The 57,671-nt window shown below is 50.4% G+C and carries 44 protein-coding genes and 5 tRNA genes (2 of these 49 running past the window's edge); 40 read left to right on the forward strand and 9 right to left on the reverse strand.

What is annotated here, in order from left to right:
* From scpB to VIS48_11770, 11 genes are all read left to right on the forward strand, one after another.
* Positions 1 to 957: the 3' portion of an SMC-Scp complex subunit ScpB gene (scpB, locus tag VIS48_11720; protein HEY9166820.1), read on the forward strand. It extends 66 nt beyond the left edge of the window; 957 of the gene's 1,023 nt are visible here — the last part of the coding sequence; the start codon falls outside the window, past its left edge; it ends in the stop codon at positions 955 to 957.
* A gap of 4 nt (positions 958 to 961) precedes the next feature.
* On the forward strand, positions 962 to 1,693 hold the full coding sequence (locus VIS48_11725; GenBank protein HEY9166821.1) for a pseudouridine synthase: 732 nt from the start codon (positions 962 to 964) through the stop codon (positions 1,691 to 1,693).
* A complete protein-coding gene (dacB, locus tag VIS48_11730; protein ID HEY9166822.1) occupies positions 1,693 to 3,171 on the forward strand; it encodes a D-alanyl-D-alanine carboxypeptidase/D-alanyl-D-alanine-endopeptidase in 1,479 nt (492 codons plus the stop codon). Before VIS48_11725 ends, dacB begins: the two co-directional genes overlap by 1 nt.
* The gene (gene rsmG, locus VIS48_11735; protein HEY9166823.1) at positions 3,168 to 3,890 is read left to right on the forward strand and encodes a 16S rRNA (guanine(527)-N(7))-methyltransferase RsmG; all 723 of its coding nucleotides are present in this window, start codon (positions 3,168 to 3,170) and stop codon (positions 3,888 to 3,890) included. Before dacB ends, rsmG begins: the two co-directional genes overlap by 4 nt.
* On the forward strand, positions 3,887 to 5,422 hold the full coding sequence (gene lysS, locus VIS48_11740; protein ID HEY9166824.1) for a lysine--tRNA ligase: 1,536 nt from the start codon (positions 3,887 to 3,889) through the stop codon (positions 5,420 to 5,422). The genes rsmG and lysS overlap by 4 nt, the downstream gene beginning before the upstream one ends.
* Before the next feature lie 14 nt (positions 5,423 to 5,436).
* Positions 5,437 to 7,548: an alpha-amylase/4-alpha-glucanotransferase domain-containing protein gene (locus tag VIS48_11745; protein ID HEY9166825.1), complete on the forward strand. Its 2,112-nt coding sequence runs from the start codon at positions 5,437 to 5,439 to the stop codon at positions 7,546 to 7,548.
* A gap of 116 nt (positions 7,549 to 7,664) precedes the next feature.
* On the forward strand, positions 7,665 to 9,332 hold the full coding sequence (locus tag VIS48_11750) for a S41 family peptidase (GenBank protein ID HEY9166826.1): 1,668 nt from the start codon (positions 7,665 to 7,667) through the stop codon (positions 9,330 to 9,332).
* 286 nt (positions 9,333 to 9,618) lie between these two features.
* Positions 9,619 to 10,479, forward strand: coding sequence for a DUF3108 domain-containing protein (locus tag VIS48_11755; GenBank protein ID HEY9166827.1), 861 nt, complete (start codon positions 9,619 to 9,621; stop codon positions 10,477 to 10,479).
* The gene (locus tag VIS48_11760) at positions 10,476 to 10,997 is read left to right on the forward strand and encodes a gamma carbonic anhydrase family protein (GenBank protein HEY9166828.1); all 522 of its coding nucleotides are present in this window, start codon (positions 10,476 to 10,478) and stop codon (positions 10,995 to 10,997) included. The genes VIS48_11755 and VIS48_11760 overlap by 4 nt, the downstream gene beginning before the upstream one ends.
* Before the next feature lie 16 nt (positions 10,998 to 11,013).
* Positions 11,014 to 11,910: an MBL fold metallo-hydrolase gene (locus VIS48_11765; protein HEY9166829.1), complete on the forward strand. Its 897-nt coding sequence runs from the start codon at positions 11,014 to 11,016 to the stop codon at positions 11,908 to 11,910.
* Positions 11,911 to 12,065: 155 nt separating this feature from the next.
* Positions 12,066 to 15,239, forward strand: coding sequence for a biopolymer transporter Tol (locus tag VIS48_11770; GenBank protein HEY9166830.1), 3,174 nt, complete (start codon positions 12,066 to 12,068; stop codon positions 15,237 to 15,239).
* 187 nt (positions 15,240 to 15,426) lie between these two features.
* Here the strand turns inward: VIS48_11770 and VIS48_11775 are convergent, their stop codons facing one another.
* Both VIS48_11775 and VIS48_11780 read right to left on the reverse strand, forming a co-directional pair.
* A complete protein-coding gene (locus tag VIS48_11775; GenBank protein ID HEY9166831.1) occupies positions 15,427 to 16,182 on the reverse strand; it encodes a hypothetical protein in 756 nt (251 codons plus the stop codon).
* Positions 16,183 to 16,241: 59 nt separating this feature from the next.
* On the reverse strand, positions 16,242 to 16,916 hold the full coding sequence (locus VIS48_11780) for an epimerase (protein HEY9166832.1): 675 nt from the start codon (positions 16,914 to 16,916) through the stop codon (positions 16,242 to 16,244).
* A gap of 157 nt (positions 16,917 to 17,073) precedes the next feature.
* Here VIS48_11780 and VIS48_11785 point away from each other — a divergent pair, with 157 nt between their 5' ends.
* Positions 17,074 to 18,255, forward strand: coding sequence for a hypothetical protein (locus VIS48_11785; protein HEY9166833.1), 1,182 nt, complete (start codon positions 17,074 to 17,076; stop codon positions 18,253 to 18,255).
* Positions 18,256 to 18,260: 5 nt separating this feature from the next.
* Here VIS48_11785 and VIS48_11790 read toward each other — a convergent pair whose 3' ends face one another.
* The 4 genes from VIS48_11790 to VIS48_11805 form a co-directional block, all read right to left on the reverse strand.
* Positions 18,261 to 19,106 (reverse strand): ABC transporter ATP-binding protein, encoded by an 846-nt coding sequence (locus VIS48_11790; protein HEY9166834.1) that lies wholly within the window; start codon positions 19,104 to 19,106, stop codon positions 18,261 to 18,263.
* Positions 19,107 to 19,357: 251 nt separating this feature from the next.
* A complete protein-coding gene (locus VIS48_11795; protein ID HEY9166835.1) occupies positions 19,358 to 20,740 on the reverse strand; it encodes an amino acid permease in 1,383 nt (460 codons plus the stop codon).
* Between the two features lie 100 nt (positions 20,741 to 20,840).
* Positions 20,841 to 21,761: an enoyl-CoA hydratase-related protein gene (locus VIS48_11800; protein HEY9166836.1), complete on the reverse strand. Its 921-nt coding sequence runs from the start codon at positions 21,759 to 21,761 to the stop codon at positions 20,841 to 20,843.
* Positions 21,758 to 22,060, reverse strand: a complete 303-nt coding sequence (locus tag VIS48_11805; protein ID HEY9166837.1) for an EthD family reductase — start codon at positions 22,058 to 22,060, stop codon at positions 21,758 to 21,760. Before VIS48_11805 ends, VIS48_11800 begins: the two co-directional genes overlap by 4 nt.
* Positions 22,061 to 22,252: 192 nt before the next feature.
* Between VIS48_11805 and ndhC the strand changes: the two genes are divergently transcribed.
* From ndhC to VIS48_11860, 11 genes are all read left to right on the forward strand, one after another.
* Positions 22,253 to 22,609 carry an NADH-quinone oxidoreductase subunit A gene (gene ndhC, locus VIS48_11810; protein HEY9166838.1) on the forward strand — a complete coding sequence of 119 codons (357 nt, stop codon included), beginning with the start codon at positions 22,253 to 22,255 and terminating at the stop codon, positions 22,607 to 22,609.
* On the forward strand, positions 22,600 to 23,109 hold the full coding sequence (locus VIS48_11815; GenBank protein ID HEY9166839.1) for an NADH-quinone oxidoreductase subunit B family protein: 510 nt from the start codon (positions 22,600 to 22,602) through the stop codon (positions 23,107 to 23,109). The genes ndhC and VIS48_11815 overlap by 10 nt, the downstream gene beginning before the upstream one ends.
* Positions 23,110 to 23,115: 6 nt before the next feature.
* Positions 23,116 to 23,667 (forward strand): NADH-quinone oxidoreductase subunit C, encoded by a 552-nt coding sequence (locus VIS48_11820; GenBank protein HEY9166840.1) that lies wholly within the window; start codon positions 23,116 to 23,118, stop codon positions 23,665 to 23,667.
* A gap of 12 nt (positions 23,668 to 23,679) precedes the next feature.
* Positions 23,680 to 24,963: an NADH dehydrogenase (quinone) subunit D gene (nuoD, locus tag VIS48_11825; GenBank protein HEY9166841.1), complete on the forward strand. Its 1,284-nt coding sequence runs from the start codon at positions 23,680 to 23,682 to the stop codon at positions 24,961 to 24,963.
* 21 nt (positions 24,964 to 24,984) lie between these two features.
* Positions 24,985 to 25,464: an NADH-quinone oxidoreductase subunit NuoE gene (gene nuoE, locus VIS48_11830; GenBank protein HEY9166842.1), complete on the forward strand. Its 480-nt coding sequence runs from the start codon at positions 24,985 to 24,987 to the stop codon at positions 25,462 to 25,464.
* Entirely contained in the window at positions 25,464 to 26,774 is a 1,311-nt protein-coding gene (gene nuoF, locus VIS48_11835) for an NADH-quinone oxidoreductase subunit NuoF (protein ID HEY9166843.1), read from the forward strand. Before nuoE ends, nuoF begins: the two co-directional genes overlap by 1 nt.
* A 122-nt stretch (positions 26,775 to 26,896) precedes the next feature.
* Entirely contained in the window at positions 26,897 to 27,349 is a 453-nt protein-coding gene (gene dut, locus VIS48_11840) for a dUTP diphosphatase (GenBank protein ID HEY9166844.1), read from the forward strand.
* Entirely contained in the window at positions 27,349 to 28,089 is a 741-nt protein-coding gene (locus tag VIS48_11845) for a polysaccharide deacetylase family protein (protein HEY9166845.1), read from the forward strand. The genes dut and VIS48_11845 overlap by 1 nt, the downstream gene beginning before the upstream one ends.
* Before the next feature lie 19 nt (positions 28,090 to 28,108).
* Complete coding sequence (locus VIS48_11850; GenBank protein HEY9166846.1) at positions 28,109 to 29,389, forward strand: AI-2E family transporter; 1,281 nt, start codon at positions 28,109 to 28,111, stop codon at positions 29,387 to 29,389.
* Positions 29,386 to 30,069 (forward strand): 16S rRNA (cytidine(1402)-2'-O)-methyltransferase, encoded by a 684-nt coding sequence (gene rsmI / locus VIS48_11855; GenBank protein HEY9166847.1) that lies wholly within the window; start codon positions 29,386 to 29,388, stop codon positions 30,067 to 30,069. The genes VIS48_11850 and rsmI overlap by 4 nt, the downstream gene beginning before the upstream one ends.
* Positions 30,050 to 30,373, forward strand: coding sequence for a DUF4296 domain-containing protein (locus VIS48_11860; GenBank protein HEY9166848.1), 324 nt, complete (start codon positions 30,050 to 30,052; stop codon positions 30,371 to 30,373). Before rsmI ends, VIS48_11860 begins: the two co-directional genes overlap by 20 nt.
* Here VIS48_11860 and VIS48_11865 read toward each other — a convergent pair.
* The gene (locus tag VIS48_11865; protein ID HEY9166849.1) at positions 30,348 to 32,951 is read right to left on the reverse strand and encodes a RecQ family ATP-dependent DNA helicase; all 2,604 of its coding nucleotides are present in this window, start codon (positions 32,949 to 32,951) and stop codon (positions 30,348 to 30,350) included. The two genes, VIS48_11860 and VIS48_11865, sit on opposite strands and share 26 nt — an antisense overlap.
* A gap of 412 nt (positions 32,952 to 33,363) precedes the next feature.
* Between VIS48_11865 and VIS48_11870 the strand changes: the two genes are divergently transcribed.
* From VIS48_11870 to VIS48_11895, 6 genes are all read left to right on the forward strand, one after another.
* The gene (locus VIS48_11870; protein ID HEY9166850.1) at positions 33,364 to 38,886 is read left to right on the forward strand and encodes a right-handed parallel beta-helix repeat-containing protein; all 5,523 of its coding nucleotides are present in this window, start codon (positions 33,364 to 33,366) and stop codon (positions 38,884 to 38,886) included.
* A 74-nt stretch (positions 38,887 to 38,960) separates the two neighbouring features.
* Complete coding sequence (locus tag VIS48_11875; protein HEY9166851.1) at positions 38,961 to 42,119, forward strand: cohesin domain-containing protein; 3,159 nt, start codon at positions 38,961 to 38,963, stop codon at positions 42,117 to 42,119.
* 358 nt (positions 42,120 to 42,477) lie between these two features.
* On the forward strand, positions 42,478 to 45,222 hold the full coding sequence (locus VIS48_11880) for a tetratricopeptide repeat protein (GenBank protein ID HEY9166852.1): 2,745 nt from the start codon (positions 42,478 to 42,480) through the stop codon (positions 45,220 to 45,222).
* Positions 45,223 to 45,454: 232 nt separating this feature from the next.
* A complete protein-coding gene (locus VIS48_11885; protein ID HEY9166853.1) occupies positions 45,455 to 47,431 on the forward strand; it encodes a DUF4384 domain-containing protein in 1,977 nt (658 codons plus the stop codon).
* Positions 47,432 to 47,461: 30 nt separating this feature from the next.
* Positions 47,462 to 49,630, forward strand: coding sequence for an adenylate/guanylate cyclase domain-containing protein (locus VIS48_11890; GenBank protein HEY9166854.1), 2,169 nt, complete (start codon positions 47,462 to 47,464; stop codon positions 49,628 to 49,630).
* Between the two features lie 19 nt (positions 49,631 to 49,649).
* Positions 49,650 to 50,885 (forward strand): M48 family metalloprotease, encoded by a 1,236-nt coding sequence (locus VIS48_11895; GenBank protein ID HEY9166855.1) that lies wholly within the window; start codon positions 49,650 to 49,652, stop codon positions 50,883 to 50,885.
* Between the two features lie 152 nt (positions 50,886 to 51,037).
* Here VIS48_11895 and VIS48_11900 read toward each other — a convergent pair whose 3' ends face one another.
* Both VIS48_11900 and VIS48_11905 read right to left on the reverse strand, forming a co-directional pair.
* On the reverse strand, positions 51,038 to 52,606 hold the full coding sequence (locus VIS48_11900) for a 4Fe-4S binding protein (GenBank protein HEY9166856.1): 1,569 nt from the start codon (positions 52,604 to 52,606) through the stop codon (positions 51,038 to 51,040).
* The gene (locus tag VIS48_11905) at positions 52,603 to 53,514 is read right to left on the reverse strand and encodes a DUF362 domain-containing protein (GenBank protein ID HEY9166857.1); all 912 of its coding nucleotides are present in this window, start codon (positions 53,512 to 53,514) and stop codon (positions 52,603 to 52,605) included. Before VIS48_11905 ends, VIS48_11900 begins: the two co-directional genes overlap by 4 nt.
* 211 nt (positions 53,515 to 53,725) lie before the next feature.
* On the opposite strand from VIS48_11905, the gene VIS48_11910 reads away from it, so the two are divergent.
* From VIS48_11910 to rplA, 11 genes are all read left to right on the forward strand, one after another.
* Complete coding sequence (locus VIS48_11910; protein ID HEY9166858.1) at positions 53,726 to 54,712, forward strand: proline iminopeptidase-family hydrolase; 987 nt, start codon at positions 53,726 to 53,728, stop codon at positions 54,710 to 54,712.
* Between the two features lie 236 nt (positions 54,713 to 54,948).
* Positions 54,949 to 55,021: transfer RNA gene (locus tag VIS48_11915), tRNA-Thr, on the forward strand.
* Between the two features lie 15 nt (positions 55,022 to 55,036).
* Positions 55,037 to 55,120 (forward strand) — tRNA-Tyr (locus VIS48_11920).
* 157 nt (positions 55,121 to 55,277) lie between these two features.
* Positions 55,278 to 55,350, forward strand: a tRNA-Gly gene (locus VIS48_11925).
* A 123-nt stretch (positions 55,351 to 55,473) separates the two neighbouring features.
* A tRNA-Thr gene (locus tag VIS48_11930) sits at positions 55,474 to 55,546 on the forward strand.
* 20 nt (positions 55,547 to 55,566) lie between these two features.
* Positions 55,567 to 55,716: a 50S ribosomal protein L33 gene (gene rpmG, locus VIS48_11935; protein ID HEY9166859.1), complete on the forward strand. Its 150-nt coding sequence runs from the start codon at positions 55,567 to 55,569 to the stop codon at positions 55,714 to 55,716.
* Positions 55,717 to 55,797: 81 nt separating this feature from the next.
* Positions 55,798 to 55,870: transfer RNA gene (locus VIS48_11940), tRNA-Trp, on the forward strand.
* 90 nt (positions 55,871 to 55,960) lie between these two features.
* Entirely contained in the window at positions 55,961 to 56,143 is a 183-nt protein-coding gene (gene secE, locus VIS48_11945) for a preprotein translocase subunit SecE (GenBank protein HEY9166860.1), read from the forward strand.
* Positions 56,140 to 56,694 (forward strand): transcription termination/antitermination protein NusG, encoded by a 555-nt coding sequence (gene nusG / locus VIS48_11950; protein HEY9166861.1) that lies wholly within the window; start codon positions 56,140 to 56,142, stop codon positions 56,692 to 56,694. The genes secE and nusG overlap by 4 nt, the downstream gene beginning before the upstream one ends.
* A 12-nt stretch (positions 56,695 to 56,706) precedes the next feature.
* A complete protein-coding gene (gene rplK, locus VIS48_11955; GenBank protein HEY9166862.1) occupies positions 56,707 to 57,132 on the forward strand; it encodes a 50S ribosomal protein L11 in 426 nt (141 codons plus the stop codon).
* 17 nt (positions 57,133 to 57,149) lie between these two features.
* Positions 57,150 to 57,671, forward strand: partial view of a 50S ribosomal protein L1 gene (gene rplA, locus VIS48_11960; protein HEY9166863.1) — the 5' portion only. Its footprint extends 180 nt past the window's final position; 522 of the gene's 702 nt are visible here — the first part of the coding sequence; the start codon lies at positions 57,150 to 57,152; its stop codon lies off the right edge, out of view.

The raw sequence follows: 57,671 nt of genomic DNA on the forward strand, positions 1-57,671 counted from the left end.
GACACCGAAAAATCAATACCCGATCCTATCGGAGCCTCTCGCGAAGAAAATGCGATGACCTCTGCGGAACCGAAGAGTGAGAACCGAGCAGACTTGCCCTCAGGTGACGAATTGACCGGCGGTGACGAACATCGGAACATTTTGGAGAATACTGAGAGTGTGAGCACTCCGGAAAAAACTGAGAACGAACAGGCGGCTGCTTCGTTGAGCGGTCTCGACCAGATAGTGAATGCTGAAACCGGTTCCACTTCTGAGGCGGTCCAGTCCCGTGATGAAGTCATCGATGAACTTGCGCACATAATTGAGGCGGTAATTTTTGCCTCCGATGAACCGATTCCAGCGTCGCAAATAAAGACTGTCCTTGACGCATCCCATGCGTTCGGCAGGGTGAACCCCGACGCGATCACCGCGCGCATCGATGCTCTGAACGCAAAGTACGATTCGGAAGGAAGCGGATTCCGTATAATTGAAATCGCGAACGGCTTCCAGTACGCCACACGAAAGGAAATGGCACAGTGGATCTCCATCCTTTTCAAGGAAAGAGCGAAGAGGAAGCTCTCGAACTCCGCGCTGGAGTCGCTTGCGATCATCGCGTACAAACAGCCTGTGACGAAGCCGGAGATCGAATCGATTCGCGGTGTGAATGTCGACTATGTACTCCACAGTTTGCTCGAGAAGGAAATCGTGACGGTTATCGGAAGGGCTGACACAGTCGGAAGGCCTCTGCTATACGGCACAACGCAAAAATTTTTGAAGCTATTTGCACTGAAGAATCTCGAGGATTTGCCAAAACTCCGAGAGATTGATGAAATAATCAGGGAAATCAGAAGCAAGGGCGCGGAGGAGTCGATACAACTGGAAATTACAGCGCTTACGGAACAACCGTTGTCAGAAAACAAAACAGCTGCCGAAGGGAGTTCTGAGCAGACGCCTCCAAACGGAACGGGGCAAGAGTAAGCGAGTGGCGGAGCTGGTTCGACTCAATAAGTATCTCTCTTCATCGGGGATCACCTCACGTCGTAAAGCCGACCAGATGATAGCTGGAGGTAGAGTCAAAATAAATGGCAGGACCGTGACTGAACTCGGGACGAAAGTCGATCCGCAAAAGGATAAGGTCACAGTCGACGGGAGGGGAGCGAGACTCCAGACTAATCTGGTATACATCCTCGTGAATAAGCCGAAGGACGTAGTGACGACCGTCCACGATGAAAAAGGAAGACGCAGCATACTTGACGTCGTAAATGTTCGTGAACGAGTATATCCCGTCGGACGGCTCGACAGGAATACAACGGGAGTCCTGTTGCTCACGAATGACGGCGAGCTCGCGAACAGGTTGATGCATCCTAGACACGAAGTGATAAAAATTTACAAAGCCACGATCGACCGTCCGCTGCGGGAGAGGGAGCTTCTGCGTTTGAAGAAAGGTATTATGCTGGACGGTTCCGTAACCATTCCCAATGACGTATATGTTCTTCCGGAAAGCGGTGCAACGGAGATCGGGATTGCCGTACATGAAGGGAAGCATCATCTGATAAGAAGGCTATTCGAATCACTGGACATAAGGGTCGTGCAGCTCGACAGATATTCATATGCCGGGTTGAACCATCGCGGCCTTCAACGCGGCGGCTGGCGGAATCTCGCCAGGAAGGAAATAGCCGCGCTCCGGAAACTCGTCGACCTTCCAAATCCCTGATGGGGAGAAAACTTCTCTTCTCCGTCCTTCTTCTTGCTCAAGTAGCTGTCTACGCCCAGGAACCGCAAGCCCTCCTCACTTTGAGATCGGACCTCGACGCTTTCATTTCCGATAGCACTTTTTCGAACGCCTTCATCGGGATCGAAGTGAAGGATCTTCGAACAGGCGAAGAGCTGTTCAGTCACAACGCCGGGCGCGACTTTGCACCGGCTTCGAACATGAAACTCCTTACTACATCGACCGCGCTGAATCAGCTCGGCCCCGACTTCACTTATCACACCTCACTCATGGCGTACGGCTATATACTCGACGATACGTTGTTCGGCGACTTGTATGTCGTCGGATCCGGAGACCCGACTATTTCGGGAAGATTCACAAACGGCAACGTGATCAAGACCTTTGATGACTGGGCTGACACGCTCAAGTTATTGAACGTCAAGGTGGTCACGGGAAACATTATCGGCGACAACAGGTGCTTCGATAACGTTCCTGTGGGAGGCGGGTGGAGTCTTGACTGGCACGAATATGTATACTGGTACGCTGCGAGGATATCCGGGCTTACTTTCAATGACAACTGCATCGACCTCACTCTCAAGCCGGGTAAGATCGGAACACCGGTTCAGTTCGCCACTCAGCCTCACACCGGTTATGTCTCATTCGTGAACTCGTCTGCGACAGTTAACGACACAGTCAATACGCTCGACTTCTACAGGGATGCCGCCACCAATGTCATTCACATAGTCGGCAACTATCCGCTCAATCTCGACAGCATGATGATCTCGCTTACGGTTCACGACCCCTCCAGGTATGCCGTCACGGTTTTGAACGAAACGCTCGGCGCAAACGGAATAAGAGTGGTCGGTCGACCGCTCGTGGTCGGTGATCCCGGCTCCGCGCGCGATTTTCCCGTTCCGCAGGTGATGTGGGAGGTCGCAAGCTACACCTCGCCACCGCTAAGTCAAATCATTGATGTCATAAATAAAAGGAGCCAGAATCTTTGGGCCGAACAGGTTTTCAGGACACTTGGCCGGCAAAAATTCGGACTTGGCGCGTCAGGCAACTCCCGCGTTGTTGAGACTCAATTTCTTGGTTCGGTCGGAATTGATACGTCGCGGATTGAGATCGCGGATGGATCCGGATTGTCTTCGTGGGATCTGGTCAGCCCCGACGACATAGTTAAAATTCTTGTCGCGATGAACAAAAGCCCGTTGTGGAAATATTTCTACGATTCGCTGCCGATAGCAGGGATAGACGGCACCTTACAATTCAGGATGAGGGGGACGAAAGCCGAGGGGAACGTCCGCGGAAAAACCGGATTTATCGAGAATGCGCGCTCCCTCTCAGGATATCTCACGACAGCTGACGGCGATCTTCTCGCATACTCTATGTTCCTGAATCACTTCACGACGCCCGTCGATTCGGTGAACCATCTCCAGGATATGATCTGCACACGACTCTGCAATTTCACTTTTAAATGAAAGACATTTCCTGGTTCGTTTCTATCTGCGAACAAAACGGGTTGTCGATCAACAGGCACCAGGCCGACCAGTTTGAAAAATACAGAGATCTCCTTCTTTCATGGAATGCGAACCTGAACCTCATCTCCCGGAAGGACGAACTGAATTTCTATTCAAACCATATTCTGAATTCCATATCCTTCCTCTTTCTGACCAGATTGAAGAGCGATGCGCGTCTGGTTGATCTTGGGACCGGCGGAGGACTTCCAGGAATTCCACTGAAGATTATCTACCCGGATATGGAAATTCTGCTTATCGATTCCATTTCGAAAAAAACTGCCGCCGTCTCGGACATTGTCGGCAAAATGGGATTGTCATCAGTAAAAGTTGTTAACGCCAGAGCTGAAGAAGTGGCCAGAGCGCGTGAATTTCAGGGCCATTTTGATTATGTTGTAAGTAGAGCCGCAGGAAAGCTCGATCAAGTGATCAAATGGTCGCGCGGATTTCTCCGGGAGCTGGAAATGCTCGAAACAGGATTCGTCCCCGGTGGAACCGCGCTTGTTTTGAAGGGCGGCGACTTCAAAGGTGAACTCTTGCATTCAAGGAATCTGAAATACGTTGAGTCCGTCGAAGTTGTCGACATCATCTTTAAAGGTATGGATCAGATTACAAATGTCGACAAGAAGCTGGTGCTGGTCAACCTCAAGAGTAATACAACCGTGAGCAGGAGAAAGTATTGATCGAAGACGAAGGTCAGTCCTTGGGTAGAGATTCGTTCGAACGTGAGCAGAACGAGCTTACAAAGAGGAGAATTGAAGAGCTCGAGGCGCTGAAAAGTGAAAACGTAAATCCATACACATACAGTTTCAAAACAAATAACTATTCCACGGATATCCTGAACACATTCAAGGACGATGTCCCTTTTGAGAACGTCGCGGTCGCGGGGCGCATTATGTCTTTGCGACGAATGGGGAAAGCGTCATTCTGTCATATTCAGGATTCGAAGGGACGAATACAGATTTATCTCAGGCGAGATGATCTCGGGGAAGTGTACGACCGTTTCAGGTTGATGGACATCGGCGACTTCATCGGTGTGAGAGGATTCGCGTTCAGGACGAGGACCGGAGAGATTTCCGTTCACGCCAGGAACCTTGAGATCCTGTCCAAGTCAATCCGTCCTCTGCCGGTGGTGAAGGAGAAAGTCGACGAGCAGGGGAACAAAACAGTTTATGATCCTTTTTCTGACAAGGAACTTCGATACAGGCAGCGGTATGTCGATTTGGCCGTCAATCCTGAAGTGAAGGAAGTATTTGTCAAGCGCGCGAGGGTAGTTAGCACGATCAGGAAATTTCTCGACGAACGCGGCTATCTCGAGGTGGAAACGCCGGTCCTTCAGCCGATCTACGGCGGAGCGGCGGCACGACCATTCACCACTCATCACAACGCGTTAGCTATGCCGCTCTTCCTCAGGATATCAGACGAACTCTATTTGAAGAGGCTGATCGTCGGGGGATTCGAAGGAGTTTATGAGATCGGAAAGGATTTCCGGAACGAAGGGATGGATAAGTCCCACAATCCGGAGTTCACTATGCTTGAGCTGTATGTCTCGTACAAGGATTACGAGTGGATGATGTCACTTGTGGAACAGCTCGTTTACGAGGTCAGCATGCGAGTCACGGGCGGAGCGAAAGTGGCTGTAGGTCAGAACGAGATAGATTTCACCCCGGCGTGGAAGCGGCTTACGATGTTCGATTCGATCAAGGAATATGCAGGCGAGGACGTGTCCGGAAAAAGCGAAGCCGAGCTCGGTGCCATTGCGAAGAGACTCCACGTGCCGGTCGAGGCATCACTGGGATCGGGCAGGATTATCGACGCGATATTCTCTGAGCTCGTCGAACCGAAACTGATTCAACCTACTTTTATTACTGATTACCCGGTTGAGATGTCGCCACTTGCTAAACGCCATCGATCGAAGTCCGGTTTGGTGGAGCGGTTTGAACTCATATGCAATGGGCACGAGCTCGCGAACGCGTTTAGCGAGCTGAACGATCCCCTTGACCAGCGGGCACGGTTCGATGACCAGGCGCGGTTGAAGGCCAAGGGCGACGAAGAAGCGATGGTCGTCGACGACGATTATGTCCGCGCCCTGGAGTACGGCATGCCGCCTACAGCCGGACTCGGAATCGGAATAGACAGACTCACTATGATCCTGACGAATAAAGACTCGATAAGAGATGTGATATTCTTTCCCCAAATGAAACCTGAAAAGTGAAAGCTGATTCCCGGATGAAAACCATCAATCTAGTTTTAGGCATTCATAATCATCAGCCTATCGGAAATTTCGATCATGTGATCGAAGATGCTTATCAGAAATCATATAAACCTTTCCTCGATGTCCTGAAGAAATACCCGAAAATAAAAGTCTCACAACATTACACCGGTTTTCTTTTCGAATGGCTCAAGAAACATCATCCAGAAATCATGGTGGAACTGAAATCGCTTATCAAGTCAGGTCAGGTTCACCTTATGTCTGGCGGCTTCTACGAACCGATTCTCGCGATCATACCCGACAAAGACAAGTCAGGTCAAATAAGAAAGCTCAACGATTATATAAAGAAGAACTTCAACATTTCTCCCACCGGAATGTGGCTCGCTGAAAGGGTGTGGGAACAGCACATTGTGAAGCCGATTGCGGAAGCGGGCATAAAATCAGTCGTCATCGACGATACCCATTTCAAGTATGTCGGACTCAAGGACGAAGACCTTCTCGGGTATTACGTGACGGAAGAGCAGGGAAAAACTGTCAACATTTTTCCGATCAGCAAAATGCTGAGGTACACGATCCCGTTCCAATCTGTCGAAAAGACCGTTGATTACCTTCGTTCAATTGCGAGCGAGGACGGTTCGAGAATTGCCGTTTATGCCGACGACGGCGAAAAGTTCGGAGTGTGGCCGCACACTTACAAGCATGTGTACCAGGATGGCTGGCTGGAACATTTTTTCGCAGCATTGCAGGAGAACTCGGACTGGATAAGGATAATCCACTTTTCAGAAGCGATGGAAAAGGTGAAACCGATAGGAAGAGTGTACCTGCAGAACGCGTCTTATGCGGAAATGCTGCACTGGGCGCTTCCAGCCGAGCTGTTCTTGAAGTACGAGGAGTTTGAGAACCGCCTGAAAGCGGAGAAGATATTCGATGTCTACGAAGAGTTCGTCCGCGGCGGCTACTGGAGGAATTTTCTCGTGAAGTATCCCGAGTCAAACAACATACACAAAAAGATGATAAGACTTTCCGAGCGGGCACACGCGCTCGAGAGGAGAGGAAAAAATGTCGACAGGGTCCTGGATAAAATCTGGGCGGCCCAATGCAATGATCCGTACTGGCACGGTATCTTCGGAGGACTCTACCTGCCGAATCTTCGGTACCCGGTGTACAAAAGTCTTATACAGGCCGAGGTGGAGCTGGACAGGCTCGAAAGGAAACCTAAACTCTCCGTGACTCATGAGGATTTCGACAGGGACGGCTCGGAGGAAATTCTTGTGGAAACGAATGTCCTGGACGCATACTTGAAGCCTGAAGAGGGGGGCGTACTCTTCGAGCTCGACTATAAACCGGTACCGTTTAATTTTATGGATATACTCAGCCGCCGGCCGGAAGGGTATCACAACAAACTGAAGCAGCCCGCTGCCGCAGACACGAACAGGGAAGGAATCCAGAGCATCCATGAAATGGTCGTGTCAAAAGAACCCGGACTTGAGAAGCTCTTGAACTACGACTGGTACAGGCGCGCATCTTTCATCGACCACTTCATCGGGCGGACTACTCTTGAGGAATTTGCTGCCGCCAAATATCCTGAGCTCGGCAGCTTTGTGAAGAGCCCGTACTCGAAAAAGATTGAACGCAGAAACGGGCGGGCCAGCGTTCAGCTGTCCTGCGACGGCTTCGTAGACGGCGTGCCCGTGCGTATTGTGAAGACATTTGAGTTTGCGGGCGGGTCCGGAACAATCTTATGCCGATATGTCGTGCAAAACCTCGGTCCCGCACCGATAGATGTGGACTTCGGAGTCGAATTTAATTTTGGGCTGATGGCGGGCGATGCCCATGACAGGTATTACACCATTAACGGTTCGAAGCCAGCCGAACCGAGATTGAGGAGCTCAGGGACTACCGACGCCGTGAAATCGGTTTCTCTTACAGATGAGTGGCAAGGACTCAAGGTCCAGATAGAGCCTGACCGACCCCTTACCATGTGGCGATTCCCAATCGAGACCGTCTCGTTATCGGAGGCGGGTTTTGAGAGAGTATACCAGAGTTCGACGATGCTTCTCCACTCTCGCGAGAGGATCGAAAGGGAATTGAGAGTCGGATTCAAGCTCATTCTGGCTAAATCGAGGTAATATTCGGGGCTATACCGCGAATTCTGACGGTTTCCTTGTGGAGCAAAAGGGCTTATCTTATATTTTCTTGTGAGGACGATGTGACGAATTTCATAAAGAAACGTTGAACACACCCGATGAATAAGTTGTTGATAAGGTGTGAGAATTTTCTGAAAGGGATATTCATGAAGTTGTTCAAGAGCAAGCTATCGACTGCAGCGGCGATCTTCCTGATGATCGTCGGTATTCTGATTGGCACGCAAATACAAAATGTTTTCAGCGGCGACGACTTATATGACCAGCTCCAGAAATTTCAGGACGTGGTCAGCCTGGTCGACAAATATTACGTCGAGAATATCGACACGCAGAAACTCGTCGACGCGGCGATTAACGGGCTTCTTACCCAGCTTGATCCGCACTCCGTTTATATTCCCTCAAAAGAAGTGCAGCAGATTTCAGAAGACTTCAAAGGCTCGTTCGACGGGATCGGGATCGAGTATGATGTTGTGAACGATTCGCTCCTTGTCGTTTCTCCGATCGCGGGTGGTCCGAGCGAAATGGTCGGTCTTGAGGCCGGGGACAAGATCATTGAGATAGACGGGAAATCCGCGATAGGCATAACGCGCGACGAAGTGCAGAAGAAATTGAGGGGACCGAAGGGGACGAAAGTCACGGTTACAGTTGCTCGCAACGGAATGAACAAGCCGCTGGAGTTCGAGATAACGCGGGACAAGATACCTCTGTACTCGGTGTCGGCATCTTTTATGGTGACCGATGAGGTGGGATATGTATATGTGAACAGGTTTGCTGAAACCACAAGTAAAGAGCTGGAAGCTGCTCTTGAAAAACTGAAATCGGAGGGCATGAAGGAGCTCATACTCGACCTGCGCGACAATCCCGGCGGGCTTCTCGACCAGGCAGTCGATGTCGCGAGCGAGTTCGTCCCCGATGGCAAGACAATCGTCTACACAAAAGGGAGAGTGCAGCAGGCAAATGAGAATTTTGCTTCGACGGGCGGAAGCTATACTAAAATCCCCCTGATAGTTCTTATAAACGGCGGCTCGGCCTCGGCCAGCGAAATTGTTTCAGGCTCTATTCAGGACCTCGACAGAGGTTTGATCGTGGGAGAGACCAGCTTCGGAAAAGGACTGGTCCAAAGGCAGTTCCCGTTAAGAGATGGCTCTGCTGTGCGGATCACCGTCGCTAGGTATTATACTCCCAGCGGCCGCCTGATTCAGCGGCCCTACGGAAAGGACCGCACAAAGTACTTCATGGCGGCTATGCAGATCGACAGCTCTGAGGAGTCGGGGTCCAATATTTCACATACCATTGAAAGCGATTCCGGACGAGAGGTCTATAAGACCGTTTCGGGAAGAGCCGTCTACGGCGGCGGCGGCATAACTCCCGATTACATCGTAAAAATGGCGAAGGTGCCAAACTTCATTTACGATTTTCAGGTGAAGAGGATCTTCCTTGAATATGTCGACAGCCATTACAGCCAATCGCAGGAAAAATTGAAAAGCGATTACGGAACCCTTGAGCAATTCGATGAGAACTTTCAGGTCGGCGGTAAGATTCTCGACGACATATATTCACAAGCAGTAAAGGCCGGTATCAAAGTGACCCGCGATGAGTACGATGCGAATGAGAAGATTGTCGCGATGCTCATCAAGGCTCAGATAGGGCGAAATGTCTGGGGAAATGACGGATGGTACAGAGTGGTCCTTGACTACGATAAACAATTCGAGAAAGCCGTTACCCTTTTCCCTGAGGCGAGTGAGATAGCGGGCCTGAAGCTGAAGTAGACGTTTGAAACCGCCGCTTGAGAAACATTTTCGTCCTGAGAACTTGCTGAAGTGAGGAGCGGAATTCTCCGAATCGCGGGATGATATATTGCGGTCGTTTGCCCAGCAGGACATTGAGCCGGGTCTGTCATACACCCGCGATTATGTTTAAGAATCCGGCTCGTCGCGAATTCTCTACACCATACTGACTGGCGCGACACCCATCCAACCGGAATTCATATAGACTTATAATTGAATCTGAATTAATATGAAATTCATTCGCTCAATTCTCAGTCGCGGAAGGATCGTGAAAGTATCTCTCGTCATTTTGATCTTCTTTGCCGCGATCCTTTTTTCCATAAGAACCATTTATGCGCTATCGATTTTCGGCGGGCTGAATCGTGCACTTGAGTCGGCCGGATGGCAGGTCGCGGATGATGATTTCATGATGCAGCCCAGGGAAGAGATGACTTTCGAAGCCAGCTATCTCCTCTTCAAGATAGGATCTGTTAGATTTCAGGTCCTCGGAAAAGCTGACTTCAATAAAGTGCCGGCGTATCGCCTGAGAGCCTTCATCGATTCGTACAGCGGGATACCATTCGTGAACTTGCATGCCGTCTTCGAGACCTATGCAGATGCTAAGACATTTTATTGTCTTTCGACTTCGAACAGTCAGAAGCAAGGCGATAACTGGGTGTACACGAGATATGATTTTGATTATGAGAGAAAAGCGATCGAACGGGAGCAATCCGAGAACGGGAAAGTCATCAACCGTCTCGATTATCCGCTCGACAAGGGTTACACCGACGGTCTCAGTTTCTTTTATTACTTGCGCGAAGCGAGCAAAAGGGCGGACGGCAAAAAGACGTTTCTTTATATCCCTATAGTGGTGGACACGGTGCTTTCATCGGTCGAAATGACTATCAATGAGGGGCACGAGTCGTGCAACGTAACCGCTTTTGATTTTCCCTTGGATGCTAACCGTATGTCGGGTCACATAAACTTCAAAGGGTTCTTCGGCGTCACAGGTGATTTCACCGGATGGATGAGCACTGATTCCTCCCAAGTTCCCCTTAAGGCGGATGTCAAGGTCATTCTTGGAAGCGTAGTCGTGAAACTCAAGGATATCAAGAGAAGCAACTGGTCTCCCGTTAGGAGTGGCGAATGATATGGCTGGCCCATCTCGACAAAACTCCTCTGCTCCACGAAAGTGTGTTCGTGGCCGAGGGCGCCAGGATAATCGGCGACGTGACCATCGGAAGAGATTCAAGCGTATGGTTCAATGCGGTGATTCGCGGCGACGTGAATTATATTAGGATCGGCGAAAGGACGAATATCCAGGACAACGCTGTGATACACGTTACTTACGAAAGATTTCCGACTTTTGTAGCTTCTAATGTCACCGTAGGACATGCCGCGGTTATCCATGGGTGCACAGTGGAGGATTATTGCCTGGTTGGTATGGGAGCAATTCTGTTGGATGGATGCAAACTCGGCGATCATAGTCTGGTGGCAGCCGGATCACTTGTTCGAGAAGGTTTCGTGGTGCCGCCGAGAAGCCTGGTGGCCGGGGTCCCCGCAAGAGTGGTTCGGGAGTTGACCAGCGATGAGTACGATCGACTCGCGCGGTCGGCCCAGCATTATGTGGATTATGTAGCTAACTACAGAAAGCAGGAGACCAAATGATACGAGGGGGGCGTCGATGAAAGTGAAATTCTGGGGCGTTCGTGGCTCGATCGCGACACCCGGCAAGTCCACGATGCGATACGGCGGCAATACTTCTTGCACCGAAGTCCATCTCGACAACGGGAACCTATTGATATTGGATGCCGGAACCGGAATCAGAAATCTTGGCAACAAACTTGTCGCGGGAAAAAAGAAAGTCCGCGCCTACATCATGATCACACATCCTCACTGGGACCATATCCAGGGATTCCCATTCTTCAGACCCGCGTTTATTGAGGGAAACGAGATCACAATAGTGGGCCCGGAGGCAAACGGAGTGAAACTCGACGAGATCATTTCTGAACAGATGAATAAAATTTATTTCCCCGTGAAACTTTCGGAGCTCGACGCCAAAATCAATTTTATTCCGCTTGGTGAAGGATCTATAAATGCGCTCGGCGCGACAGTGGAAACCATTTACGTCAATCACCCGGGCTTCACGGTAGGATACAAAATAACTTTCAGGAACAAGACGCTCGCATACATCAGTGACAACGAACCGTACAGCAGAGAGACAGCGCACTACTTCACGAACAATGAGCTGAGGGTGCTGAAGCTGTTTGAAAATTATCCCGGCGACCCCAACCGTCGCACCATCGATTTCATCAAAGGCGCTGATGTCCTGATTCACGACTCGACATATACACCCGAACAATACCGAGATCATATTGGCTGGGGTCACTCGGATTACCTCTTCACGTTAAAGGTCGCCGCCCAAGCAGGAGTTAAGAAACTTTTTCTCTTTCATTACGACCCTTCTTTGAATGATAAGTCCGTGGACAAAATTCTTGACCGCTGCAAAGCCGAGATCAGGAAGAAAAAGTATGACCTCGAAATCCATGGTGCCCGAGAAGGTTTGGAGTTCAAAATCTAATCCTCTAAACCCTCGGCACAGTCTCCGCATCTAATCTTCGCGTGAAGGACCAAAGGCTCTGGTGTGTGAGCGTTGTACAACGAAACCGGAACTTTGAAATCTTGAATTTAGTTGGAAACATTGATATGTTCCCTCAGAAAGAGGCATCTGCCGCAATGAAAAAACTCTTCTTCCTCGCATTTCTTCTCCTTTCCGGCGTCGCCCTCGGGCAGACAGACGAATTCGGACAGAACAAGGTTCAGTATCGCAATTTCGACTGGTACTTTATTCAATCGAAGCATTTCGATATTTACTTTTACCCAAGCGAATACTACCTGGCTGAATTTACCGCGAACGCGGCCGAGGCGGCATATTCATCCATCAGCGCGCATTTTCATTATGACATCACGAACAGGGTGCCGATAGTCGTCTACGATTCGCACAATGATTGGCAGCAGACCAACGTTGTGTCTGAGTATCTCGATGAGGGAGTCGGCGGCGTGACCGAGATGTTTAAAAACCGCGTGGTTGTCCCGTTCGAGGGCAATTACCAGTTGTTCAGGCACGTCATTCACCACGAGCTGGTCCATGCGGTCGTCAACGATATGTTTTACGGCGGGTCGGTCCAGTCGATGATTGCGAATAACATCACTCTCCAGCTTCCGATGTGGTTCAACGAGGGACTTGCCGAATACGAATCTCTAGGCTGGGATATAAATTCAGACATGTTCATGCTTGACGCGACGGTAAACGAGTACCTTGTTCCGATCGACGAACTGTACGGATATTTCGCGTATCGAGGCGGACAATCTGTTTGGTACTACATCGCGAGCAAATATGGCGACGAGAAGATCGCCGAAATCCTGAGCCGCATCAGGACTACCCGAAGCGTCGAACAGGGCTTCAAGAGCGCACTCGGAATATCGATAAAAGAACTTTCGAAACGGTGGGACTACGAGGAGAAAGTCCTATACTGGCCCGAAGTCGCTCAGAGGAAGAGACCGGAGGATATTGCCAAAAGGCTCACCGACCACAAAGACATGGGCGATTTCTACAACACGAGTCCAGCTATCTCTCCCCAGGGAGACAAGATCGCGTTCATTTCGGACCGCGACCTGTACATGAGCATTTATCTTATGAACGCGACGGATGGAAAGATCATCAAAACATTGGTCGGGGGACAGGCATCAAAGAGTTTCGAGGAACTTCATCTGCTTACTCCGGGTATCACCTGGTCGCCCGATGGAAAGAAGATCGCGATCGCGGTAAAGAGCGGCGACCACGACGCAATATATCTCATCGATGTTCAATCCGGCCAGGAAGATGAGCTGCATTTTGACCAGCTGGACGGACTTTTCTCCGTTTCCTGGTCGCCTGACGGCAGCAGAATCGCTTTCGTTGGCGACAAAGCCGACCAGTCGGACATCTTTATTTACGACCTCCACAATAAAGTCCTGGAGAACATGACGGACGACATATTCAGCGATTCCGATCCATCATGGTCGCCGGACGGGAACAAGATTTACTTTGTCAGCGACCGGGGCGATTACCTTTCGAAAGGTGATATTCCAAAGAACTTCAAGATATGGAACTACGACTTCCAGCAGGCTCATATCTATTCGCTCGACGTGGCCACCAAGCGCATCGAACGCGTCACAAAAACCGGAATGGGTGAGGAGACTTATCCCGTCGCGGCACCTGACGGAAAGCATCTTTACTATGTCTCCGACAGAACCGGCATTGCTAATCTGTACTGCATGGATCTGGCTACCGGAGAAAGCAGTCCCGTAACGAACTCCATAAGCGGCATCTACCAATTCTCAATTTCGAAGGACGGTTCCAAGCTGGCTTTTTCATCTCTGCAAAACGGCGGGTTCGACATTTTCCTGATGAGATCGCCCGGCGATCATCTTCTGAAAGCCGATCAGGTCACGCCAACCGTGTACATCAAGCAAAAGGAGGACGAGCTTGCCGCTGAAAGGAAAGCAAGTGAGTCAGGCGCGAAGACTGCGGCCGTGCCGTCACAACCAGTGGACACTACACAAGTGAAGGACCTTTACGGGAAAGAAGTCCAGGTCGATCTCAGCAACTACGTGTTCAACAGGAGTACGAGCAGCGACAGTCTGTTCGCAACGCCGAACTTCAACGACAACTTCAACATAAAGAACAATATAGACAGCGCCGGCAATTATCTCGCCCAGAAATACAAAGTCAATTTCACGCCGGACATAATCTACGGCAATGCCGGTTACAACACTTTCTTCGGCGTACAGGGAAGTACCGTGATGGCGTTCAGCGACATGCTTGGAAACCACCAGCTCTATCTCCTGGCGGATCTTCTGGTCGATCTCAAGAACAGCGATTACGCAATCGAGTACGACAACCTGGCCTCAAGAATAAATTACTCGCTCTTGGGTCAGCACGTGGCCCGGTTCCTCTATCTCACATCTTCGATAACTGGAAACTACGACATCTACAGGTTCCAGAGCTACGGTATTTCCATGAGCACCGCTTATCCGCTCGACAAGTTTAACAGGTTCGAAGGATCTCTTTCGTGGGTGAACCTAACGCGCGAGAATCTCGACGAAACAGACGAGCCGACACAGGACAGGTCGTTGTTCGTTCCGTCAGTAAGGTACGTGCATGACAATTCTTTCTTCGGATACATTGCGCCAATCAACGGTTCGAGATACTACATATCGCTGTACGGCACTCCGAAATTGAATGACCAGGGAATAAGTTTCGTGACGGGGATAGTGGACTATCGCGACTACGTGAAACTCTTCAGCACATTTTACACTTTCGTATGGAGAGTGTTCGCGGGAACTTCAACCGGAGCAAATCCACAGACATTCTTCATCGGCGGAACTGAAAACTGGATCAACGCAAGATTTGACGGCGACTTCATACCGATAAAAAATGCGGAAGACCTTCAATTCCTGACTCCGGTCGTGCCGATGCGCGGGTTCGACTATAACGCGAAATTCGGGAACACGTTTGCCCTCATAAATATGGAATTCAGATTTCCGATGTTCGGATTCCTTTCGGCAGGACCGATCCCGCTATTCGAGAATTTATTCGGAAATACATTCCTCGATGTCGGCTCGGCATGGGGTTGGAACCCTTATCCGGGATACGCTCAGAATGTTCCCGCCGTGTATCAGAAATTCCAGGCGTTCGACCACAATTCTAATGGCAGTCTCGAGACTCGCGACCTCCTTGTGGGCACCGGCTTTGGCGCGAGGATGATTATACTCTATTTCCTCGTCAGGCTCGATATCGGTTGGAGTTTCAACCTGCAGGACTTCTCACCGCCGCACTACTATTTCTCTCTCGGCTACGATTTCTAAGAAATCGCGCAGTCGACAAACTAAAAAGAACCCGATGAGGGGCGCAGACTGCTGGATAAAACCCGGCCGGTTGATGAACTCGAGCAATCCCGCGGGACGGGAATTTCAATTGGCCTATCTGCGGTAAGATTATCCGACCCGATGCGAGAAGGCGGACCCGACCGCATCAACTTTGGACTGTCCTGAGTTATTGGCCCGGCAGCGGCACCTGCTTGAAGTTGAATCTTATCGTTGTCGTGTCGATCGGTACGACGAGTGTCATTTTGGTCAAGTCCATATCTACTGGGAATGAAATTCTTCCTCCGACAGCGGTATTCGGAAAAAGAGTAGTCTTTCTAAGCGTGGCATTTGCCCAAAAATCCCTTTGGTCACTCAGCGTATTCAACTTGGAATCGTAGTCTGCTTCATTCTGCATTTGTGATTCTGCGCGTGATCTCCTGAGATCTTCTTCGTTCTGCTGCTGCTCGTCCGTTTTATTCTGCCCGATAGTCGCGACATCCCCGACCAGTTGAAGAAGCGCGCTCGCAGCATTCAGGCCGCTTTGAGTCGCATATGTCGCGTTTGCCTGCGCGACTTGTTTGTTTATGCTCATCAGCTGGCTCTCCGGGTCGAGTGCATAAACAGTGTCGAGTCTTTCCAGCTCTTCGCCAGAAAATGGGTCGTCTACTTGTGCGAGGCCGGTATAATAGAATTTTTCGGGCGCCACCAGGAAATTGCGTGAACTCTCATTGCCCACAACCATGTAGAAAGTCACGGTTCTCTGGATTTCATTTTCAAAAGCAACTGAAACTGTTATACTGTCGCTTGTTGCCGCCTGAAATTGCTTTCCGGAATACCACGTGGTGCTGTCAGCAAGCGGCTCATCGCGAAAGAGTCGTTCCGGCTCAACACAACCAGCAAAGCTCACCAATCCTAGAATTGCCACGACACATGCTCGCTTCATACACCCTCCGCTGTTTCATACTAAGACGCATCAACTCGCCTTGGGTTCAATCAGCGCGCTCAGTTCTCCGCCGCGTCCGACGATCCCGCCAGGTGTGTAATGTCCCTGTTCTCAAGAATCTTTTTCGAATGTCCCGTGTCTGCGGAACGGATCATTGCAAGTGCAAGATCATCTAGAGTGCAAACGTAGGCGGGGAAAAGCGCTCTCAACATTGGATACACATGTCCTAGGATCACCGAGACTTTGTAAGCTTTCTTCGATCCGCGAATGGGTTTGATAAACCCCGGTCTGAACATGTACGCATCCTTGAAAGGCAGTTTCAAGAGATCGTTCTCGGTCTTTCCTTTGACTCTCGCCCACATGAGTCTCCCTTTTTCAGTGGTTCCCGCACCTGACACATAACAAAATGTCATGTCGGGATTCAATCTCGACAACGTCTTAGCCGCCGCCATTGTGAGGTCATACGTAATGTGCCTGTAAAATTCTTCGGTTTTGCCCACCGATGAAATGCCCAGACAAAAGAAACACGCATTGTGACCTTTGAGCTCGCTCTCGATTCCGGAAAAGTCGAAGAAATCACTGTGAATGATTTCCCTGAGCTTCGGGTCAGTGACGCCGCATGGATTTCTCCCGACGACCAGAACCGATTCTACATCCGGGTGATTTAAACTGACGTGAAGCACGCCTTCTCCCACCATTCCTGTAGCGCCGAAGATGATCGGTCGTATGCTCATAGTGCCTCTGATTTTATTTTCCAGATAATATAACAGCGAGGAGGTACTCTTCTAGAATGATTTCAAATCTTCTTGCGAGAATGGAATTTTGCCGAGAGTGCAGCTCAGAAGTCCGGAACGGTGACCTGAATCCCTGTATGAATTCTTAGATTGAAAAATGGAAATTGTAGTTCTAAATTATTCCAGTGTCAGAATTGGAATAAAGGGGACTGTTATGGGCAACTCGAAGCTGTCGTTTGTCGTCATGATCATTTCGATTACTCTTGCCGGATGCGGCGGATCGGAAGTTCTTCTTAGACCGAACTATTCAGTCAAGGAAATTGTCGACCACAAAGTGACCGATGTAAGCGTAAAGATTACAAAAGTGATCGACCGCAGAAAATCTGATCCCAGGACCGTCGGAACTGCACGGGTCGGAATGATGAATACTCTAGTCCCTTATCATCTTTCGGTTCCTCTTCCTGAATTCGTAAAGGGTATTTACGACTCTTTGTTCGTCGACTCGGTAGGACCCACAATACACGCTGCTGTGTACATCGACTCATTCAGAGTCAGGGAAGAACAATCTTTATTTAATGAGACAGGAGTAATGAACGCGAGAATCTATTTTGGAATTCCGGTCTCGCGCGACTCGGTTGTTTACATTGAGACTTCGTCGGAACAAAGAGCACATTCAGGCATAGATGTCACAGACATGCTGGAGCCGCTCATATACAAGTCCACCGTAGATTGCGCGCTTCAATTTGCAGATCACGTTCGGTTAACGGGAAGGGCCTCACTGCTCGCGTCCTGTGACTCGAGCACGTCAGCCATTGTCGAGAATTCAACGCTCCCTCCTTCAAACGCTGTAGAGGTCGGATGGAAGCGACCGCCTTTCCGGTTACACTCAGATGCAGGATTCTCCTACGGAGCAGGGGGAAAAATCACGAGCGATGTCCGGCTCTTCTGGAACATGATGACGCAGAAGGACAGCAGCAGTATCATGATGGGGTATGGGCTCAATCTCGATATCCTCAATGTCACAAATCAGAGCGCGATGATAAAAGGGTCCATCGTCGGCTTCGGCGGGAACTACGTGTTCCGGGCGTTGCTCAGCGGCAGAAAAGTCTCTCCGTTCATCGGGCTTGAAGGTACGCTAATATTCGGGAATGAGAGCATCGACTACGGAACTTCGACCGAAACTTCATTTTTCTTCGGACCGTTACTGAGACAGACAATCGGTATTTCTATCAACAGGCAGTTCTTTATCGAGGCAGGAATTTTTGAAATCGTTTTGGCCGGTTCCGAGATGCTGCCGAATGACGTCGGCTTTAACGCGGGGATGTCGTTCGGGATTTGATCGATCTATCCTGGCAGCCGGTCGGTTGGCGGCGCCGGATTGTCCGACCTCCGTGTGGAGTTGACCGTGTTGACGAAATACCTTCCGTTGGCTCGTTTGACGCTCACAGCCATTCCGTAGAATTCGGAAAGATTCGACCCCGTTATGACGGATTCGGAGACTCCTGCAGAATGGACGCGCCCGTCCCTGAGAAGCAGAGAATGCCTGAACACCGGCAGAATCTCCTCGATATGATGCGACACGTAGATCAGTGTGACGTCGGCCTGGCCAATTGCCATCGATTCAACTGTAGAGAGAAAGTTCTCTCTCGCAATGAAATCCAGCCCGGTGCAGGGCTCATCAAGAATAAGGAGACTGGGCGAGCTCATCATTGCTCTCGCCAAAAGAACTTTCTGCTTCTCACCCTGAGAAAGGGTGAGGTATTTTCTTTTTTGTAGTTCGACACACCGGAACATTTCAAGGAGATCGCCGGCCATTGCGAGATCGCTTTTTGCCGGTTGATCGTACAGGCCGATGCTTGCGAACTTTCCGCTGAGGACAATTTCTTCTACGCTGTCGTTCTCATAGAGATTTTCCTGGAGCGAAGAGCTCACCCAACCGATCGACTTCCGCATCTCGCGCAGGTCTGACGAGCCGAATTTTCTTCCGAGGACTCTCACCTCACCGCTCGACGGGTAAATATATCCGTTGATCATGTTCAGGAGAGTCGTCTTCCCCGAACCGTTTAGCCCGATTACTGCCCAGTGTTCTCCTCGATTGACTTTCCAGTTAATATCATAAAGGATTGAAGCGCCGTTCACTCTCCATGAGACGCGGCTCAATTCTATTGCAAACTCTTTCGGGATTCTCACTTTGTCCAAATTGTCGATTCGTGAAAAGGGATTATGTTTCGATTTCTTACAAAAGGCCTAAAGTTTTTCGTTTAACATCCGACAAAATATTGAATAAGAAAATGATCCGCTATCAGACGAGCGAACTTTTCGGAAAAGAATAATGATTGCAGCAATTAGTACTTCGAATATTTGAAATAGCAGAAGTTCTAATATCCCTCCTCCTCCTCCCTCGTTCACAGGCCGTCCTGGGACGTCTTATTTTGGGGAGTTCAAACGCCGTCGGCCCCCATCCTTCTCGCCCTCTTCCAATAGAAATATGCCGGCAGTCCAAGGAGGACCAAGCCCAGCCCGATCAAAGAATCTCGCGGATCGGTCACGATGGTGTTGTACACGAACCAGGCCGCGACTATTACGAAGATCGCCGGGACCACGGGATAACCGAGAGTTTTGTATGGTCTCGGTGCATCCGGCCTCTTCTTCCTCATCACAAAGATTCCGAACGTCCCAAGCGCGTAGAAAAGCCACGAGGCGAATACCACATACGTAAAAAGCTGGTCGTAGGATCCGGACAGCGTAAGGAGTGAAGCCCAGATGCCCTGCACGATAAGTGAGACGTGCGGCGTTCTGTATCTTGGGTGAACTGAAGATACTCCGCGAAAGAAAAGTCTGTCTTTCGCCATCGCGAAATAGACTCGTGCCGTAGTCAGCGTCGTTGCGTTTACGGTTCCGAACGTAGATATCATCACAGCGACCGCAATCAACGCGGCGCCATTCCGTCCCAGGAAAGAAGAAATGGCGTCTGCCGCGACAAGGTGTGAAGCGGCAACTTGATCGACAGGTAAGACATACATATATGCCAGGTTCGCGAGAAGATAGATAACGATCACCGCGAGAGTTCCTGAAACCAGAGCGATCGGGATATTTCTTGTTGCGTTCTTCACCTCACCCGCGAGATAGGTCACACTATTCCACCCGTCGTACGCCCAGAGGACCGCCACTAGCGCGATTCCGAAAGCGCTGAGAAGCGATGTGCCATGAAACGGACCAAAGAATGGAGTAAACGCCGAAGACGCGCGGGTCCCGAACATGAAACAGGCGATCACTATTCCAAAAATTGCCAGGACTTTGAGGTAAGTGAACAACTGCTGGACAAAGCCGCCGAACTGGACGCCGTAGTAGTTCACGACGGTCACGAAGAGGATCGCACCGATTGCGACAAGTTTAATTCCAAGTTCCGGGATTACGACGGGCCCGATGGCGATGCTCGAAGCGCCCAATGAAGGGAAAAAGAATCCGAGGTATTTGGCGAAGGCAACAGCAATTGCGGCAATCGACCCGGTCTGGTAAACGATGAACGTAGTCCAGCCGTAGAGGAACGCGGTGAACTCGTTATAAATCTCTCTGAAGTAAACGTACTGTCCGCCGGCAGCAGGAATCATTCCGGCTATCTCCGCGTTCGTCAATGCGCCGGCAAGAGTCAGAAGCCCGCCGAAGATCCACACTCCGATGATCAAACCCGCGTCGCCGAGTGTCAACGCAATCTTCTGTGGAACGAGAAAGATTGCCGATCCGATGACTGAACCGATTACCACGGCAATGGCAGTCGGCAGTCCCAATCGTTCGGCCAACTTTGGTGCTTCAGGTCCAGTCACTTCTTGTTCCGCTTTCCAATTGATTCATGAAGAAGAGTGGACACGTCTTCTTTGGAGGAATACCAGACGGGCATCATCGGCTATCCATGAAGAAAGATCGCTACATCTTCCTGCCGCAGTGGCCGCAGTAATTGTTTCCAGGTGGACAGCTCTTGCCGCATTTCGGACATTTCTTCGCGCGGGCTTTCGAAAGCTCTCTCAGCATCTTGTAATCGATCGATCTCCGTTCGTTGAACGCCTTTATGCCTTCCTGGATTTCAGGCGCGGAAGTGTGAACGGTGAGCCAGTCGCGCAAATGGCCGACTGTCATAGACCACGAAAAATTCTTCCAGAAATTCAGCTGCTCGCGAGTATACCTGGTGCAATCGGGGAGTTTGTTATACAGCTCCTCGCAGACACGGTCGACCTCCTTGTCTAGCTTCTTCCTGGGGACAACGAAATTAACAAGGCCCCATTCTTTTGCTTCGGCGGCTGTAAGAGACTTCCCGAGGAGGAGCATCTCCCGGGCGCGTCTTTCGCCGACGACAATAGGGAGCCACTGTGTGGCGCCTGCAGCCGGGACACTGCCGCGTGACGTGCCTACGTGCCTCAGGACAACGTCGTGCGCCGCGACTGACAGGTCGCACGACAGATTCAATTCGTTCCCGCCACCCACGACCATGCCGTTCAATCGAGCGACAGTCACCTTGCCGATGTTCCTGAGTCGTTCGTGCATCTCGATGAAAGCCGCCATCCATTTATAGAGGTCGTTCGGATCGTCCAGTATCTCGTCGTTCCATTCTTTTATGTCGGCGCCGGTGCAGAATGCTTTCTGTCCCGCTCCGGTAACGACAACTACCGCGATATCGTCGTCGAAGGCAGCGTCTTCAAATGCGGCGGACATCTCCCTGAGGACGGAAAAATTCAATGCGTTCAACACTTTGGGCCGGTTCAACGTGACCGTCGCCCGGTAACCCGACTTCTCATAGATGATATCCTTGAACCCGAAACTCTTAGGTGGTTTTCCCTTTAGCGCTTTCAATCCCGGACCTCGGCGAAAAACATTTCCATAACTCCTCCTGCGAACGACATCAGGTCTTTTGCGGCAGCTATTCCTTCCGGCGAAGTAATAGCTCGGTTGAGTGCTGCCGGGTTTTCAAAATACATTTCCGCCATCCTGTAGAAGTGTGGGACCGACATCGGCGCGCCGGTCACTTTGGAGATTTCAATTCTCTTCATCCCCGGCATCTTCAGCACAAGTGGAAGATGGACGTTCTCATAGTGGTCGTCGAACTCGCCGGGTTCGTCGGGTTTCTTGAACATCGCAACCAGTTTGACCATCGACTCCTCCTCGTTTAAGCTCGGGCGTTGTGACATATCTACGTCCAGACGCTGACTGTCGTTAAATTCAATTTGTCCGAAAATATAATGTTTAGCTTTCCCAAAATGAAAGAAAAAGAAGCCGGACATGACTAGCCGTCAACCTTTGATTTTTAGCCCCACCTTCGTTAGATTTTCTTAAACGAGATCGGAATGCTGATAGATTATATCCCAATTTTTCTTTTAGTTGCAGTTGCATCCCTTTTGGGAATTGTAATGGCGAATATAAACCGCCTCTTCGGTCCGCATCGGCCCACAGAGGAGAAGCTTTCTACGTATGAAAGCGGAATGGAGCCGATCAAAAGCGCCCGTGAAAGGTTCACGGTCCGGTTTTATCTCGTGGCGATTTTATTTATCCTGTTCGACGTAGAAATTGTGTTTATGTACCCATGGGCGGTGAACTTTTTATCACTGGGATGGTTTGGATTTATAGAGATGATGATATTTGTGGTCGTACTTTTGATCGGATATTATTACGTGATCAAGAAGGGAGCCCTTCAATGGCAGTAAATAGATCGAACGAGAATGAAGGATTCATCACTTCTCGCGTCGACGCTTTGTTCAATTGGTCTCTGAAGAATTCACTTTGGCCGATGCCGCTCGGCATTTCATGTTGCGCTATAGAAATGATGGCTTTCGCCGGTCCGCGTTTCGATGTGAGCCGGTTCGGAGCCGAGGTATTCAGGTTTTCACCGCGTCAGAGCGACCTGCTTATCGTGGCGGGGACGGTCACTTACAAGATGGCAAAAGTTGTTCGCAAGATATATGATCAGATGCCAGACCCGAAGTGGGTCGTATCGATGGGAGTGTGCGCCTCGAGCGGCGGGATGTACCGCTCGTACTCGGTGGTGCAGGGCATCGACCAGTTCGTCCCGGTGGATGTGTACGTTGCCGGGTGTCCTCCCAGGCCCGATTCGCTCTTAAAAGCGCTCATGGAGATTCAAAAGAGGATCCAGAGCGGTGAGATTAGCTCTCGCCGTGAAGAACGCGAAAAAATTCTTGTCGAGTAGTCCCTCATGAAAGAAAAAATTGAAGCTAAGCTCCGAGAAGCATTCGGAGACGCGATCGTCAATGTCGAAGAATCGAGAGGCCAGGTCGTCGTCGAGATCAGGCGTGAGCGAATAGTGGAAGTCTGCAAGTTTCTCAAAGAGGATGCCCAGCTGAGCTTTGATTTGCTGTCGGACATTTGCGGTGCCGATATGCTCGACTTCGAGGACGATTCGTCCAGGAAGGCTTATCTTGCGATTGAGCATGCGCATCGTCCGGCATCGGTGCCAGTCGCGGAGAGATTCCTGGTGGTGTACCAGCTTACATCAATTGCAAACAAGACAAGACTGAGACTTAAAGCGAAAGTCGACGGCGAGAATCCGATCTGTCCGAGCGTGACACCTGTATTCCCTGCAGCTAACTGGTACGAACGCGAAGCCTTCGACATGTTCGGAATATCATTTGATGGGCATCCCGATATGAGAAGGATGTACATGCCGGAGGAATATGAATACAATCCTTTGCGGAAGGATTTTCCGTTGATGGGAATCCCGGGTTCAATTCCGCTCCCGCGTAAATAAAGGCTCAAAGTAATGAGTGGTTCTACGGAAGAAAAGAAAAGCAGATCGACCGACGCGTCACGGGTTTCATCCGGGCAAATCCTGAAAGCGCTTGAAGATAAGGATACAAATGTGATACTTGAGGACCCTCTTGAGAATTACATGGTTCTCAACATGGGTCCCCAGCATCCTGCCACGCACGGCGTTCTGAGACTTCTTATAAAGCTCGACGGAGAGACCGTTGTCGAATGCGTGCCGGAGCTAGGGTATCTCCACCGCGGATACGAGAAGATAGCGGAGTCCTGCACGTATCACGAGTTCATTCCACACACGGACCGTCTCGATTATATTTCCCCGCTTGCGAACAACGTGGGATACGCACTTGCAGTTGAGAGTATTGCAGGAGTTGAAGCTCCTCCCCGGGCCCAGTACATCAGAGTAGTGGCTGCCGAACTGGCGAGGATCTCGTCTCACCTCATGGCGATCGGCGCAATGGCGATGGACGTCGGCGCTATGACGGTATTTCTATGGTCCTTCCGCGAAAGAGAAAAATTGTACGACGTATTCGATCTGCTGACGGGAGTGCGATTCACGACCAGCTACACGAGGATCGGAGGCGTGGCGCAGGACATGACGGACGAGACCAGGAACGCCATATCGAGATTCATTGACGATTTTCCGAAGCATCTTGCCGAGATGGGGAAGATGCTTAACCGCAACAGGATATTTCTCGACAGGACTGTCGGCGTGGGACCCATCGACGCGAAGGCGGCCATCGAAATCGGATTCAGCGGCGCGAACCTTCGTGCGTCCGGTGTCGAGCATGACCTCCGCACATCCTCGCCTTATCTCGTCTATGACAATCTGTCTTTCGAAGTGATCACGGAGAAAGGCGGCGACTGTTTCTCGAGGTACATGGTCAGGATGAGAGAAATGACGGAGAGCACTAAACTGGTTCGCCAGGCACTTGAAAAGATGCCGCATGGGCCGGTCAAGGCGGAATTGCCGAAAAAAGTTCTTCCTGATAAAGAGCCCGTCTATACCAGGATGGAGGAACTGATTCATGATTTCGTAATAGTTAACGACGGCGTTCATCCGGACCCGGGGGATTCGTATACCGCGATCGAGGGATCGAAAGGCGAACTTGGATTTTACATAATCAGCGACGGAAGCGGCCATCCCTGGAGGCTGAAGATCCGCTCGCCTTCGTTCTGCAACCTGCAGGCACTGCCATTGTTGTTGAAGGGCCAGATGATTTCCGACGTGGTCGCGATCGTGGGAAGTATCGATCCCATCATGGGCGAAGCAGATAAATAAATTTGACAGAGAACTGAACAGATGTTTACCGAAGAGAATCTCAAAAAGGTCGAAGAAGTAAAGAAGCGTTATCCGACGACGATGGCGGCGCTGCTACCCGTCCTCTGGATCGCGCAGGAACAGTTCGGCTGGATTTCCGAAGAGGTCATGCATTACGTGGCGGATCTCCTTGCACTTCCGTTCGAACACGTTCTTGGCGTAGTCACATTTTACACGATGTTCAACAGGAAGCCTGTCGGGAAATATCATTTACAGGTTTGTGCCAACGTTTCCTGCATGCTGAGAGGCTCCGACAACCTCGTCGAGTATCTTGAACGAAAACTAGGAGTCCGGACGGGTGAGACCACACCCGACAAGATGTTCACGCTCAGCGAAGTGGAATGTCTCGGCTCATGCGGGACGGCGCCGATGATGCAGGTGAACAACGACTATTACGAGAATCTAACCGCCGCGGAAGTGGACCATATACTCGATCGATTCAGAACTCAGGCACACCGATAATGTCGGAAGAAATCTCAAGCACACTTCTTTACGCGCGTGCAGGCGACCCGTCGCTTCCGAAAGTCATTCTTCCCGAAATCCCGGAGCTGAACAAGATAGAAGTATACGAGAGGAATGGTGGATACGGTGCTCTTAAGAAAGCGCTTTCGATGGAACCGGATGCCGTAACCGATGAAGTCAAGAAATCTGGTCTCCGCGGAAGGGGAGGGGCAGCCTTCCCGACGGGCCTTAAATGGACCTTCATGCCCAAACAAACTCCGAAGCCGAAATATCTTGCAGTCAACGCGGACGAGAGTGAGCCGGGCTCGTTCAAAGACCGCCAGATTCTTGAGTTCAATCCTCATCAGTTGATCGAAGGAATCCTTATCGCTTCGTACGCGATGGGCGCAAGAGCAGCGTACATTTATGTTCGAGGTGAGTATTACAAATGGCTTAAGCTCCTGGAAAAAGCTGTGGAAGAATCATACTCGCACGGATACATAGGCCAGAATATTTGTGGATCGAATTATTCTGTCGACGTTTATGCCCATCGCGGGGCCGGTGCTTACATAAGTGGAGAAGAAACCGGGTTGATGGAATCGCTCGAAGGAAAGCGCGGCTATCCGCGGGTTAAGCCGCCGTTCCCGGCGCAGAACGGACTCTGGGGAAACCCGACTACTGTCAACAACGTTGAAACACTGGCCAACGTACCTGCGATCATCTCGAATGGAAGCGATTGGTTTCTGAGGATCGGAGCGCAAAAGCAACCTGGTACATTACTGTTCGGTGTGAGCGGTCATGTCAATAAACCGGGAGTGTTCGAGCTGCCAACCGGCACATTGCTCACCGACATCATATATAAATACGCCGGCGGAGTGCTCGGCGGCAAGAAGATCAAAATGGTGATCCCGGGTGGGACATCGATGCCGCCTTTGAGAGGTGACCAGATCGAGGGCGTGCGAATGGACGCGGAGTCGCTGAAAAGTGTCGGGAGTGCGATAGGAACCGGCGGCGTCATCGTCATGGATGAAGACACGAACTTGCTCAAGGTGCTCCTTCGGATCACGAAGTTCTACTGGCACGAGTCCTGCGGCCAATGCACTCCGTGTCGCGAAGGGACGGGCTGGATGCTGAAAATTTTCCAGCGATTAAGCGAAGGCGGCGGCAAGCCTCAGGATCTCGACCTTCTCGTGCGTGTCGCAAATAATATTGAAGGCAATACCATCTGTGCGCTCGGAGACGCGGCTGCCTGGCCGGTCAAGTTCACTATACAGCGATTCAGGAAGGAACTGGAGGAAGAAATCTCGCGGCAAGCGCGCAATGCTGCGTGAGTCAATAGAATAGTGAGGCGTTCACGGAGTTCTTTTCCTCGAATGCGGTACCCGCTCGGCCAGGAAGAAGATCGCTCTCGCTGTGTAGCCCCGTGGCGCTGTCTCTTATCAAGGGAGCTGGCGTGGAACAAATCTCTGTAAGAATTTTCAGGGTCTCTGAAGAGTTCAACGATCTTCCTCTCCCATCCTACATGACGGAGGGGGCGGCGGGAATGGATATATTCGCCGCTGTGAGCGAGCCGCTCACGATTCCTTCGATGACCACCGCGCTCGTCCCGACCAATCTGAAGATTGAGTTGCCGCCGGGTTTCGAAGCGCAGATCCGACCCAGAAGCGGTCTGGCTTTTCGCGACAAAGTGGTTATCCCGAATGCTCCCGGCACTATTGACTCGGACTACCGCGGAGAAATCAAGATCATCATGCTTAATCTCGGAAGTGATCCTTTTATCGTTAACCGCGGTGATAGAGTTGCTCAATTGGTCATCGCACAGTACACACGCGTGCGCTGGGATGAATCGGTCTCTCTCGCGGAAACTCGCAGAGGCGAGGGCGGTTTCGGATCGACAGGCAAATAATGCCCATACTTGCGTATCATAAGGTGGACAATAAGTTCGAGTTCGGACTGACGAACGTCCGACCGAAATCCTTTGTCGCCCAGGTAAACGCACTTGTCGAACGGGATTTCCGGATTGTCGGTTCACCTGAAAATGCTCAGAAGAATCCCAAGGAGATCTGTCTGACATTCGACGACGCTTATGATTGCTTTTACAGAAATGTCAATCCCTACCTGACTCTGAATAAAATGAAGGCTGTTGTTTTTGCCATAAGTGAATACGTCGGCCACTCCAATGATTGGGACATTCGTCTCTCGCGGAGATCCTTCTCTCATATGACTGCGTCACAGTTGAGAGAGATTTCCGAACTTGGGTTCGAAGTGGGAAGCCATACGTGCACGCACAGGGATTTGACCGCACTTGATGCTCCCGCATTGAAGAATGAACTTGTGAATTCACGAAAGAGACTGGAGGACATCGTCGGCCGACCGGTCAGATACTTGTCTTTTCCTTTTGGAAGGCATAACGCCGCGGTGGTAGCAGCCGCTCGAGAGGCGGGATACACCGGACTGTTCGGGCTCGGCTCCAGGGTCCGTCCGGGAGTTTTTGAAAGAGTGCCCGTATATAGAATCGATACAGTCGCCTCAACAAGTCGCAAGGCATCATTGAACAGGGCGGAAATCTTCAAAAGTGATTTGATTCATTCATTTGCATACATTTCTGCAATAACTTCTTCATGGCGAACCGGAAAAGACTCGTGAAAATGAAGGGCTGGCTTTTATGACACTGGAACGTTCAGAAGAATCTCGCGTCGAGGGAGAAGAGCTTAAACCAGTTGAAAAACATGACCAGGATTATAGCACGCTCCTGACTTCATTCTTCAAGAAAGGGGAACTTCCCCTCCTCATCGTCGCTTTGCTCCTTCTGGTTGTCCTCGGATATAGCGTTCGCGAAATCTTCAATCCGATTCTCGTTTACCTAGTATTCCTGGTAGCCACCTACCCGCTGAGGCACGAATCCAGAGTCAGGCACATAATTCTCCTCGCTACAATTCTTTTCGGTACTTGGTTCTTCATAGAAGTTTCAAATGCGGTTCTGCCATTTGTCGTGGCATTCATACTCAGCTTCATCTTTACTCCCGTTGTGGATGCGATGGCACGCATCAAAGTTCCCAGGGGAGTGACCATAATCCTGATACTTCTCGTGCTCCTGGGAATACTTGTGGCGCTTTCCATTTTCCTTCTGCCCATGGTGTTTCAGCAATTCCAGACCTTCCTGACGTCGATTCCGACTCTGACTACGGAGGTCAGCAACTCGCTGAACAATCTGGTAAACAAGGGATTCCTCGGCTTCGCGCCGGAGAGCCAGGGCTTGCAACAAGCGATCATCTCCGAGATCTCCACCAGGATCGAAGACGTCACCCGTGCGATTCCCAACGGCATTTTGAATTTCGTCGCGCAGGCGGCGACTGCGTCCACAAAAATGCTAAACCTAGTTCTGGTCCCGTTCCTGAGCTTCTACATCATGAAGGATTTCGGGCTGATCAGGTATAGAGTCAAAATGCTTTTCCCGAGAAGGTACCGGAAGACGGCCTCTGATGTCTACGCAATCGTCGACCGCATACTCGGAAGTTATCTTCGCGGGGCCTTGATGGTCGCGTTCATTAACTCGGTCGTGATCTCGTCACTGATGACTGTGGCAGGTGTGAAGTATCCGTTGGTCATCGGCCTGATTTCGGGCTTGCTGGATATGATACCCTATTTCGGAGTGATCGTAAGTATGTCTGTCGCAGCGTTGATAGCGCTGTTCGGCGATAACCCGGGCTTCCAGGTAATTATGGTACTCTTTTCGTTCCTCGGAATGAACCTGATGGAAACGACAATTCTTTACCCGAAAATAATCGGCTCAAAGATCGGAGTACATCCCGTCCTATTGATTCTCGCCCTTCTTGTCTTTGGGTATTTCATGGGATTCCTCGGGCTCCTCATCGCAGTGCCTGCAACCGCGATACTGATCGGTCTCCGGAAATATTACGAACAAAACCTCAGGCCCGCTCCTTGAGTTCGACGCTATACATCGTCTCCACTCCCATAGGCAATTTCGACGACATAACGCTGAGGGCGCTCAACGTTCTCAAGCAAGTCGATTTTATTATCTGTGAAGAGTTTAAAGAAGGAAACAGACTTCTGCGGTATTACGGTTTCGATAAGCCGCTCGAGGCATTGAACGAGCATAATGAAGCAAGGGATGCAGAAGCGACAGTCGATAGAATAAAAGAAGGTGCGGAGGCGGCACTTATCTCGGATGCGGGCACACCGGTGTTTGCCGATCCTGGCGCTAAGCTGATACACCTCGCTCTGAAGAAAGGCGTCAGAGTCGTTCCAATCCCGGGAGCTTCGTCACTCCTCGCGGCACTCGTGGTCTGCGATTTCAATATCGGTTCTTTTTACTATGCCGGATTTCTTCCGAGAAAACGCGATGAAAGGCAGCAGGCACTGAAGAAGCTGCATTCACTCGGTAGCGTCTCCATTATCATGGAGGCTCCTTACAGGTTTAAAGCGCTCATGGAAGACTGTCTCAAGACCTTCGGTTCCGACCGGCGCGCCGTCGTAGCAATAGATCTGACGATGCCGACTGAAAAGATAATCCGTGGTTCGCTAAGAGAAATTGAAAAGGAATTTTCAAGAACGCCTTTTAAGGCAGAATTTGTCCTGGTCATCGATGGCGAAAAGAAGACTTAGTCTGGTTCTTGCCTCGGCATTGCTTATCGTGTCTTGTGCTCCCAGGTCCCCCATTCCTCACGCGAAATTCGTCGAGCTATATGTGCGGCTCCAGCTAATAGATGCCCGGTATGGAAAGGACCCGCTCATCCAAAAGGCTATGGCAGATTCTCTTCTTAAAGCCTTCAATGTTGACCAGAAGCTCATAGATTCGACCATTGCATGGTACGGTCGGGATCCCGAAAGGCTGCGCTCGTTTTTCGATGATGCTCAAAAAAAGATGGAGGAGCTCCGGAGTTTCAGCCCGAAGCAGCAGAACCGATAAGCTTTGAAACAAGGATCACTTCGGACAATTCACAATCACCAGCGTTCCTTCTTGCTTCCGCGAAGTCCTTCCCTCCGATTAACTCTGATTTGATCCGCGCGAACTTCTTTCTATCTATCAATTTGGCCAGATCAATTTTCAATCCCATTTCCCCGAGTCTCTCGAGCGTCTCGATGACCTCTTGAAGCGACACGGAGAGTGCCTCCGCGATTTCGACCGCCGTTGGTCCCTCAAGGAATAATTCGTATATCCTTCTCTCGCTTTCTGAGAGGTCGTGGCCTTGCACCGGACTGTGATCGAGACAGACCTGCAGGAGCCGCTCGGCTGTGGCCGCCGAATATATGGTGTTCCCGGGAACGCAGCTGTAAATTGTGCCCAATTCGACAGGCCTTTCGTTCGCAATCCTTGCAAGATTGGCATCGGTGCATATTAGGAATACCGGAACACGGAACTCTGCGGCAAGCAATTTCCTCTCATCTCGTAAAGCCTTATGGAGTCCTTCTCTGAATATCCGGATCTCCCGGGTCGGCTTGCTGAATCCATTGACAAGAAAACTCTCGCCATCTTCAGTTATTGAAACTGTCGGTCTGAAGGTCCCGATCTTTGAGAGATAGTTGCGGGCGAGAAGATAGTCGAATGCTGAATAGACTACCTGCGCGGGTATAACAGAAAATATTCCACCAAATTCGATTTGCAGGTCCGAGTGCAGCTTCTTTGCATCTGCTTTGTCTAGAAGCATCCTGCAATAAGTCGTCCGCCCGAACTTTCCATGAGTCTTGCTGACGAGCGCGAGGACTTTCGAATAAATCTCTTGCGGATTGCGGAATGAATCGCCTACCGCACTCTCCGTGAAGTAAGCGTGACTGATAGTGCAGTTGTCGCAATTTCCGCAGCCGTTTTCAGTCTCTCTTGCGCCGAAATATCTCAATACGAAATCAGTCCTGCACGATGTGGCCCTGGCATATTCCACCATCAGGCTGAGACGGCCTTTGGCCTTCTCACGCAGCTTCTCGATTTGTGAAACGTTGATCGGGAGCCTCGAAATCTCGTACCGCGGCGCGAGCATCCGGAAGCTAACTCCTTCCGTCGGGGGTTTGTATTCGAGAATGCCCGATCGGGTCAAGATGGATAGCGTGCGGGATACGCTGGACACTGGTAGTTCAGTCTTGCCGGCCAGGTCGATAAGTGAGATCGGCTGGCGGGCTGAGAACATTGAATTACCATGGACGCGAAGGAGTGCGTCGAGTACGGCATGGCTGTCGCTGGAAGAGGTCCGATCCATCGCGCGCCTGTAGCCCGGCATGTCGAGCTTCGATTGAACGTACGCGTTGCCCGAGATGCTCGGCATAATTTTGATGAGGTTCGCCTGTGTCATGATGCGAAGCACCGAGCTGATTATGCGCGCCGGGAGTTTGGTCGTTTCGGCGATTTGATGGATCGATGCAGTAAGGTATTCCTCTGCCTTGACCCCCACCGGCATCGAGAGCGAGTCGAAAAGTCCCGCATAGACCTTGAAAATCTCTTCTCCCTCAGGATAAAGCGTCTTGATAAAATACTCCTGAATTGATACGTCCCGCTTGTGGTAAAGGAGTATGCACTCGGCGGATCTTCCGTCTCGCCCGGCTCGGCCCGCTTCCTGATAATACGCCTCCAGCGTTCCGGGAATTTCGTAATGGATCACGAATCTTACATTCGGCTTGTTTATTCCCATTCCGAACGCGTTTGTCGCAACCATCACGCGATCGCTTCGAAGGAATGCGTCCTGGGAAGTCGCGCGTTCAGATTCACTCAAACCGGCATGGTACCTGAGCGCGGGAATTTTTCTCGAGACGAGGAATTCATGAAGCTCATCCACGCTTTTTCTTGTCGCTGTGTATATGATCCCGGAACCGGTCTGCCTCTCCGCGTGATTCAGAATCGTTAGTGTCTTATTTGTCTCGACCGAAACCTGGAATGAAAGATTATCGCGATTAAATCCGCGGACATAGACCCTCGGCTCGCGCATTCTTAGTTGAGCGATTATGTCGTCCTGGACCTCCGGTGTCGCCGTTGCCGTAAGCGCGAGTATCGTCGGATTGCCGATCTTTTCGGAGAACTCCGGTATTCTCATGTAATGAGGTCTGAAATCATGTCCCCATTGACTGACGCAATGGGCTTCGTCTACCGCGAGGAGCGATACCCTCACTTGAGAAAGCGAATCGACGAACTTCTTCGCCTCCAGCCGCTCCGGAGCAACGTAAAGCAATTTCACTTTTCCCGCCCGTACAAGCTGCATTCTGGTATGCATCTCGTCCAGCTCCAGTGTGCTGTCGAGTTGCGTTGCGATCAACCCGTTTCTGTTTATCTGCGCCACCTGATCTTTCATGAGACTTATGAGAGGAGTGATTACAATCGTCAAACCGTCCAGGAGCATGGCAGGCAGCTGATAACAAATCGATTTCCCACCGCCTGTCGGCATCACGACAAGACTGTCGAACCCGTTCATCACCGAGTGTATGATTTCAATTTGCCCGGGCCGGAATTCTTTCAAACCGAAAAATTTTTCCAGCCCTTTTTCAAGCCGATCCGTTGATACCATTTAACTAATTTAGTCACCCGCGGATGAAAACAGAAAATCTTCCGCGGCTGGACAAGTCCCATTTCAACGAGACACGTGCATTGATTCACTCACTCCTCAAAGGCAGGAAGAATTGTACTTCAACCTATTGGCGGCTGAAAGAAATCTCAACGTCCCGTCGACTCCTTTTTCAAAGGGTTGGAGAGACTTTTTTGTGCGTTCAGTCATTGCAATAGTCACGTCGGGTGACTTAATTCAAGTGCTATTTCAGGGCAGTCGTGCTGATAGCAGCTTGTTGAGCGGCAATTCAAACTAACTTATAACTGACTTCATTCACCAGGGAGAGATGCAACTGCGTGCATGCCATCCAGGGCGTTTTCCTCTCTTCAATATCAAATCACGGAGTTTACAGTTCTTGAGAAAGGAGCTTAAAATGCGCTTTTTCTACGCTTTCGTTGTGATTTTCCTGCTTGGGGGAATCGCAAACGCACAAACCAATTTGTCCGGGACAATCGGCGTCGACTCTACACTGTCGCTAGCCGGTAGCCCTTACATCGTCACCGGTGATCTGACCGTGAACTCACCGCACACTCTAACTGTAGATTCCGGCGTGGTGCTGCGATTCCAATCGAACACCGGACTGTATGTCCTCGGGCATCTTGATGCGCGATGGGCAACATTCACTTCCAACAAAGATACTGCGGGGGGGAATCCGCAAAGAGGAGACTGGAGCACTATTCAGCTGGGTAACTATTCATACTCCGCGACTGCAACGATCGACACTTGCCAGGTAAAATATTCAGGAAGCAATACTTCGAGCCTTTGTTTTTATAATTCGACTGCCAGTGTAGTCGGGACCTCGGTCTCTATTTCAAACAATCAATGTATCTACTTGCATCAGGGAAGTCTGAACCTTTTCAATTCCACACTTTCCAATGCGAGTCAGCACGGTCTTGTGATGGACGGTGGAACAGTAACTCATTTTGTGTCCACGACTGTTTCATTTTGCCAGTGGCCGATTGTATTGAACGGTACATCTTCACTTCAATTCGACGGCGTTAATAGTTTCAACTCCAATACGAACAGAGGCGTGTTCCTGAATTTCAATGTATGTGGGACGATGACTCTCGATACGCTTTCAATTCCCTATTTCATAAGTCCGTCGTTTAGCGTCGTTAACGGTTCAACTTTTACGGTGTCTCCGGGCGTCGTAATGATGAACGGCGACTTCAGTGTCAACGACAGCTCCAGGATCGTTCTCGACCCGGGAAGCATTTTGAAATTCAACTCCAGTGCCCATTTGTATATCAATGGGGCCCTGATAGCGAACGGTACTCCATCGAACAATATTTATTTCACTTCCTATAAAGATGACAATCAGGGCGGAGACTCGAATGGCGACGGAACGACGTCAGCTCCCGCAATCAACGACTGGGCGGGAGTGGTCTTCAATTCTCAAAGCATCGACGCACTCTGCGTGATGAAACATTGCTGGGTATCTTTTGCGGGATATACAGGAATCGGCGGAATCACCATGTACAACGCGAACCCTACGATCGACAGCTGTGAGATGGAAGACAACCATTTCGGGGCAATGATCCAGGGAACTTCGAGCCCGGTATTCACTAACAACATAATCGGCTCGAGCGAGCTGGTTCCAATTGCAATGTCATTTTCCGCAAATCCGATTTTCAGTAACAATACATTCTCATTTTCAGACAATACGTATGACGCGATCGGAATAATCGGAGAAACGCTTTCGGCCAATGCCGTGTTGCCGATCAGGTCGGTGACGAGCGTACCGAATGTGACGTATCTACTTCTCGGAACCGTGACAGTTCCCCCCGGTGTGACACTTACCATCAATAAGGGAATCGTCATCAAGGGGTATTTCTACGATCAGCGAATCGCTGTTCAGGGGAAACTGGTTGCAAATGCTACTCCGGACAGCATGATAGTATTCACCTCGGCGAAGGACGACAATTTCGGAAATCCTCACGACACGAATAAGGACGGGAATGCAACTGTGCCGGACGTCGGCAATTGGTCGGGTATTGTCTTCGAGCCCGGGAGCGATCCGACATCGACTCTGAACTACTGCAGAATAACCTACGCATCCTTGCAGCCGTATTGGTTATATGTGTACAACGGAACCTATTATTACACAGGTGCAGTCACGATCCTGAACGCGAGTCCGACAATTTCAAACTGCCAGATCGGAAACGCGCAGTATGGTATCTACGCGGCACTTTCTTCAAATCCGACTATCAGTAACAACTCGCTCTTCAATACGCAATCGACTCCTATCGCGATGTCTATATCCGCGAACCCGACTTTCACCGGGAATACCTTTACAAACCCGGGATTAGTCGGACTGGGACTGATCGGCGAAAATGTGGTCTCCAATGGAATAATAAGCCAGAGGACAGTCGCTGGAATAGCAAACATTACTTACGTCCTTCTCGGCAGCATCACAATAAACTCCGGGACAAACGTTACCGTCAACGCAGGAGTCGTAATCAAATCGGGAGGTCCCGGCATCTTTGTGAATGGCGGGTTTAAAGCCAAGGGAACGATCGCGGGCGGACCGGTTACATTCACTTCGTTGAAGGACGATAATGTGGGAAATCCCGGCGACACAAATGGAGACGGTTCTGGTACATCGCCGGCTGCCGGCGATTGGAGTACGATTCGGTACCAGGGAACGAGCAACGATGCGTTTTGTGTCCTCGACAGTTGCGTGATCAAATTTGGTGGAAACTCATCTAGTACGCCGGACAATTCTTATTCAGCCGACTGGGGACTTGTAACATTTACAGATGCCGGAGGCACGATTTCAAATTGCACGCTATTCGGATCCTACAATTTCGGATTGCGACTGGAAAACAGCTCAACTCCGCCGGTAAGCAACGTTTCGATCTCGAGCTGCCGTAGGGATCCCATCGGGATGTCGCTCCTTGCAAATCCCACTTTTACGAACATCACCTTCAGCGCAAACGGAAGCAAGGGAGTCCGCATTCTTGAAGGGACGCTCTCGTCAAATGCCACTCTCGATAAGAGAAGCATCGCCGGCATCAGCAACATCGCTTATATAGTCGACAATTTAATTGTTGGACCTAGCGCAGTCCTTACATTGAAACCGGGCGTCGTTATCAAATTCTCCATCCAGAGTCTGCCACAAAGCAGCATCGTCGTGAATGGTGCTCTCGTTGCCGATGCTACAGCGGCTGAACCGATTATCTTCACTTCGTTCAAGGACGACTCCAATGGCGGCGACACGAACAATGACGGTAACTCAAGCACCCCGGGACCGGGAGACTGGTACACCGTCGACTTCAATGCATCCGGTCTCGACAGTCTGAACTCGCTCATTCACTGTGATTTCAGGTACGGCGGATGGCAGGCATGGTGGGATAGTCACAACTGGGCTGAGTCGAGGATTTTCAATTCGCGAGTAATCGTCGACAGCTGTATTTTTGAAATGTCGCAGACATCAGGACTTGGAATCTATGGAAGTGCACATCCGTCTGTGACCAACACCCAGTTTACAAATATCACTTATACTCCGGTGACGATGAGCATGTTCTCTAATCCGTCATTCTCCGGTAATAATGCTCTCAATGTCGGATACATGGCCCTCGGGATAATTCCGGAGACATTTTCCCTGACTGCTGCCGTACCGCTTAGAGATTTCGGCGGCTATTCGAACATCACATATTATCTGTTCGGTACTTGCACCGTGAACACCGGTACAACTATTACGATTCCGGCGGGCGTAGTGTTCAAAGGCGGTAACTGGCACGTGAACGGGGCATTATCGGTTCTGGGAAATCAACTGCAGCCTGTGGTGTTCACTGATCCCGCGGATGACGCGTTCGGACATCCAGGAGATACGAACGGCGACGGATCTGCGACACTCCCGTCTATATATGATTACTCCTCGGTAACCGGAATTCCCGAGGACAACAGCCGTGTAATCTTCTACGACGTAAGCGTTGACAGTCTCAGCACAATTCAATATGCATTGTTCCGTTACACAGTCAACGGCATTTATCTCCAGCAAGCTTCGCCAGTCATCAACCACTGTACTTTTGAAAGGGACGTTTGGGGTCTGACTCTTAACGGCGTGTCGAGTCCCGCCGTTGATTCGTGCTTGTTCAAAGATCTCAAGTTGACCCCGTTCCAGACTTCCCTCGTATCGTATCCGAGTTCAACATTGGCCGATTCAATATCAGGCACGACTTTCAAGGCAATCGGGATCCTTGGAGAAACACTTGTACAAGATGTCACACTGCCGAAGCGCAATCTTGCAGGGTTCACAAACATTCCGTACTTCCTCCTGAACAATTACACTGTCGCGAGTAACGCTGTCCTCACTATTGCGCCTGGAGTGATTTTGAAATTCTTCTATGGTGCAGGGATCACGATCAACAAAGGGCTCATGGCGGTGGGAGGTTCAGGACCAGACAGCACTATCGTGTTTACAGATTTCAGGGACGATTTTTACGGCGGTGATTCGAACTCCGACAGCACGAACACAAAGCCGACTGATTCCGGCTACTACATATACAATTGGTGGGTCGGAAAAGGTTGGGGAGGAATTTCGTTTGCCGGTGTATCCCTGGATCCCTTGTGCAAACTGACACACTGCGTCGTTCGGAATGCGGGAATCACCTGGGGTTATTACTGGGGAGACTGGTCTGACGGACCTGCTATCACCGTAACTAATGCGAGCCCAACATTCACTTACTGCTCGATGACCGACAATGGTAACGGTATTGTGGCGCTGGGCGCATCGAACCCGGTGGTCAACTACTGCGACATTTTCAACAATCTGGATTATGGAATCCGGAACATAGATCGTTCATTCAATATCGATGCACGCTGGAATTGGTGGGGAAACAATACAGGCCCCACGCATAGCGGGAATCCCGGCGGTACAGGTCAGGCTGTTACGGATTCGGTGAACTACCTGCCGTTCCTCGGAACAGGATCGTCAAATCCGCTTGCCGGCGATGTCAGTCTAAACGGCGCTGTCCAGGCATACGACGCGTCATTGATCCTGAAGTACGTCGTGAATCCAGGCGTGGACACACTGAACGCACTTCAACAGAGCGTCGCGGATGTCAGCGGCGAGATGGGTATTACAGCGTACGACGCATCTCTCGTACTTCAATACGTCGTAGGTTTGATCTCTTCTTTCCCGGCCGAAATCGGAAAAAGTATGAAGAAGCCGGACGCACCTACACAGCAGTTCATCGCTCTTCAGAAAGTATCGGGCGCAAATCTTTCAGTGGATGACGCAACAGCAAACAGGGGAGACTCACTCGTGGTTGCGCTGAAACTGGAGAATGTCGGCGGTATAGGCTCTATGCAGATCGCTCTCAGGTATGATCCGGCAATATTGGCTTTCAAGAAAGCTAGTGCGGCAGAAGTCACGGCGGGCTATTCCATCGCTTCAGGTACCGACGAGAAGAAGGGTGTCGTCAACCTCGCGCTTGCCGGCTCGACTCTACTGACCGATAACGGCACAGTGGCGTATGTCTCGTTCAGAGTAGCGAAGGACGTTCGCGGGATAATTAATTCAACTCTCGATGTGGTCAAGTTCCTCGCGAACGAAACTGACATGACAGATCGCGCGGCATCGGGAAAGATCAAGATCGTTGGAAAGCCGACCACTTATTCTCTCGACCAGAATTATCCTAATCCGTTCAATCCGTCGACGACAATCGGGTACCAGATCCCCGACGATAATTCTCACGTCAGGATGGTAATCTACTCGATTACAGGTCAAGTGGTGAAGGTACTTGTGGACCAGAACCAGGATGCAGGAATTCATAAGATAGTTTGGGATGGCACGAACGAACGCGGGCTTAGAGCAGGCAGCGGTATCTATTTCTGCCGCATCCAGGCCGGCAGTTTCATCCAAACCAAAAAACTGGTCCTCTTGAGGTAATCACCCCGGCAGAGTTTAAGGATGCGCGGACGCCGGTCCGCGTGTCCTGATCTGCCGACAACTACAGGTGGCTTATGAATAAATTTTACAGGTACCTCTTGATCGTTCTCCTCCTGCCCGCTTATTCGGACCTCCTTGCGGGCACGATAGGACTTTCGATACACGATACAACTGTCACGCAGGGAAGATTCGTCGATATACCGATATACGTCGACACGACTCTCAGCGGCCAGAATGTCACTTCATTTCAACTTCAGCTCAATTACTACTCGAGCGGCCTCGCATTCGACAGCGTAATTACCAGCGGGACCCTTGTCCAGTCTCTGGGGTCGGTGACGTTTAACGGAAGAACTGCGGGGCAGGTCAGCATTGCCTTCGCAGGGACCAATCCGTTAAGCGGAATGGGGAAATTGATCTACGTTCGTTTCAGGACAATAGCTGTCTCATACTCTACGATAACATTTTCCGATTCGGCACATGATTTCCTGAACGAGGGAGCACCTCAGGTTGAACTTCAAAACGGCAATATCAATATAATCGCACCACCTTCTATCAATATTTCTCCGACGTCCGCTCTGCTCACGGCGGGGGACAGCCTTCAATTCTGGGCGTCGAACGGAACACCGCCGTATCACTGGTCTTTAACTAACTCAGCGATCGCGACCTTTGATTCAAGCGATATGCTGCATGTGCATCAGGCCGGCTTCACACGTGTCATCGGCTCCGATGCAGGAGGAATCGTCGACACAATTCCGGGCACGATCGAGATTCGCGCGTTCGAACTTAGCCTACACGATACCTCGGTGATGCAGGGACAGACGTTTGACTTGCCGGTTTACACGTCAGACATCGGAGGATTGAATGCCACCGCGGGATCTTTCAGAATGACGTTCAATCAGAATCTGCTGACTCCGATCGGTGTTGTACAGGCCGGCTCGTTATTATCGTCTTATAGTCCGCCCGCCTTCAACAAGAACGTGGCCGGGCAGATGGATATCTCTTTCGCCGGAGCGACCAGTCTAGCTGGCAGAGGAGTCTTGCTTTTTGTTCGCTTCAAGGTTTCTGCGGTCAATAACGGTGGATCTTCCCTCGGCCTCACTAATATTCTTTTGAATGAAAGCACTTCGGGAAACGGGCAGGGAGCGAACTTCAATACCATCTTGCTGGCGAATCTAAATATTCTACCGTCATCCGGCGCGTTAATCGACGGTGATACCCTGCGCTTTCAAGCATCAGGCGGCACTCCTCCATACAGCTGGACGACCAGCGACACCAATGTCGCCCGCATCGACAACTCAGGACTCCTGACTGCCCTCAGAGGAGGATCGGTCGACGTCAAGGCAATTGACACTTACGGAGGGAGCGGTACGGCCGCAGGGATACAGATCTATGACAGCCGGATATCTGTGCACGATACCGTTGCTGTCGCGGGAACAGAAGTCGACGTGCCTGTGTATCTTTCTTCTGTCCGGCCAGGTAATTCATTCTCGAGCTTGCAGACAACTATCGTATACGATACATCGTTCATGCATGCATTGGGCGTGATCAACGCGGGAACTCTGACAGACGGCTGGTCGTGCGTGCCAAGCATATCCGGTAACCATATAACGTTTGCAGCTGCCGGTACCTCCAATATTAATTCTGCCGGAATCCTGATTGTGATTCGGTTCGCAATTCCATCGACTGCCGCCCTGGGAACCAACTCCCAAGTCCAGTTCCAGCAGTTTATGCTCAACGAGGGAAATCCCCGTCCTCTCACGGTAAACGGAACAGTGACAGCTTCGGTTACTCCTCCTTCCGTTCCCTCTCTCCTCAGCCCAGCGAATCTCACAGCAGGCGCTGCGGTCAGCCTGACCCTTTCGTGGTACAGCGCCGCCGGAGCCACCTCCTATACGCTCCAGGTTTCCACGGATTCCACATTTGCATCGACAGTTGTCAATCAGACCGGATTGACCGGGACATCAGATCCGATCAGCGGGTTGACCAATTCCACGAAGTACTTTTGGAGAGTATCAGGAGTTAACAGTGGCGGGCCGAGCGCTTGGTCCGTGGTCTGGAACTTCACGACAATCATTGCGGCACCTTCAGCGCCAGGTCTGAGCGCGCCGGTGAATGGTGCCACCGGTGTTTCCAGAACACCTTCACTATCCTGGAACATCTCATCAGGAGCGGTGACATATAGACTCCAGGTCTCGATGGATCCTTCATTTGCTTCTACCGCCGTAGACACGTCCGGACTCACCTCACTCACGTTCTCAATCGGAAGCGAAATCCTGGCGAATGGTCAAACCTATCATTGGCGTGTCAGTGCGACTAATGGCGGTGGCACTGGCGACTGGTCAGCGGTATGGAGTTTTGTCACTATTGTCGCGGCTCCGCCCAAGCCAGCTCCCGTTGCTCCGACGGACTTAACATTCGGCGTTCGAATTGATCCTACTTTCTCATGGAGTCCGTGCATGGGAGCAACGGGCTACTCGCTCGTCGTGGCGACCGATACCGGCTTCTCGGTGATTGTGTACGACACGACAGGGTTGACCTCAACCTCCGATACCGTCCATGCATTATCGTACCATGAAAGATATTACTGGCACGCCAGGGCGGAGAATGCAGGTGGGTCTAGCCCGTGGTCCGATATGTGGACGTTTGTCACTGTCCTTGCGCCGCCAGTCCTTGGCTCACCACCCGATCTTGCAGAGGATGTTGGAGATACTGTCGAGTTCACCTGGGCCGCCGTCTCTGGAGGTCAATCCTACAGGCTTGTCGTCGCATTCGATACTGCATTTGTCCATACCGCGTTTGATACGGCTTCTGTCCAGGACACTTCGATCCGGCATATCGGTTTCTTGCGCGATACTGTCTATTATTGGAAATTAGTCGCGAGCGACTCGTTCAGCACGGGAGTCTGGTCCGAAGTGCGAAGATTCAGGACTTCGATCGGATTGGGAATCAATGGCGACACTAAAATCCCGAAGACATTTTCCTTGTTCCAGAACTATCCTAATCCTTTCAATCCTGCAACCCAGATCCAGTTTGATGTGCCGAAACGATCGACAGTGACACTTACTCTCCATGATATACTTGGAAGACAGGTCTGCACGATCTGTCAGGGAATGCTCGATGCCGGGAGACACACAGTCAATTTTGACGGGTCTCACCTTTCGAGCGGGATTTATTTCCTCCGCATGCAGGCGGGCAATTTCACCGGAGTCAGGAAATTGGTCATCATGAAATGATGAAAGGCCGTTGTTGAGGAACTCAGGTGCAGTGCCAGTGAAAGTCGGTCGCAGCATTATTTCCCGTTGCCTTCAAGTTGCGGTCCGAGCTACTCCGCCGGAGACGAGTCTTTCCGGAGTGTGCCGTTCGGGAAATGCTCGTTGTAAAATTGCACCGGGTCGGTGATATCGGTGGCGACCGACCCTTTACCCGATTTTGGCCAGGTTGACTTTTAGGCGGTTCATGGTTAGTTTTTCTTCGCACTGCGAGTCCTTGATTTCCCTCGATTCCTGAACGGCAAGCCAATTCGACGTTCAGCGGGGAGATGTCAGGGCGCAATTTTACATAGAGAACGTGGGTACAATGAAGGAGGGAATCATGTCGCGCGTGACGACTTACCTATCACTCACCATTGCGGTGCTGATCGTCTTCTTTGCCGCCTCGGCTAATTCTCAGGACCTGACACCACAGCTCAATCAGCTCAGGACTACTCTGAAATCCAATCCCGAAGATATCGGAACCCGACTTCAACTTATAAATCTTCTTTTCCAAAACGGCAACTACCGCGAAGTTATCGATGTCTCTCAAAAGGCCATTAAGATTCTCCCGACGAGATCCTCATTGTATTTTTACACAGGTGAGAGCTACAGGCGACTCGGGAATGCCGATTCGGCTTACCTGATACTTAAGAAAGGGTACGAAATAAAACCGTACAACGACTTGAGTGAGTCGTACGCAATGGTCCTTATCAGTTTGAAAAAAAGTGAAGAGGCTGCTCCGATCATAAGGACACTGGCTCAGGAGAAGCCGGGTTTTGTGGACAAACATCTCTCCGCGGGATCGCTCGCGTACAAGTCCGGTAAATTGGATGTCGCATCTGATGAACTCCTAGTTGTCTATCTTGTCGATAAGACGAAGCTCAGTAAAGATCTATCATTGTTTGTAGAATTTAATCAGAATTTTGAGTCATACGTTCTGAGCAACAATACGGATGCTGCGGTCCGCGCATTCACGACGACACTTAAGGCTAGATTCGGAGAGACCTACGACTTCACAAGCCTTGGTGAATCGTTCAGATGTTTGCTGGATCAAAAGCAGGTTGAAGCAGCGAGGGATTTGTTCGAGGAATTCAACAGGATACCGGCGGCAGATTTTTCTCAATTGACAATCGACAAGAAGTTTCTCGCCATATCACACAACCTTATGCTTCAGTGTCCGAAGCTCAAGGATTTGGGCAAATCGGTCATACGAGGTATCATCAGGTCAAGGTTCGGTTTGCCGGACGCGGATGTAGCTCAACTTGTCGGCTTATATGATTTCATGATTGCTCAGGGAGCGACCCAGCTTGCGGCGGAACTTTCGAATAAGATTCTCGATACGACATCCGCTGTCAAGGAACCTTATCTCCGAATTGCTGAAATATTCATGCAGTCAAACAGAATTCAGGATGCTATGCAATCCCTGGGGAGGTTTTTTATCAGGGAAAAGATCGATGAACTTGGATACACAAGCGATTTCGTGAATTCATTTCAGGTACTGCTGAATCAAAAACGAGTAGACGATGCCGAATGGATCCTGCTACATCTGAGCGATGTGAATACTCAGGACCTTGCCGCGACGTATGTTATCCTCGGTGAGTCATATACGAGAATGGGAAGCGGGGAAAAGGCGATCGTAATCCTGAACAAGGTGTTGGCTATCGATCCGTCAAATCATGTTGCGAGCCTGAAGCTGGGTGAAGCATATTACGCCGCAGGGAGATATGACGAGATCATCAGGTCGCTTTCAGAGACTACCGATCTGGAAGGATTACGTTATCTCGCGCTGGCGTATGAAAAGAAGGTGATGCTTACCGAATCGAACAAAGCCTGGCAGAGTGTACTCGTGTCGGCCCAGGACACCGCGCAATCTAACGAGGCAAAGGATCACATCAGGCAGAACACGATCATACTCATGAGTCCCCAGTACCAGCAGTTGAGAGCTCAGGCGGCAATGTCTACGGCACCGCTTCAGCTCGCCGTTACAAAACCGGCAAGTGCCGTCGAGGATAACACGCGCGGCATCGCTCTCGTAACCTCCGATAATACGACTGTAACATTCGAAGGGTTTGCCGGTTCGGATTCACCAATAGACACAATAATGGTTAATAACATGATGGTACACGGCGTCACGCCGACACCGGAGGAAATATCGGGCTCGCACATCGCGAAACCTTACGTCGTTAAATTTTCAACCGACATTTCGCTTCCCCCAGCTCAGAAGAGTGAAGTGGAGGTCATGACGACCGATAGTCTCGGAAACAGGATAACGAAGAAGTATGTCGTGGACGTCCAGGCCCAGCGAGCATCCACGGGCGCGCTCCCGACGGTACGCGCGTTCGTCGTCGGAATTTCCCAGTATGCCGATAAATCGCTTAGCTTGAAATACGCGGCGGATGACGCCAACCTGTTTTATCAGAGAATGAGAGACCCGACCACCATCGGAATTCCGGCTTCGAACATTACCCTACTCACCAATAGTTCTGCCACGAGGGAAGGGATCCTCGACGGACTCGAATCGGTATTCAAGACCTCATTCGAGAACGATGTTGTGATGATATATCTCGCGATGCACGGGGTAACCGACGAAGGGCTCCTTTATTTCATTCCGTATGATGCGAAGGTTTCGAAACTGAGAACGAGCGCGATCTCAGGTCTCGATTTCGATTATCTCGTTAAGACCAAAGGTGCTGGGAGAAAAGTGATCATGTTCGTGGACGCTTGCCACGCCGGTGCTGCTGCGTCGTCGCTTGTCTTCGGAGGATCACGCGGCGTTGAGGCGCTTCCCGCTCTCCTCGCCGAGATGGCAAAGTCACAGCCCGGCTTGAGTGTGTTCTCCGCTTCCGACGCGGGCCAGGTCTCCAGAGAAGGAGACGAATGGGGAGGACACGGCGTCTTCACGTACTACTTACTGAAGGCGATGACAACTCCGTCAGCAAACACAAATGCGGATCAATTCATTCAACTCAGAGAGATCGTTGATTATGTCAGGGACAAAGTCACTTCGGACACCAAGGGCAAGCAAACACCCGTTTTCAAATGCTTCGGGTGCGATCCGAATATGCCCCTGTTTTATTCTAAATAGTTAAACGCCGCTTCGGTATTCTATTTCGGAAAAATACGTGGCGTGATGGGCCAGGGCCTTGGACGGCTGCCAAGATTGCCTGGTGGAAAGATGTTCTGCGAAAAAAGGGTGTGCTGGAAAATAGAAGGAGTATGCTGGATGCTTCGGGTGTCAGGAGCAATGTCTATTGAATTCTATAATTCCAGTGTGCCTCTGTCGTCTGCCTGATCATCGAACTATCTGGATGGGTCTTATGAGTAAATCGATTCTCACGTTGGGCTTAATCTTCCTCCTGTCGTGGACGGATTCGTTTTCCCAACCGATTTGGGTCAAATCAAAATCCAGTCCCAACTATCCTGATCGCCTCTATATTCTTGGAGTTGGTTTCGCAAATAAAACAAAAGACAGAGCCGCGGATAAACAGAAGGCCTACGATGCTGCATTTGCAGATATCGCAAAACAGATTAAGTCTACAATAGAGTCCCAGTCTTCGCTCCAGACATACGAAGTATTGTCCGAAAAGAAGAACGCTCTTGAAGAAACGACATCGGCGGAGATTAAAGTCTCAACGGAAGTAAAGTTGGGCGGACTCCGTGTGGTCGATACTTATTATGATGATGACAACGAGCTCGAATGGGCACTGGCAGTGCTGGAGAGGACAACCGCAGGAGATCAGCTGAGGACAACCATCGTCAGTTACCTCGCTGCCTACAATAAGAGCATTGAAAATTCAACGGCGTTCGTTTCATCGGGTAATCTTTATCATGCGATTCTCAATCTCACAGACGCGCTGAAGAGTCAAGTACTGTACAATAACCTTCTCCCCGTGTACAATTTCATAACAGGACCGCTCTCAACATCAGACAGTTCTTACGTGATGCCGGGGACACTTCTTGTCAGTGACACGAAGGCTGCGGCGCAATCGTTTCTGTCGTCTATTAAACTGGACAAGACAGAAGGAGACACGCAATCCGTGTCGGTCAAATCGGAACCGCGACCGCTGATAGTAACTGCATCGTGTTCCATGTCGGGGCACAAGATTCCTGTTTCGGGTTTGAAGATCAAGTTTGAATTCCGTAGAGGGAGAGGAACCCTCACAGATGAATCGATCACTGACGCCTCGGGGAAAGCGAGGTGCGACATATTCACCCTTCTGCCCTCCAGAAGCAACGTATATTCAATTTCCGCGACACAAGATTTGTCAGAATTCAAAATCGAGGGTGAACAGTATACTTCAGGTGAATTTCAGGACTGGAACAATTTTCTTGATAAGAACCAAACCGGGATCCTGTTCAATCTCATGAGATCGAGCGCGTCTTTGGAAGACAGGCTGGCTGAAGCTGTGCTTGAGTTAAGCACTAGAATTCGCGATACGAGCGCGAGCGTCGCAATTGCGCGGATATCGTTTCAGGACAAACTCCCAGGACCGATAGCTGAGTTTCTGAGACAGAAAATCGAATCGGTGATCCAATCGTCGACGGAACTTTCCGTCATCAGCGAGGAAGCGATCAGGAATTCTCAGATTCAACTTTCCGATGGGGGCTCGCTCCAGAGCCTGTCGCAACCGGACTTTGCTTCGCAAGCCGCAGGCGCAAGGTACTCAATCGTTGGCAGTTACTGGAAGGAAGGGGAATCCCTAAATCTCAGTCTGAAGGTGATCGATGTAGAGACGCACCTTTTGACAGGGTCCGCATCCATCGACGTGCCGCTCTCATGGCTTCCCCCTGTCCCACTCGCGCCGGAAAACTATAATCCCGTCGCGGACGACAAGATCATCGGTAACGAGAAAAAGGGTGAAGGGCTCAAGATTGATGTGTGGGTCGACCGGCTCGACGGTGTATATCATGACGGCGACACTATGAGCATATACATCAGGTCGACCGGTGATTGCTACGCGCAACTCGTCTACAATGATGCCGGCGGAAACTCGGTACTCGTGTTCCCGAACAAGGTAAGCTGGAACAGCCGCGTTAAAGGCGGCGTGACTTACAGAATCCCCGGAACATTTGTTGTCCAGGCGCCATTCGGGAGGGAAATCTTGAAGGTGTACGCTTCGGATGTCAGGGTCCCTGTCGCACAAGGCAAGGAAATAGGAAACTTGATCGTCCTGAATTCCGCAAATGATTTCCAAAGCGCTACGAGAACCGCCGGACTTTCAGGAGAGAATTATTCGGAGAATTCTGTCGTCATTACGACAATGCCGAAGAGAGATCGTTCATTTGGAAATTGAGCCATTGACAAATTTCGTTGGATGCGTGACGTGACGAAGCGTGATCTTATTAAGAAATTTTCTGAATCAAAGACAGTCCTCTCCTTGCTGGTAAGTGCCACTGGCGCGATTTTAATATGCATCGTCATCGCGGCTAATGCTGTCTCTACTATCGACAGACCGGTGCTCGATTTTCTGTTCCGGCATGCCTCCCACCCGGAGCGCGCCGATACGTCGGTCGTGATTGCGACCATCGATCAGAAGAGTCTCGCTTTCTTCGATTCTCAGCATGTGGGCTGGCCCTGGCCCAGGGAATTCTATTCGATCGTGCTCGACTATTTCAGGGCTGGTGGAGTCAAAGCGGTTGCATTTGATATGGATTTTTCACAAAGGGACATGGACCGGCTGAATGTCGATGCGCGTGAATCGGACAGCATTTTCGCAGAGTCTATCGGAAAATGTGGAAACGTAGTTCTGACAACCGTTCTGGTTGAGGGCGATTCGAATGGCACGGGGAGCGGAACTCCGCTGGATCGTTTCTACATGTCCGGGAAATTCGACAAGATGCGAATTCCTTTATTCAATTCGTGTATAGTGCCGGTCGAAGATTTCGCACGAAACGCGAGAATGCTGGGTGTATCCAACTATCGACCCGATGTGGACGGGATGACGAGGAGAATTCCCCTTTTGTTCGGATACCGCGGCGCCCTCCTCCCGCAGCTTGCATTTGCGACCTTTGCTGTCGGACGGGAAATGTCGCGCGACAGCCTCGCATCATTTGCGGCGACGATACCAGTGGACAACACCGGGCACTTTCTTATAAACTGGTACGGGAGGGGCGGTCCCGATGGCGTCTTCAAATATTACTCTATCAGCGCGCTGATAGTATCTGCCGCTCAATTGGTCGAGGGTCGTCAACCCGAAGTCTCACCGTCTGCATTCAGGGATAAATATGTCATTGTTGGGGGAAGCGCGATAGGCCTGATGGATTTCAAATCGACTCCATTCACGATACTGGAACCCTATCCTGGTATGGAAATCCACGCTACCATACTAAGTAATCTGCTTCGAATGGATTACATGCGTGAGGCGCCTCCGTGGGTCTCGTATTCGATTTCGATCTGCTTTGTTTTCCTTATCTCGATCCTGTTCTTTAGAATTGGCAAAGTTTTCACAATGACGGCGGTGGTCCTGGCTGTCGCCACCGCTTACATGATTTTGATCTGGTTCTCATTTTACTCATTGCGGTTATTGTTGCCGGTAGGAGCTCCGGAACTCGCCATCGTTCTCGGGTTCACGTTTTCCGGTGCAGTTAGTTTTGTGACCGAGGGAAGGCGCCGAAGAGAGCTGAGGCGCGTTCTCAATCGCTACCTCAGCCCGCGCGTGGTCGACGAGATCCTTGTCGATCCGGACGATTTCGAGCTCGGTGGGAGAGAAATGGATGCCACTGTGTTCTTTTCAGACATCAGGAATTTTACGGGCTTGTCCGAAAAGATGTCGCCTAAGGAACTCGTGTCCAACTTGAATGAGTATTTCACTATCGCGAGCGAGATAATTCTCGAACATGACGCTATGCTCGATAAATATATCGGCGATGCGATCATGGCAATTTTCGGCGCACCCCTCCAGTCCGACAAGCACGCTGTCAATGCCTGCCTTGCCGCTATTCAAGCTCAGGACATTCTCGGAAAGCACTATTCCGTAAACGATCATGGGAACCGCACAGCATTTGAGACCAGAATCGGACTCAACAGCGGCAAGATGGTAATAGGAAATATCGGATCGCTGAAACGCCTCGACTATACCGCGATCGGGGACAGTGTCAACCTTGCTTCAAGACTCGAGGGAGTCAACAAGGAATTCGGAACGCAGATCATCATAAGTGAGTCCACATACGAACTCGCCAGGGATGAAGTTGAGGCCAGGGAATTGGATTTCTTGAGAGTCAAAGGAAAACAATTGCCCATCAGGATCTACGAATTGCTCGGGCGCAAAGACGAGATATCTCCTGAAAAGAGAGATCTTTTGGAGCAATTTGTCGAAGGTCTCAACAGCTACAGGTCGCGGAAATGGAAGAAGGCCCAGAGAATTTTTCTTTCCATCCTCGAAAAAGACCCGTCCGACACTCCTTCACGAACTTACCTGTCGAGATGCCAACTCCTCGCGAAGGTCGGCGTGCCGGATGACTGGGATGGCATTTACGTTATGACAACCAAATAGTATGCTAAGGAGAATTCGGATGCGAAAGATCGTGCTGATTTTACTCGCCTCTTTCTTCGCCCTCGCTCTTCAGGTCGCAACTCATGTCTTTGTAAAAAGAGATAACGCCTACGTTCGTGAAGGGCCCGGCTCATTTTATCCTCTGGTAGTCGTCCTTCAACATGGGAACGGCGTTGACAGGATCGATGCGTCGGGTAACTGGTACAAGGTCAGATTGAAGGATCAGCGCACCGGCTGGCTGGCAGCGAATTGCCTGGCGGACAAAGAGCCGCAGGGCGAGGTTATCGAAAATGTCAGTAAGAGTTGGAGCTCCGCGCGGGCGTCTATGACTGGATTAGCGGCGGCAATAAAAGGATTTGCTTCGAAGTACGGAAAAGGCGAACCGGGTAAGATAGACGACGTGTTCAGGTGCGCCGTGAAGGGCTTTACGTCCGACGACGTGGCAGAGTTTAATGCTCCCATCGCATCCTTCAACTCGAAGAACAGGGGAAGGATGCAGATAGACGATCTTGATCTTGAGCAACCCGATTATGATCCTTCGTTTGAAGAACAGGGCGTGGGCGTCGGAATAGCGGCACGATTGATATCGAAAGGGGTTGTCGCCGATCCTCAACTTACACGTTATGTCAACTTGATTGCAGCGACAATTGCACAGAATTCGAAAATATACGATTGGGATTTCACTGTGTTCGTGCTCGATGATTCGTCCATAAACGGTTTCGCGTGTCCTGGCGGCTATGTGTTCATCACGTATGGAGCGTTGAAGGCTTGTGACGATGAATCGATGTTAGCTGCAATAATCGCCCACGAGATGGCGCATGTAATAAGACGCCACGGGCTCCAGGAAATGACTAAGAGACTTGTGGACATCAAAGCCGATGTGGCATTTGGCGAGCTTGAGGAAGAGACTCAGGAAAATTCTGAGGTCGACCAGGAAATGGAAACCATGTGCGAAAATAGTTACGAGATAGTCGTACACAAACGGCTTCTCGATTATGAGCTCGAGGCGGATAAAATATCCGCCATTCTGTGCGCGAATGCGGGATACGATCCCAATGGCATCGTACGAATGGATGCAAAAGTCGCGGAGCAGCTCCGCACCGATCCCGATATTTTCGGTGATGATTTTTCTATGCAAAAGACTCCCAGTGAACGCGTCGATCCAATCACGAGTTTTGTAGGAAAGAAATTTTCTCAATCGAACCCCGGGGTCCGCATGAAGGAAAGATTCGATTCACAGGTCTCCGGAAAATAATCAACGAGCGAGTTGACGTCGAAGATTGTCTGAGCCTCCCCAGTTGAAGCGCTGGTAAATCTTCATTGCAACTCTGCAAGCAAAATGGAAATTGGTTTAGATCATCCACTGAGGTTATTCTTGGTTGGTGGCTCAGTTTTCCCGGAACCTTCCTAGAAGGGAAAATCGCCGGGTGGGGAGGAGACGGGGGAAGGAGCCTGTTTCTTGACTGGCCGCTTTGCTATCTGATGCACAGGATTGGATTCGACTTTGATCGCCTTGTTCGGGATGACAGGGCAGGCGTATTCACAAGCACCGCAACCGATGCATAAGCTCTCATCGACTTCCGGAAGGAGGAGACCCGATTCGTAGGGCACAGTGTGGACGGCCTTCGTCGGACAATGCTCGGAGCACGCCGCGCAGTCCTTCTTCTTCGATACAACCACACAGTCTTCTTTTTTGAATTTCGATTTCCCGATCTGTACAAGTTTCTTTTCATCGACTGTCTGTCTCTTGATCGCACCCGTTGGGCATACGTCTCCGCATATCTTACAATCATAATTGCAAAAGTTGACGGAATAATCCATTGTCGGCTGGAACATTCCGGAGATGCTATAATCGAGGAAGGAAGGTTGAAGCACGCTTGTGGGGCATGAGGACACACAAAGTTGACAAGCCGTACAAGTGTTTGTAAAATGACTGACGCCTACCGAACCTGGAGGCGTAATGGGGTTCCGCCTTTTGATGAAGTTCTTTCCTGACATTGCAACGCCAGGCGCGACAAGCATTGCCATTGCCGGTATTGTTAAATTCTGTATGAGTCTCCTGCGACCCCCATTGATGCCGGAGGAAGAAGTCGCCTCGTTCTGGGACCATCTCAATTCGTAGGTGATGCCTCCCTCTTTAGGACAAGATCGCAGACAATTAAAACAGCCGACGCATGCGCTGAAATCGATCTTGCCGCTGGCGCTATCGACACACTCTGCCTTGCACACCTTGTCGCAGGCGCCGCATAAGTTACATTTGTCCTTGTCTATTTTGAGTTTGAAAACAGAAATGCGGGATACCAGGCTTAGGATTGCTCCCGCAGGGCAAAAAGTGTTGCAGAACATCCGACCTTCAGTCAGACTGAGGAATCCCAGGGCAACAAAGAATAGAAGCGAAAAGAATATTACACCTTGTTGGGCGGCATGGATCGGGATGTCCGAAACTGCATAGACGCCGAATTTGCCGAGAAGAGAGGCAGTCAAATTGTTAAGTGTGAGCGCTGTCGGAACCAGGAAGACGCTCACCAGCCTGCCAAAATTACTGAACGGCTCGACGAGGTCCCCGATCAACATTGCACCGCCCACGAGGGCCATGGCAGCGAACAGAGATAGGACTAAGTAGTGAAGCCAGTATTGAGGTCTGAAATAAACGAATCTCTTGCGCTTATTTATTTTTCTTGAAAGACGGATTAACAGATCCTGAAGAACACCCAGAGGGCAAATCGTTGAACAGTAAATCCTTCCGAAGAGCAGAGTCATCAGAACAACGATTACTAATCCGGCAACCGAGATTCCGCTGGCTGAAAGGATGATTTGCAGAAGCGAGGGAAGAAGTTGAAGCGAAGTTACGTACCTGTAAAGACCGGCGGGAAGCACATGCCAGACATCGAGCAGCAACAAAGTGATAAGAGTCGCAAAACAGAGAGAGACTCCTACACGAAAGGACTTGACAAGTTTCCAACCCGATTTTGTCAAACAGTAATCCGCTTAATGTTTAGATTCTCCAGGTCGGTGCGCCCGATTTTCATATCGGAAGCGATCTTGATATGCGTGACATCGTCAGGCTGTATACCAAATAATTTTGCGCCTGCAGCGTCGAGTGCCACAATATCTGTGCTGATAAGTAGTGACTTCATCAATACCAAGTCAGCTTCCGAAATTCCGCGCGGACCATTTTCTTTCATAACGTAGTACGCGTCGAGGACATTGAGAGTCGGCTTACGATATGTTGAGAAGTCAGCGATGCACTGATTAACGTCGACCCGGTGCCAGTATTCGCGGTCCCATACATTGCCCATCAGGTTCTTCATCCCTGCCGTGAGCTTCGTGCCGCTGTGAGACTTGAGAATCGGTACGTTAATGAACACGTCCGATTCAAGAATTACTTCGTGTTCTTGCGAAGAGGTAAGAGACTTGCCGTTCGGGACCTTAACGTCGTGATAATAACTTTCACTCGAACCCGGGACAATTTTTCCCCCGGCGTCTTTGACTGCCTTCTCGATACCGCTGTCGGAGTAACATCGATGCCATTCGTCGCATGGATGATCGACCACACTCACTTCCTTTGCCCCGGCATCGAGGCAGTGCTGAATTATCCGGAAGACCAGTTTCGGGTTCGTGTTTGCTGCTCTTTCGGGAGACACGTCCCATCCGATGTTCGGCTTCACCAAAACTCGGCTCCCCTTCTTCACGAAAGTCCGGATACCACCGAATGACTTGATACCTTCATCGAACATGACATCTGGCTCTCCACCCCTGACCGCCACCAGGTCATATACGGGACTCATGCGTGCCAATTCGCCGAACAGGTTTCCGGTTTTCAGGAATGCGCCTAGCGCTATTGACGCCCCCACGCTTTGCTTTACAAAGGATCTACGATCCATAACAGCCTCCCATTACTGAAATTCGGAGAAAATTATCTCTCGCCAACGATTCAATCAAGGGAAGAGAGCCGGCCCTATCGATAATCCCGCAGTGCAGCTTGTTTGGGATCACTGCACGCAGGTATGGTGTGATTTAACCGAGACGTGTATATTTTCGGTTGGAAAGTCTCTTTGAAAGACTGAACGGCAATTCACTAAAGGAGGAGAAAACGTGAAAATTTTAATCCCGTTGATTGCAATCGAGCTGGCGATTTCGTCGGTGGCAGTCTGTCAGTTAAGTGGAACATCCGACGGAAAGAACTCGGTATATGAAATCAAGCAAGGTTTCGTGGATGCGAATGGGGTACTCATCTACTACGAAGAAATCGGTAAAGGCAATCCCCTCATGATAGTGCACGGAGGGCCTGGAGCGTCGCACGATTACTTCCTGCCTTATCTTCTACCTCTTGCCAGAAGCTTCAGGTTAATTTTCATCGACGAGAGAGGATCGGGCCAATCCTCCAAGCTTCAGGATCCATCAGGGTACACCGTCGAGAATATGGTTGAAGACGTAGAGGCGGTCAGGCAAGCTCTTGGGCTCGGGACGATGAGCCTCCTCGGCCATTCATACGGCGGAGTACTCGCCCAGGCGTACGCCCTGAAGTACCAGAGGAATTTGTCGCATCTGATTCTGTGCAGTACATTTCCGAGTACTTCGCAGATGAATGAAGTTTTCAAAAGAATGATCTCAAATTTGTCGCCTGATCTTCGAAATCGAATCGACAGTCTGGAAAAGAGCGGGCTCTTCGGTCATGGACAGGTGTATGAGAAAAACAGATATACCAACGACTACATGATCGCAGCGTGGGGCGAAGCTTACTTTCCCTATCTGTACCAGCATAGGCCCGACCCGAATTACGATCCTGTCGCGAATGGTATTATGTCGTGGGAGCTCTACAAAGAAATGTGGGGTTCGGACGGTGAATTCGTAATCGACGGCAATTTGAAATCGGTGGAGTACGTCGATAAGTTGCCTGCAATAAAAGTGAAAACTCTAATTACCTGCGGCGATCACGACGAGTGCGACCAATCTCTATCTGAAGAGATGCATGAGAAGATCGATGGATCAAAACTGGTGGTGTTTCCACAGAGTGGCCATATGACATTTGTAGATCAGCCTGACGTGTTTATCAAAACCATCTACGAATTCCTGCACTGAACATTCTCGGCGAACGTAGAAGACATTCTGCTGGGCAGGGAGATGGGTGAGTGAATGCCGTCCGGTCCCTGGAAAGGAGGCGGTCGTTCTACAAATGGCGAGCCGAATTGAGGCGTCGTAACCCAGGGAGAAGATAATGCGGCATAAGTTACCGCATTGCAGTAAGTTCCGACTTCTCGTTTCTACCTTGACTTTCTCGCGTTTTTTGTTAAATTTATTAGCTCAAAATGCGAAACGCTGGCGTAGCTCAGTTGGTAGAGCAGCTGACTTGTAATCAGCAGGTCGGGGGTTCAAATCCCTTCGCCAGCTCGGTTGCAGGTATTTGGGCGGACGCCGGAGTTGGAGAGCCGGGGCGGACTGTAAATCCGTTGGCTTACGCCTTAGAGGGTTCGAATCCCCCGCCGCCCACCGCTAGTTTGTTTGAAACGCCCCGAAGGTTTTTGCAAGCTTCGGCAGGGAACCTGTATTTGTTAAATGATTGTGAGTCATCCCGCTCTTCAGCGGGAGCTGTCGTCCACCGCTGATCAAGTCTGATACATTAGAGAAGGGAAAGTTTGTGAAGATTGCGGGAGTAACTCAGTTGGTAGAGTCACAGCCTTCCAAGCTGTTGGTCGCGGGTTCGAGTCCCGTCTCCCGCTCAAGATACAGCAAGCTCTCTTTAGTAGACGCGGATCATCGCGCCGCATGAGTAGGCTGAGAATGTACGCACGCTCTAACGAAGAAGCGAGGAGCGTGCCGCTTTATTTTACATCGTTGTAATTGCTGACGTAGCTCAGCCGGTAGAGCAACGCCTTGGTAAGGCGTAGGTCACGGGTTCAAATCCCGTCGTCAGCTCGCTTAATTGAGGAAAGCTTATGAGAGAAATTGTAACGTTGGAATGCACGGTTTGCAAACATCGTAACTATACTACGACTAAGAATAAAAGGAAGCAAACGGGGAGAGTGGAATACAAAAAGTATTGCCGCTTTTGCAATAAGCATACCTCCCACAAGGAAACTAAATAGGAATTCTAAATTCTTAATTCTGAATTTTCAAACGGTGCTTCATGATTCACCATTCAGAATTCAAAATTACTAATATGAAATACGTCAGTAGCTCAATTGGCAGAGCAGCGGTCTCCAAAACCGCAGGTTGGGGGTTCGAGTCCCTCCTGACGTGCTTGCGCGCGGAAGTGCTTACCTTCGTGGAGCACCAATTGGAAAGTGAACGCTTTGGCACGCAGACGTGTACAATAAAGGAAATTTCTTAATGAGAGAAAAGATCATCGGTTTCTTCAACGATGTGGTCAAGGAAATGAAGAAGGTGACGTGGCCCAATAAGGACGAGCTCAAAGACTCAACTGCGGTAGTGCTTGTTGCGACACTCATTATCGCTGTCTTCGTTTATGCGGTTGACACGATTGTGAATGTGACGCTGAGAGCCATTTTATGAGCGAAGCGAAAACTACCACCAAAAGGTGGTACGTCGTCAGAACGTATTCCGGCCAGGAAGGAAAGGCCGTCGCTTATCTTGAGAGCCAACTTAAGGAGTCCGACCTGAAGGAAAAGTTTGGCGAGATCGTCGTCCCGACCGAAAAGGTCCCGACGATCAGCGAAGGCGGGAAGAAACGTGTAAAGATCCGCAACTTCATGCCGGGCTACGTCATGGTCGAGGCGGAGATGGACGATCGAGTGAAAGCTTTTATCCTTGCCGTTCCTTCGATAATAAGTTTCGTCGGCCCGAAAGGTGACCCGAGTCCGCTTCGCCCTGATGAAGTCGTCAGGCTGAAGGGCAGGATCGACGAGCATGAAGAGCGCCAGGTGATGGAAGTGCCGTTTAAGATAAATGACAAGGTGAAAGTCATCAGCGGTCCTTTCTCGACCTTCAAAGGTGAGGTCTCGGAAGTGAATCAGGACAGGATGAAGTTGAAGGTTACCGTCACGATCTTTGGACGCCCTACTCCTGTCGAATTGAGTTTTACAGAAGTTGAATTAGAAAGATAAACTGGGTGAACAATGGCTAAGAAAGTTGTTGGATTTGTGAAGTTGCAGATACCTGCCGGACAAGCGACTCCCGCGCCGCCGGTTGGACCGGCCCTGGGTCAAAAGGGCGTGAATATCATGGAGTTCTGCAAGCAGTTTAATGCTCGCACACAGGACAAGCAGGGTCTCATCATACCCGTGATAATCACGGTCTTTTCCGATAAATCGTTCACATTTATAACGAAGACGCCGCCGGCGTCAGTGCTTCTTATAAAGGAAGCGAAGATAGAAAAGGGTTCGGGCGAACCGAATCGTAACAAAGTCGCCAAAGTAACCCGCGAACAAGTCAAGAAGATCGCTGAGATGAAGATGCCGGACTTGAACACCACTGACATCGAATCTGCAATCAGCATGGTCGCAGGTACTGCCCGGAGCATGGGTATCGTGGTCGAAGGTTAAAAGAGAAAGTCCATACGATGAAACAGAGCAAAAGATTCACAGAGGCTTCAAAACTTGTAGATAAGTCCAAAGAGTACACAGTCGAAGAGGCTGTCGAAAAAATAAAGGCGACTGCGAAGGCAAAGTTCGACGAGTCGATCGACATAGCCGTTCGTCTCGGCGTCGATCCGCGTCACGCCGATCAGGCGATCCGTGGTACGGTCTCGTTGCCGCATGGAATCGGAAAAACCGTTCGAGTCCTTGTGCTGACCAAGCAGGTGCAGAAGCAGGACGAGGCGAAACAGAGCGGCGCGGACTATGTCGGGTTCGACGACTACATCAAGAAAATTCAGGAAGGCTGGTCGGATATAGATGTTATCGTCGCTACGCCCGATGCGATGGGTGAAGTTGGCCGCCTCGGAAAAATACTCGGACCTAAAGGGTTGATGCCAAACCCGAAGAGCGGCACGGTGACTATGGATGTCGCCAAAGCTGTGACCGAAATTAAAGCCGGTAAAATGGAGTTCAGAGTGGACAAGTCTGGAAATCTCCACTCGGTT

It is taken from the genome of Candidatus Kryptoniota bacterium (assembly GCA_036567965.1).
In the GTDB taxonomy this organism is placed as follows: Bacteria; Bacteroidota; Ignavibacteria; order Kryptoniales; family JAKASW01; genus JAKASW01.

What these genes read in the sequence shown, in the direction of transcription:
- dacB (HEY9166822.1), top strand. Translation starts at nt 1,693, where the DNA reads ATGGGGAGAAAACTTCTCTTCTCCGTCCTTCTTCTTGCTCAAGTAGCT.
- rsmG (HEY9166823.1), top strand. Translation starts at nt 3,168, where the DNA reads ATGAAAGACATTTCCTGGTTCGTTTCTATCTGCGAACAAAACGGGTTG.
- VIS48_11745 (HEY9166825.1), top strand. Translation starts at nt 5,437, where the DNA reads ATGAAAACCATCAATCTAGTTTTAGGCATTCATAATCATCAGCCTATC.
- VIS48_11750 (HEY9166826.1), top strand. Translation starts at nt 7,665, where the DNA reads ATGAATAAGTTGTTGATAAGGTGTGAGAATTTTCTGAAAGGGATATTC.
- VIS48_11760 (HEY9166828.1), top strand. Translation starts at nt 10,476, where the DNA reads ATGATATGGCTGGCCCATCTCGACAAAACTCCTCTGCTCCACGAAAGT.
- VIS48_11765 (HEY9166829.1), top strand. Translation starts at nt 11,014, where the DNA reads ATGAAAGTGAAATTCTGGGGCGTTCGTGGCTCGATCGCGACACCCGGC.
- VIS48_11770 (HEY9166830.1), top strand. Translation starts at nt 12,066, where the DNA reads ATGAAAAAACTCTTCTTCCTCGCATTTCTTCTCCTTTCCGGCGTCGCC.
- VIS48_11775 (HEY9166831.1), bottom strand. Translation starts at nt 16,182, where the DNA reads ATGAAGCGAGCATGTGTCGTGGCAATTCTAGGATTGGTGAGCTTTGCT.
- VIS48_11780 (HEY9166832.1), bottom strand. Translation starts at nt 16,916, where the DNA reads ATGAGCATACGACCGATCATCTTCGGCGCTACAGGAATGGTGGGAGAA.
- VIS48_11785 (HEY9166833.1), top strand. Translation starts at nt 17,074, where the DNA reads ATGGAAATTGTAGTTCTAAATTATTCCAGTGTCAGAATTGGAATAAAG.
- VIS48_11805 (HEY9166837.1), bottom strand. Translation starts at nt 22,060, where the DNA reads ATGGTCAAACTGGTTGCGATGTTCAAGAAACCCGACGAACCCGGCGAG.
- ndhC (HEY9166838.1), top strand. Translation starts at nt 22,253, where the DNA reads ATGCTGATAGATTATATCCCAATTTTTCTTTTAGTTGCAGTTGCATCC.
- VIS48_11815 (HEY9166839.1), top strand. Translation starts at nt 22,600, where the DNA reads ATGGCAGTAAATAGATCGAACGAGAATGAAGGATTCATCACTTCTCGC.
- VIS48_11820 (HEY9166840.1), top strand. Translation starts at nt 23,116, where the DNA reads ATGAAAGAAAAAATTGAAGCTAAGCTCCGAGAAGCATTCGGAGACGCG.
- nuoD (HEY9166841.1), top strand. Translation starts at nt 23,680, where the DNA reads ATGAGTGGTTCTACGGAAGAAAAGAAAAGCAGATCGACCGACGCGTCA.
- nuoE (HEY9166842.1), top strand. Translation starts at nt 24,985, where the DNA reads ATGTTTACCGAAGAGAATCTCAAAAAGGTCGAAGAAGTAAAGAAGCGT.
- nuoF (HEY9166843.1), top strand. Translation starts at nt 25,464, where the DNA reads ATGTCGGAAGAAATCTCAAGCACACTTCTTTACGCGCGTGCAGGCGAC.
- VIS48_11845 (HEY9166845.1), top strand. Translation starts at nt 27,349, where the DNA reads ATGCCCATACTTGCGTATCATAAGGTGGACAATAAGTTCGAGTTCGGA.
- VIS48_11850 (HEY9166846.1), top strand. Translation starts at nt 28,109, where the DNA reads ATGACACTGGAACGTTCAGAAGAATCTCGCGTCGAGGGAGAAGAGCTT.
- VIS48_11860 (HEY9166848.1), top strand. Translation starts at nt 30,050, where the DNA reads ATGGCGAAAAGAAGACTTAGTCTGGTTCTTGCCTCGGCATTGCTTATC.
- VIS48_11865 (HEY9166849.1), bottom strand. Translation starts at nt 32,951, where the DNA reads ATGGTATCAACGGATCGGCTTGAAAAAGGGCTGGAAAAATTTTTCGGT.
- VIS48_11870 (HEY9166850.1), top strand. Translation starts at nt 33,364, where the DNA reads ATGCGCTTTTTCTACGCTTTCGTTGTGATTTTCCTGCTTGGGGGAATC.
- VIS48_11875 (HEY9166851.1), top strand. Translation starts at nt 38,961, where the DNA reads ATGAATAAATTTTACAGGTACCTCTTGATCGTTCTCCTCCTGCCCGCT.
- VIS48_11880 (HEY9166852.1), top strand. Translation starts at nt 42,478, where the DNA reads ATGTCGCGCGTGACGACTTACCTATCACTCACCATTGCGGTGCTGATC.
- VIS48_11885 (HEY9166853.1), top strand. Translation starts at nt 45,455, where the DNA reads ATGAGTAAATCGATTCTCACGTTGGGCTTAATCTTCCTCCTGTCGTGG.
- VIS48_11895 (HEY9166855.1), top strand. Translation starts at nt 49,650, where the DNA reads ATGCGAAAGATCGTGCTGATTTTACTCGCCTCTTTCTTCGCCCTCGCT.
- VIS48_11905 (HEY9166857.1), bottom strand. Translation starts at nt 53,514, where the DNA reads ATGGATCGTAGATCCTTTGTAAAGCAAAGCGTGGGGGCGTCAATAGCG.
- rpmG (HEY9166859.1), top strand. Translation starts at nt 55,567, where the DNA reads ATGAGAGAAATTGTAACGTTGGAATGCACGGTTTGCAAACATCGTAAC.
- secE (HEY9166860.1), top strand. Translation starts at nt 55,961, where the DNA reads ATGAGAGAAAAGATCATCGGTTTCTTCAACGATGTGGTCAAGGAAATG.
- nusG (HEY9166861.1), top strand. Translation starts at nt 56,140, where the DNA reads ATGAGCGAAGCGAAAACTACCACCAAAAGGTGGTACGTCGTCAGAACG.
- rplK (HEY9166862.1), top strand. Translation starts at nt 56,707, where the DNA reads ATGGCTAAGAAAGTTGTTGGATTTGTGAAGTTGCAGATACCTGCCGGA.